The sequence below is a fragment of the Novosphingobium sp. genome (assembly GCF_036733805.1).
In the GTDB taxonomy this organism is placed as follows: Bacteria; Pseudomonadota; Alphaproteobacteria; order Sphingomonadales; family Sphingomonadaceae; genus Novosphingobium.
The window spans coordinates 1-54187 of record NZ_DAIMZT010000011.1 but is presented as its reverse complement, the minus strand read 5'-3'; the positions used below and the strand labels follow the sequence as shown (position 1 = coordinate 54187).

The window sequence follows — 54187 nt, the reverse complement described above, 5'->3', positions numbered from 1 at the left end:
CGATGCCCGCCATGATGAGCAGGCCGGCAACGAAATAGAACTCCTGCGGCCAGATCTCTATGCCGAACATATAAAAGCGGCGATGCGCGAGATCGACCAGCACCGCCTGCTTCGGCGAATAAGGCCCGCGGTCCCAGCGCAGCCATGGCGTGCCCCAATAGACTGCCAGGCACAGCGCCATGATCGCCCATTTCAGGCGGCGGAACTTGCCGTCGATACGCCGGTTGAACACCGGCTCGCGCTTTTCGTAAAACGAGAACGGTTGGTCTTCCGTCTTAATGGGCTCGGGCCTGTTCATTGCTCTCGTCCGCCTGAACACTACCGCGGCGACGGCGACGGCGCGCCGATCGGCGGCGATGCCTGAGTGAACGCCTCGCCTCCGCCCAGCGAATGCACATAAGCGGCCAGCATCTTGATCGTGACCGGATCGAGGCGGCCGCCCCAGGCCGGCATCACTCCGTGACGGGGGTTAGTGACTTGCGCGCTGACAGCTTCGCGCGTGCCCGCATAGAGCCAGATGGCATCGGACAGGTTAGGCGCGCCGAACTGGCGGCTGCCCTTGGCATCTGCCCCGTGGCAGACGGCGCAGTTGGCCTGGAACACTGCTGCGCCGCGCCCCGAGGCTGCGCTGGCCCTCTCCTTGCCGGACAGGCTGAGGACGTAGCTGGTCACATCCTGTATCTGAGCGGGGGTGAGGATGCCGTCCTTGCCGAAGGCAGGCATCTGGCTCATCCGCGTCTCGACATCGCCGGGTTGGCGGATGCCGTGAAGCAGTGTCTGCTGGATCGTGGCAAGATCGCCACCCCAGAGCCAGTCGTCATCATTGAGATTGGGAAAGCCGTTCGATCCTGCGGCCCCCGCGCCGTGGCATTGCACGCAGTTGACCTTGAAGGCTGCCGCCCCGCCGGCCACGGCCGCGTGCATCAGCTGGGGATGCTTGGGCAAGTCCTCGATCGGCATGGTCCGCAGCACCGCCACCGTCCGGGCTCGGTCGCCCGCGGCGGATTTCAACTCCTTGTCAAGCTGGCTGCGGCTTGACCAGCCGAGCAGGCCCTGGCTGCCCTGGTGAAGCCCCGGAATGGCCGGATAGGCGATCACATAACCAATCGAAAAGAGGATCGTCGCGTAGAAGGTCCAGAGCCACCAGCGCGGCATCGGAGTATCGAGTTCCTCGATCCCGTCCCATTCATGGCCAACGGTCTCGGTGTTCGTCGCCGCATCGACCCGCCTGCCGGCGCCTGCCGACGAATTGCTAGCGTTAGCCATCGTTCTCATCCTTGAAGATCATGTTGGCTGCTTCATGGTTCTTCGCTTTCGCACCCGGCCGGAATGGCCAGGCGGCAAAGCTCACAAAGATCCCCGCCATCGCCACGAGCACCCAACTGTCCGCGATCTGCCGCAGCGTTTCGTAAAGGGAGTGCCCACTCATCGCCCGTGCTCCGATGCCAATTCCTCCTGCGCCGCCGCACCGTTGACATCGACCATGGTGCCCAGGACCTGAAGGTAAGCGACAAGCGCGTCCATCTCGGTCACACGGGAGGGGTCGCCGTCGAAATCGCGAATCTGCGCCTTGGGATAGCGCTTGGCTAGATCGCCCGCGTCAGCCTCGGGATCAGCTTGCCCCTTGAGATCGGCGAGGGCCATCTTGATGTCCTGATCGGTGTAAGGCACGCCCACATCGCGCAGCGCCTTGAGATTGGCGGCAACGTCCGGCACGTCGAGGTCCCGGTCAGCCAGGAAGGCGTACTTGGGCATGACGCTTTCCGGCACCACCGACTGCGGGTTCTTCAGGTGCTGCACGTGCCAGCTGTCCGAATACCGGCCACCCACGCGGGCGAGATCGGGGCCGGTGCGCTCGGAACCCCACTGAAACGGATGATCGTACATCGATTCCGCGGCGAGGCTGTAATGCCCGTACCGCTCCGTCTCATCGCGGAAGGGGCGGATCATCTGACTGTGGCAGACATAACACCCCTCGCGCACATAGATGTCGCGGCCCGCCTGTTCGAGCGGCGTATAAGGGCGCATGCCGCGCACTTTCTCGATGGTGTTGTCGATCCAGAACAGCGGCGCGATTTCCACGATGCCGCCGATCGCGACAGTAACAAGCGCGGCGAGGCCAAGAAGCGTGACATTGCGTTCAAGCGTCTTGTGGCGTTCGACTATGGTAGTCATTATTCAGGTTCCCTGTTCGTCGCGCTCAGGCGTCAACCGTTGCAATGGCCGTTGCCGCAGCATGGACCGGCGTGGAACTCGCCATCGGCTTGTCTGCTGCAGGATCGTAAGCGGCCTGGTGCAGCGGCGCTTCGTCGCGCAGCTTGCCGAGAATGGTCGCCCAGATATTGACGGTCATAATCACCCCGCCCGAAAGGTAGAGCAGGCCACCAAAGGCGCGCAGCGCATACATCGGATGCATGGCGGCGACGGTATCGGCGAAAGAGTTCACCAGATAACCGTCCGGCCCATACTCGCGCCACATCAGGCCCTGTGTGATGCCGGCCACCCACATGCTGGCGGCGTAGAAGACGATGCCCACAGTCGCGAGCCAGAAGTGCCAATTGACCATGCGCAGCGAGTAGAGCCGTTCTCGGCCCCACAGGCGCGGCACGAGATAGTAAAGCGCGCCGAAGGTTATCATCCCGTTCCAGCCCAGCGCGCCGGAGTGGACATGGCCGATGGTCCAGTTGGTATAATGCGAGAGCGAGTTGACGCTCTTGACCGACATCATCGGGCCTTCGAAGGTGCTCATGCCGTAAAAGGCCAGCGCCATCACCATCATGCGAATGATCGGATCGGTACGAACCTTGTCCCAGGCGCCGTTCAGGGTCATCAGGCCGTTAATCATGCCGCCCCAGCTCGGCATCCACAGCATGACCGAGAAAACCATGCCCAAGGTCTGCGCCCAGTCCGGCAGGGCGGTGTAATGCAGGTGATGCGGCCCCGCCCAGATATAGAGGAAGATCAGCGCCCAGAAATGGATGATCGATAGGCGATAGCTGTAGATCGGCCGTTCCGCCTGCTTCGGCACGAAGTAATACATCATGGCCAGGAAGCCGGCGGTGAGGAAGAAACCGACCGCGTTGTGGCCGTACCACCACTGCACTAGCGCACCCTGGACGCCGCCGAACAACGGATAGCTCTTCGATCCGAAGAAGCTTACCGGCACGTCGAGGTTGTTGACCACGTGCAGCATCGCCACGGTGATGATGAAACCCAGGTAGAACCAGTTGGCGACGTAGATATGCGGTTCCGACCGCTTGACGATGGTGCCGACGAACACGGCCAGGTAAGCGAGCCAAACGATCGTCAACCACCAGTCGACGTACCATTCAGGCTCGGCGTATTCCTTGCTTTGCGTGATGCCCAGCAAATAGCCGGTTGCCGCCAGCACGATGAAGAGCTGATAGCCCCAGAACACAAAGCGGGCGAGAGCCGGGAAGGCCAGCCGGGCGCGGCAGGTGCGCTGCACCACGTAAAAGCTCGTCGCGATCAGAGCATTGCCGCCGAAGGCGAAGATCACCGCCGAAGTGTGCAGCGGACGCAGTCGCCCGAAATTCAGGTAAGGTGCGAGGTCCAGCTGCGGCCAGGTAAGTTGCAGGGCGATAAAAAGCCCTGCGGCGAACCCGGCCATGCCCCAGAACACGGTGGCGATCACGCCCCAACGGACCGGATCGTCGTCGTACCTGCCGTGGTCCGGCATCTTCAGCACGCCCCGCGCGATCGCCGAGTAATCGGCGCTGCGGATGGTGAACCAGGCCGCAAGCAGCGCGGCGAGCGCCACGATTCCCATATGAATCGCAAAACCGCCATCCGCCGCCAGGGCGATCCCGATGACGGCAAGGAATAGCACGGCAAGCCACATGCCTGCCCGCGCGAGGACCGTTACCATATGCTTCACTTTCGAGAGTGTTGCTGAACCTTCCCCGTGCCTTGGAGGCAAACGGGAGACGGCTCATTGACGGGAATCAAAATGCCGCGCAGCGCCCGATAAACCGCGAAATTTCGTGAATTTGCGCCCGATCAAATGCGCCCGCCCCGATCCGTAGGACAGATGTCCCCGCAGCCGCTCAAGAGGGGGGATCGCGCGGTGCGGTCCCGGCGGCGATGGAAGAAGATTCTATGCGCAAGACCATTATGCTCGCCGCGCTGAGCGCGGCAACGACGCTGGCCACTCCTGCTTTGGCGGGTAGCCCGGACGGCAAAGTCCAAGTCAAGGTGATGGGATCGGCCGTGCTTCCCGACGGCGGGATCGACAAGATCAAATACGTCGACCCTGCGCTCGCCGCTACTCTTGGCGGGATGGGCATCAGCAAGATCGATACCAAAGCGAACGATAATGTCGTGCCCACGCTGGCGATCGAGTATTTCCTTAGCGGCAACGTCTCCGTCGAGACGATCTGCTGCTTCACGCAGCACCACGTCAACGGCGCCGCGGACCTTGCGGGCACCAATCTCGTGAACCACGTGCTGATCCTGCCCGCCACCCTCACGGCGAAGTATCATGTGAAACTGGGCCCGATCCGGCCTTACATCGGTGCGGGCCCGGCGCTGTTCATGGTGTTCGGTGAGAAGCCCGCCGCCACCGCGCGGGCGCTCGGCGTCGATCGGGTCAAAATGTCCAACTCGGTCGGGGCCGTTCTACAAGGTGGCATCGACATCCCGTTGGGCCAAAGCGGCTATAGCATTTCACTCGACGCGAAGAAGTATTTCATGAAGCCGACGGCCAAGTTCTACGCTGCAGGCGCCAAAGTGCTAGAAACCAAGCACAATCTCGACCCCTGGGTGCTTAGCGCCGGCTTGGCCTATCGATTCTGAACGCTTATGAACGTGCCGCGACTCTCCGCTTACGCCGGCGACACGGCATTGCAGGTACAGCATTTGCACATAAGAAAAGGCGGCCGGATCGACCGCCTTTTCCCTCCTCTCCAAACCCGTGGACGTGCCCGTCTGTCGCGTGGCTGCGTCGTGGTTTGAAACTTATTCAGCCGCCGTTGGCGGCGCTGCCGGTCTGGGCAATGCCTGACTGCAGATAGGGAATGGGATTCACGGCCACGCCATCCACCCGCACTTCATAATGCAGGTGCGGGCCGGTGGAACGGCCGGTGGTGCCGACGAAGCCGATCAGATCGCCCTTGTGAACGGTCTGTCCCTCCGCCACATTAAGGCGCGAGAGGTGGCCATACCGGGTTTGCATTTCGCCGCCATGCTCGAGCGAAATGAACAAGCCGTAGCTGCTGAACCAAGAAGCGCGACTGACGACGCCGTCTGCCGGAGCATAGACCGGGGTGCCTACCGGCGCCGCCAGGTCAATGCCTTTATGCTGCCGCATCCCGCCGAGCACCGGATGTTCACGCATGCCAAAACCGCTCGTCATCACGTCCCGGTCCAACGGATTGCGGGACGGAATGGAGACTGAGGCGATGCCGACGGACATGGCCGGCTTGGCCTTCGAAACGGCGAGACCCGTCTGTTCGAAATTCTGCCAGGAGCTGAAAAGGGTGCGAAACTGCTCGTCCTCGCCACCGGTGACGGACTGATTGGCGGATTGGGCCGCACGCAGCGGAGCGGAAATGTCGGCGGCAGCGGCGCTGCTGTTAGCCATCGCAGGGTGCGCGGCGACGGTAAGGCCCGCAGCGGCAAGAATACCGGTCACTGCGCGGAACTTGACGAAAAGATTCGTTACGACCACTCGCAATACCTTATTATTCGCCGAATTCCGCCCGGATCGACGCTCGCTCCCCTATGCGCTCATAGCGCGCACGGATTTGTTAGAGATGGTCGGAACCCCCCGCCTTCTCACAAATTTGGGCTTAAACGGTCATCTCACGTTCACGCAACCCCACCATAAAAATCCCGCGACAAACCGGCTGCGAGGCGCGCTGAGTCGTTGAACGGCGGCTTCAGCACGCCGCGAAAGTGCCGGGAAACCAGGGTTTTCCACAGGTCCGCGGTAACCGCGCCGAAACGTTTGGCCACTTCGCCGAAATGATTTGCGCCAAAACGCACATGCTGGATTTCGTCGTCAAGTATGCGTTGCAGGATTCGCGCGCCGCGTTCGTCGCCTGCGGCGCGGACCCGCGCGAGCGTGGTTGGCGTGACATCGAGGCCCCGCGCCTCCAGAACCATAGGAACGACGGCGAGGCGGGCGGCGACGCTATGTCTGGTATCGTACGCTGCGTTCCATAACCCTCCATGGGCGGGGAGCGCCCCATAATGGCTGCCCAGCGCGCGCAAGTGCCGGTCTATCAGCGTGAAATGCATGGCTTCGTCCGCCGCCACCGAGAGAAAATCGTTGACGAACCCCTCGCCCATTTCACCGCCGAAGCGCCCCGCCATGTCAAGCGCGAGATCGATGGCAACGAACTCGATATGCGCCAGGGCATGCCAGAGCGCGATTCGGCCGCGCTCGGAGCCGGCCTTGCCGCGCCTCGGCATCCGGCCCGGCGGCAAGAGTTCCGGTGCATCCGGGCGGCCGGGAACATCCGGCATTTCCGCATCGAACGCGAAAGCGAGCCGCCCCAGCCGCCAATCGCGCGCGACTTTGCGCGCCGCCATAACCTTGGCCCGCGGATCGCATTCGAGCAGCGCCGCGCGGATGGCGTTTGAGACGGAACGACGGTTGAAGGGGGCCATTCAAAGCGCTCTGGCGGCCTCCAGCACCTCGGCGGCATGGCCTTTGACTTTCACCTTGTCCCACACCCTTGCGATCCGGCCGTCCGGGCCGATCAGATAAGTGGTTCGCACCATGCCCATGTAAGTGCGGCCGTAATTCTGCTTTTCCGTCCAGATGCCGAGAGCGTCGGACAAGCCATTTTCCTCGGCATCACTGGCGAGCGGCGCGGCGAGGCCATGCTTGGCGATGAAATTGAGATGTTTTTTGGGCGAATCCTTGCTCACCCCCAAAAGCGCCACGCCGGCCGCGTCAAACTCTGCCTTCAGTGTGGAAAAGTCTATGTTCTCAACGGTGCATCCCGGTGTGTTGTCCTTGGGATAGAAAAACACGACGAGTTTCCGTCCGGCGAAATCCGACGCTTTCACGCCCGCGCCATCGGGCGTTTCAAGGGCGATGTCCGGAAAGGGATCGCCAACGCCGGGTTTGTTGTTCATTATTTCATCTCCAGAGTTTCGCCGAAGGCTTCGTTCCAGGCCGTGGCCACTTGCGTACGCGCAGCGGCCAGCCCGGCCATGAGGTCTTCCCAGTCGCCATAGCCGCATGCGTGCACTAATGCCACGCAGGCCGCCGGACACGGCACTTGCGAATCCGGCGCAAGCAGACGGGCCGCCACCAGGAAACGCGTCAGCACGTCATGCGCTTCGCCAAGCGGCAGCGCCAGCACCCGGATCGCCTCTCCGATATCCGGGTTCAGCCCTTTGCCCTCGCGCAGCTGAACGAAGTGCACGATGAACTCCAGATCGACCAAACCGCCGCGCGCCAGCTTGATATCGAGCGGCCCCTTGGGCGGCTTGTGCGCCGCCATGGTGGCGCGCATGTCCAGCACATCCGCGCGCAGCTTCGCCGGATCGCGGCGAGTTCGCAGCACCTCGCCGATCACGCGAGACAGCGCCGCACGCCCTTTCGCCGAGCCGTAGAGGGGCCGCGCGCGGCAAAGCGCCATATGCTCCCAGGTCCACGCCTGTTCGCGCTGGTATCGTTGAAAACTATCGAGACTAGCGGCGGGTGGTCCCTGCTCCCCCGAAGGCCGCAGCCGCGTATCGACCTCGTAAAGCGCGCCTTCCGCGGTCGGCACGGAAAGCGCGGTGATCGTCCGCTGCGCCAGGCGGTTGTAATAATGCGTCGCCCCCAGCGGCCGCCGTCCGTTGGATTCAGAGCGGAAATCGCCATTGAACAGATAGACCAGATCAAGGTCGGAAGCATACGTCAGTACACCTCCACCCATGCGGCCCAATCCCAGCACCAGCAACTCGCTGCCGCGTATCCGGCCGTGAACCGTCTGAAATTGTTCGACGGCGGCATCGGTCAGCACCACCAGGGCAGCCTCGGCAAGGCGGGCCAGCGCCTGGCCGATCGCAATCGGATCATTCGCGCCTTCGATCAATTGCACGCCGAGCATGAAGCGCTTCTCGCCCACCTTGCGGCGCACGGCGTCAAGCTTGCGCTCATAATCATCGCCGCGTTCGAAGCGGGAAAATTCGGCCACCAGGCTGGCCGGATCGCCCGGCAGGTCGAAAGCGCTGGCGTCGATCAGCGGATCCAGCAAGTCCGCCCGGCGCGCCAGCGCATCGGCCAGCGGCGGGGCCAGGCTGAGAATGCGCGCCAGCAGGGCCAACAGGGCCGGCCGCGCTTCCAGCAGATTGAACAGGTTGATCGCGCTGGGCAGATTGCTGAGCAATTGCTCCCACCGCGCGAGCGCGCGTTCGGGCTCAGGCGCGGCGGCCAGCGCGGCGAAAAGGTCGTGCCGGATGGATGCAAAGGCGGCGCGCGCCGCTTCCGAACGCAATGCTCTGACGCCGCCGGACAGCCAGCCCTCGACCCGCGCGGCCAAGGCCGCCGCATCGGCAAAACCCAGCGTCTCCAGTTCCTCGGGCAGCGATCTCTGTTCCGGCATGGGGACGGACACGCCCGTCCCGCGTGGCGCATTGGCCATAACCAGCGCATCATAACGATCGCTGACCGCCTCGGTGATCGAGGCCAATTCCGCCAGCAGGGCTTGCCCATCCGCGAGGCCATCGAGCCGGGCGACCGCGTCGATCGCTTCACCCGTGCGCGGCAGACTATGCGTCTGTTGGTCCTGCATCATCTGCAGCCGATGCTCGATCGTGCGCAAGCGATCATAACTGTCGCCGAGCAGGCAGGCGTCGTCAGACGAAATGAGCCCCACCCAGGCCAGCGCGTCAAGCGTGGCGCGAGTGCCGCGCAGGCGCAGTGCGGGGTTGCGTCCGCCGTGAATGAGCTGGAGAGCCTGGGCGTAGAACTCGATTTCGCGAATGCCGCCGCGGCCCTTCTTCAGATCGAAGCGAGGGCCGACAACGGGTGCGCCCCGCGCATTAGCGCGAATTTGGGCGGTCAGCCGCCCGATCTCGGCAATAGCGCCGAAATCCAGGCTGCGTCGCCAAACGAACGGTCGGATGGCGGCAAGAAACGCTTCGCCCGCCGCAACGTCTCCCGCGCAGGCGCGCGCACGAATGAAGGCGGCCCGCTCCCACGCGAGCGCCGAAGATTCGTAATGCGTGAGCGCGGCATCGATCGAGATGGCGAGTGGGCTCACCTCCGAAGCAGGGCGCAGCCTTAAGTCGACGCGAAAGACGTAACCCTCGTCGGTGACCCGCGACAGCGTTTCCACCACGGCGCGGGCCACCCGCTGAGCGGCTTCCCCTGGCTCGTCACGCTCGCGCCGAGGCAGCAGTACGGGATCGAACAGCAGGATCGGATCGATATCCGAGCTGTAATTGAGCTCACCCGCACCGTGTTTGCCTAGCGCCAGAGCTAGGAAACCGGCGGGCTCGCTCTCTGGCACGCGGCGGCGAATGCCTTCGGCGATCGCCGCGTCAAGCGCGCGATCGGCAAAGGCGGAAAGTTCGCTGGTCACGCGCAGCAGCGAAAAGCCCCCCGCCAGATCTCCGATTGCAAGCGAGAGCGCGAGCGCCTGCTTCTCCCGCCTCAAGGCGGCGCCCACGTTTGGCGCCCCGATGCCTGCTGCCTTTGCCCAGACAAGCGCACCTTCACCGTCTCCCGCCGCAAGCAGCTGCGCCAGCATGGGCAAACGATCGAGCGCGCTCGCCAGATAAGGCGCATAAGCGCGAGCGCGGGCAATGGCCCCGGTCCAGTCAGCGGCGGTCATGCCGCTTCCCTGCCCTCGCTACGCGTCTAGAGCAAGACGCCTAGCCGCCTTGCATGCCCGCCAAGGCTCTGGCACCACGGCAACTCCCCAAGCCATTCGTCAGGTCCCGTCCATGCAAAAGAGCTTCTATCCGCCCGCCATGGCGGCCCTCGCAGCACTCGCGCTGAGCGCCTGCGCGTCAAATTATGCCGGGCCGAAGATGCCCAAAGGCACGGCCCTGCCCCCGCCCGAAGACACCGCAGCGGGCGAAACGGACGTGCCCGCGCCATTGGCGGCGCAGGCAACCGAGCCTCTCGCTGCGTCTTCCGGGAGCCCGGCGCCCGGCACCGCCTCAATTGGGAACTAAATTTAGTGTCAACATACGCATTGCCTCCGGAATGGCACCCGCAGGACTGGATCTGGATCGGCTTTCCGCACGATCCCGCCGAATGGCCGGGCTTCCTGGAAGCCGCGCAAGTGGAGATCGCGCGGTTTGCCAGCGCCGTTGCGGAGACTGGGCAGGAAGTGCGCCTGCTGGTGCGCGACGAGGCCAATCGTGCGCGGGCGGCAGCGCTGGTCTCGGCCAAAGTCAGGCTGGAGACGCGGCGCTATGGCGATGTCTGGCTGCGCGATACCGGACCACTGGTTGTGATGGACGAGGCCGGTCATCGCAAAGCCATGCGCTTCGGCTTCAACGGCTGGGGCGGCAAGTACCTGATGGACGGTGACCACGAGATTGGCGCCGAATTGGCCCGGGACGCGGGACTGACGGTGGAAACGGCGGACTGGATATTGGAAGGCGGCGCGCTTGACGGCGACGGAACGGGCCTGGTCGCCACAACTGAACAATGTCTGCTCAATCCCAACCGCAATCCGCACCTCACCCGCGTCGATCTGGAAATGCGGCTGCGGCGCGACCTGGGCTATGGCCGTGTGCTATGGCTGGGCGACGGCCTTATCAACGATCACACCGATGGCCATGTGGACAACCTCGCCCGTTTTGTCGCCCCCAATGTGATGGCCGTGCCGCGTGCGACGGGGGCGGATGATCCCAACGCAGCCATCTACGCCAACGCCAAAGCCCGCGCCGAAGCGGCAGGCGTCGTCGTGCGCCAAGTGCCTTCACCGGGCCGGGTGGAGACCAATGGCCGGATCGAGCCGGCAAGTTACATGAACTTCGCAGTGACGTCGCGGCTGGTGGTGGTCCCGACTTACGGCACACTTCATGACGCGGACGGTGTTGCCGCTATCGCCGAACTCTTTCCTGACCGCGAGACACTGGGCATCCGCGCCAACGCCGTGCTGGCAGGCGGCGGTTCGTTCCATTGCTCCAGCCAGCAGATGCCGGCTTGGAACTTCGCTTGAGACTGAAGGATGCAGGGCAATTAGAGCATCGTGCATTTAATTTGCGCCAGACTCCGTTCGTGTATCGACTTCGCTTGACACGAACGGACGTGATTCTGAATTTCGCGCAACGCGCTCTAAATGCGCGACGGCCTAACCTTCTACCCCCAGTTGCCAAAGGATGAAGGCGAACTCCTCCGCCGTTTCCTTCAGACTTTCGAAACGGCCAGACTTGCCGCCGTGGCCGGCGCCCATGTTGATCTTGAAGATCAGTTCGTTCTCGTCAGTCTTCAATTCGCGCAGCCTGGCCACCCATTTGGCCGGTTCCCAGTACGTCACGCGCGGATCGTTCAGCCCGGCGGTGACCATCAGCGGTGGATATGCCTGCGCCTTCACCTGATCGTACGGCGAATAGCTGCGGATCAGCTCGAATGCGGCCTTGTCCTCGATCGGGTTACCCCATTCGGGCCACTCGCCGGGGGTAAGAGGCAGACTCTCGTCCAGCATGGTGCACAGCACGTCCACGAAAGGCACGTGCGCAACCACCGCGCCCCACAGGCTGGGGTCGGAATTGATGACCGCCCCCATCAGCTCGCCGCCAGCCGATCCGCCGGCGATGGCGATGCGCCCGGCTAACGTGTAACCACGTTCGATCAGGCCCTTCGCGACATCGACGAAATCGTTGAAGGTGTTGGCCCGCCGCTCCAGCTTGCCCGCCTTGTACCACGCGCGGCCCAAGTCGTCGCCGCCGCGGATATGCGCAATGGCATAAGCGAAACCGCGATCGACCAGGCTGAGGCTCGCAGTGGAAAATCCCGGATCGATCGCGATGCCGTAAGCCCCGTAACCGTAGAGGTACAAGGGGCCTGGCCCCCTGCGGTCGCGGCGGTAAACGATGGAAACCGGAATCGCGGTGCCGTCACGCGCGCTGACCTCCAGCCGCTCAGTAGTGTAGAGGGAAGCATCATAACCGGAGGGGATCTCCTGCACCTTCAGCGTTTCGAGAGTGCGGGCGGCCACGTCATAATCCTGCACGGAGGCAGGCATGACCATCGATTCGTAGGAAAGCCGCAGCTTTTCCATATGCCACTCGGGATTATTGGAAAGGCCGGCGGAATAGCTCGCTTCCGGAAAAACGATCGGCTCGACGCGGGCGGGATCGTCGTAATAGCGCACCTCGATCCGGTCCAGGCCGCGCACCCGTCCTTCGATGACGTAGAAATCCCGGAAGAGGTCAAGGCCGGTCAGGTAGAACTCATCCGAACCTGCGATCAGCGTGGTCCATTCGCCCGGCCGGTCCAGCGGCGCGGTGGCGAGACGGAAATTCTCGTGAGTGTCGTTAGCGTGAATGTAGAGCACACCGTCGCGCTCGTCGACATCGTATTCCACGCCCTTGACGCGCGGCTTGACGAGAATCTGCGGGCCCAGCGGATCGTCGGCCCGGATCAGCCGGGCCTCGCTCGTCTCATGGTCGCTGGCGCCGATAATCAGCCACTTCTCGTTCGACGAGAGCGAGGAACCGACGCGGAAGCCGTCATCATCCTCGTGATAAAGCTCAACGTCCTTTTCCAGCGGATCGCCCAGCCAGTGCAGCCGGGCATTGTCCGTCCGCCACTGCTCGTTCGCGAGCGAATAGACGAGTCCTCTGTCCCCCGCGACCCACACCAAGCTTGAAAGCGTGCCTGGAATCTCGTCCGGCAGCAGCTCGCCGGTTTCCAGCTTCTTGATCCGGGCGGTGAAGCGCTCCGATCCATTGTCATCCACGGCGTAAGCCAGCAACTTGCCGTCATTGCTGACGGACATGGCGCCAAGGCGGAAATAGTCCTTGCCGTCCGCCAGCGACACTTCGTCGAGGATCAATTGGTCAGCGGAGCCGTCGTTCGGAGCGGCGGCCGGTCGGCGCCACCATTTCTTGTATTCTGCGCCTTCCTCGAACTCGATCCAGTAAAGCCAGTCGCCGTCCTTTTGCGGCACGGACTTGTCAGCCTCCTTGATGCGACCGCGCATTTCGGCGAACAGATCGTCGATCCGCTGCCGATGCGGCTTCATCCGCGTTTCGAACCAGCGGTTCTCCTGTTCCAGGTGAGTGAGCACCTCCTTGTCGGTAACTTCCGGATAGCCCGGATCGCGAAGCCATGCGTAATCGTCTTCCACGGTGATGCCGTGATGCGTGAAGCGATGCGGCTTCTTCGATGCTTGCGGGGGGCCAGAAAGCTCCGGCGCGACGGTCTGGGTGGAATCTGCCATGGCCTGCATCTATGTTGAGAGGATGACCCTCGCAAGCCGGATACCCTAACATGCTGATGAATACCCCCCGAGAAGCTCTGGGCGCAGAGCGCCTGGATGCCCTGCGCAAGGAATTGAAAGCGCGGGGTCTTGACGGCTTCGTGATCCCGATTTCCGACGAACATATGAGCGAGTATGTGGGCGGCTATGCCCAGCGCCTGGCCTGGCTGACCGGCTTTGGCGGATCGGCGGGCACTGCCGTGGTGCTGACTGACCCGGCGCCGCAGCCGGCGGCCGCGATCTTCGTGGACGGGCGCTATACGCTGCAGGTCCGCGACCAGGTGGACGGACGGCTCTATGCCTATGAAAGCATTCCGCAAACGAGCGTGGCCAAATGGCTGGAAGCTCATGCGCCCGATGGTGCCGTCATCGGCTATGATGCCTGGCTTCATGGCGTGAAGTGGGCCGAAACGGTCGACAGGGCTCTGGCCGGCAAGGGCGGCAAGCTGGTGGCAGTGGACAGCAATCCCGTCGACGCGGTCTGGCAGGACCGCCCCGCCCCCTCCGCCGCTCCCGCGCTGGTTCACCCCGACGAGCTGGCGGGCGAGAGCAGCGAGGCCAAGCGCGCAGCCGTTTCCGAATGGCTGGCCGGCAAGAGCCTTGATGCCGTGGTGATTACCGCGCTCGATTCAATCGCGTGGCTGCTCAATATCCGGGGTACGGACGTGGAGCGCACCCCCGTCGCGCTGTCCTATGTGATCGCGCGGGCCGACGGCACTGCGGACTTGTTCGTCGCCGAAGAGAAAGTGACGCCCCAATTGCGTCAGCACCTGGGCAATTCCGTGAATATCCAACCTCGTGACCGCTTCGTGCCGGGGCTGGAAGAGCTGGCCGGAAAACGCGTCTCAGTCGATCCCGAACGTGCGGTCGGCGCGATTTTCACCGTGCTGCGCGGCTGCGGTGCGACCGTGATCGAGGAACGCGATCCCACTGTGCTGCCCAAGGCCATCAAGAACCCGGTGGAGCAACAGGGCCACCGCGATGCGCAAAAGCGTGACGGCGGCGCTGTCTCGCGCTTCCTCCACTGGCTTTCGGTGGAGGCGCCCAAAGGCGGGGTGACTGAGCTTTCAGCCGCCGCCCAACTGGAGGCTTTCCGCAAGGCCGGCAGCGATCTGCGCGACCTTTCCTTCGATACGATCTCCGGCGCGGGGCCTAATGGGGCCGTCGTGCATTACCGTGTTGCGGAGGAGACCAACCGCACGCTCGAACCCGGCATGGTCTACCTGATCGATTCCGGCGGGCAGTACCCCAGCGGCACGACGGACATCACGCGCACCGTGTGGATCGGGCCGGGCGAGCCCGCCGCCGAGATCAGGGACCGCTTCACCCGCGTGCTGAAAGGCCATATCGCCCTTGCCATGGCCGTTTTCCCTAAAGGCACTGCCGGCAGCCAGCTTGACGTGCTGGCTCGTCAGGCGCTGTGGCAGGCCGGACTCGACTATGCTCACGGAACCGGGCACGGCGTGGGCAGTTTTCTTTCGGTCCACGAAGGCCCGCAGCGCATCGCCAAGTCGGCAGGCGCACAGGGAGGGACGGACCAGGAGCTCATGCCGGGTATGTTCCTTTCCAATGAACCAGGCTATTACAAGACCGGCGAATACGGCATCCGCATCGAAAACCTGGTGCTGGTGGAACCGCGTACCATCGAAGGGGCGGAAGGCGAGTATTACGGCTTTGAGACGTTGACGCATGTGCCGATCGAGCGAAAACTGGTCGACCGCGCCATCCTGAACGATGTGGAAATCGGTTGGTGGAACGCTTACCATGCCCACGTGCTCGACGTGATCGGCCCGCAGTTGGACGGCGGCGCCAAGGCATGGCTGAAGGCGCAGTGCGCGCCGTTGTAATTGGGAATTGTAATGTTGGATTTGTTCCCATAATGTTCTGATCTTCCACAGCGACTCGCGAGGGAGAAGCACGATGATCGGCTATGTCACGCTAGGCACTAACGACCGGGCGCGCGGTGCGAAATTTTACGACGCGATCTGCCGCGAACTTGGCGTCGACCGCATGATGGAAAATGAGAAGTTCATCGCCTGGGGGGCGCCGGGCGGGGGCGCCGGCATTGGCCTGACGCAACCTTTCGATGGCAAGCCTGCATCGGTCGGCAACGGCGTGATGGTCGCACTGGAAGCACGGGATGAAGACCAGGTGCAGCGACTTTACGAGATCGCGCTTGCCAACGGCGGCACTTGCGAAGGCACGCCAGGTCCACGGGGAGAGGGGTTCTATGCCGCTTATTTCCGCGATCCTGACGGCAACAAGCTCAACGCGTTCTGCAGGCCGGCCTGATGCCTGGCTTGGTACGTGATCTGCGGACGCATCCGATCCACCTGGGGCTGGGCGCTCGGGCCGAAGCGCAGCCCGCCTTTACGGGGGTGGAGTGGTACGCGGCTTATGCATCGCGCGCCGCGGACGACGGTCGGGAAGGCAGGTTGGTGACCCTGCATGAATTCACCGGCGACTGGGACTGCTGGGAAATGCATCCGATGGGCGATGAAGTCGTGGTGTGCCTTTCAGGCGAGATGACGCTTATTCAGGAACTGCCGGATGGCGCATTTCGGGCGGAATCGATCGGTCCGGGGCAGTATGTGATAAATCCGCCCGGCGCATGGCACACTGCGGACATTGCCGGGGCGACCACCGGCTTGTTCATTACGGCAGGGGAAGGCACGCAGACCCGGCCGCGTTGATCGCCGCTTTCGACCGGCATGACGGGCGGAACCGCGACAATTGACGACAATAAAACGGCCTTATGGCATATCTCAGCGACAAGGATGCCATAGAAGAAGCGCGGAGGGCCGCGGGGCAACGTCGCCCCTCTCTTCCCGTCCCGCGGCTCTCTTCTTTTCCGGAGCGAAACCCAAGATGAAAACGGCAATGAAAAAACTGGCGCTCGGCTTGTCAGCCGCCATGCTTTCGATGGGCAGCGCGGCCTATGCCCAGCATGAGATGTCCGACAAATCCATGATGGATCCTGATGGCGACGGCGTGCTGACTCGCGCGGAAGCGCAGAAGAAGGCGGAGGAGATGTTCGCCAGGCTTGATGTGAACAAGGACGGCAAGCTCGATCAGACTGATCGCGAAGCGCACCGTGCGGAAATGCGCAGCCACATGTTCGACAAGCTCGACACCAATCACGACGGTTCGATTTCCAAGTCCGAGTTCCTGGCTGACCGAGGGCCGGACGCGGACGCAGAGGGACCGCGCGGTCCCGGCGCGAAAGGTCACGGCATGCGCGGCATGCATGGCGGCGGCCATCGCATGGCAATGATGATGGAGAAGATGGCGGACGCCAATCATGACGGCGTCATCACCCAAGCCGAATTTACCGCGGCCGCGATGAAGCACTTCGACATGATAGACGCCAATCACGACGGTCAGGTCACCAAGGAGGAACGGCAGGCCGCGCGCCAGAAGATGATGTCGCGCTGGAAAACCGGAGAGCCTGACGGAAACTGAACGCTGCAGAACCGCCTGCCAGAAATCCACAAACCGCAGCCCGACCGGCCGGCCGGAGTGAATGAGAGGCGTGAAAGACGGACGGATGAACGAAATCGCACCCGTAAAACTGCTTCTTGTCGATGACGAACCAGCACTGCGCGAACCCCTGGGCGAATATCTTTCGCGCCAGGGGTTTGACATCGTCCAGTCGGCCAATGCCACCGAAGCGCGGGGCCGGTTGCGGGAGGACAACTTCGATCTCGTGCTGCTTGATATCATGATGCCGGGCGAGGACGGGCTTTCGCTATGCCGCCACCTCATCGAAGCGCGCGATACACCGGTGATCTTCCTGACCGCGCGCGGCGAAGCCACTGATCGCGTCGTCGGACTGGAAATCGGCGCGGACGATTACGTGGTCAAGCCATTCGATCCGCGCGAACTGGTCGCCCGCATCCGCAGCGTATTGCGCCGTGCCTCACGCAACCCTGCAGCCGCAGCCGAAAACGAAGCCTTTCTGTTCGAGGGTTGGCAACTCGATCCTCTCAAACGCCGTCTGACTGATCCGGAGGGCGCGATGGTGGCCATATCCTCGGTAGAGTTCCGCCTGCTGCTCGCCTTTCTTGAACATCCGCGTCAGGTTCTCAACCGCGACCGGTTGCTGGACATGGTGCAGGGCCGCGAAGCGCATCTGTTCGATCGCGCCGTCGATAATCAGGTCAGCCGCCTGCGCCGCAAGATCGAGGTGGACAGCCGCAACCCGCAACTGATCCAGACGGTCTGGGGCGGTGGATACATGCTGGCCGCAGACGTGAAGCGAGTGCCGCTTAGCCCGCAATGAAAATCCCGCAGCCTCGCAGTCTGATGGGCCAAATGCTGCTGGCGATGGCGGCGGCCCTGCTGCTCGTCCAGGGTCTGGGCTCGTACCTCGTTTACCGGGCTCAGCGGGAAGCGTTCGAGACCGGCATGGTCAACATCGCCGCGTTCCGCCTCATCGCCGATCCGCGCGGGCCGGGCACTTTCGCGCCGCGCCCCTTCCGGCGACCGTTCGGGGGCACGCCTCTGCGTGCCTTTCCCCTGGAATTCGGCACTCGTTCGCCCGCGTTCTCAGGCGAACCGAGGGACTCCCGCGCGGAAGTTCGCCTCAGAAATATTCTCGCCGAGCAGAATTTCCCGCAATCGGAAATCGTGATCGTCCATCGTTCGGTCGGCAGCGATCCGATCGCCCGCAAAAGTGCGGCGCAAAAAGTCGCCATGCTTCACATGAATGCCTACGAGGCCGATGATCTGATGAGCAGCCATCTGCTGGTGGTCGGGGTGCGTCCTGTGAACCAGGCGGGCTGGCTGATCGCGCGGGTGCGGTCGCCCCGGACGCTGAACATGCTGCTGCTTCCGCTGGTCCTGCAAACGCTGCTGATTTACATTGTGCTGGTGGGCGCGGTCGGACTTATCCTCCGCCGGATCACCCGTCCGCTGGCCGCTCTCACTCGCCGGCTCGAACATTTCGCCAAGACACGGGACGCCGAGGGGCAATTGGCGCCTTCCGGCCCGGACGACATGCGGCGCTTGATCGTGGCGCACAACGCCATGGAAGCGCGCATCGCTGCCATGCTTGATGAAAAGGACGTGATGCTGGGCGCTCTTGGCCACGACCTCAAGACGCCGCTGGCGGCGCTGCGCATGCGCATTGAATCAGTGCAGGACGAAACAGAGCGCGCGCGCATGGCGGGAACCATCGAGGATATCGTGCGCACGCTTGACGATATTCTCTCGCTGGCCCGCGTCGGTCGGCCCAGCGACCCGCGCGAACGCACCGAACTGTCCGCCCTCGTCGCCTCGGTGGTCGAGGAATACGAGGATATGGGCGAGCCTGTGGAGTTGGGCGACACGATGCGCATCGTGCTGGAGGCCCGGTCCACCTGGCTGCGGCGAGCGCTGCGCAATCTTATCGGCAATGCCTTGCGCTATGGGCAGAACGCCCGGGTTTCATTGATGCGCGAGGGACGGCGCGCGGTGGTGCTGATCGATGACGACGGCCCCGGCATTCCCGAGCACGCCATCGAGGATATGATGAACCCCTTCACCCGCGGCGATCCTTCGCGCAATTCGGCGACGGGCGGCGCGGGGCTGGGCCTTGCGCTGGCGCGGGCCATCGCCGATCAGCACGGCGGCGCGCTCAGGCTAACCAACCGGCTGTCCGCGACCGGCGAGGTAACGGGCCTGCGGGCCAGGCTGGAGATACCGATTTAGCGCACTTCTCGACCAATGTGGATCGCCGTGATTGCGTCAGGAAATCCACTGGGGAGGCGCCTCGTCGGGATGGTTCGAAATATCGACATATTCCCTCGCCATCTCTCCTTGCGCCGAACCAAATTGGGCTCCGTCACGGTGACCCACATCGGTCGAGAAGCGCTCTAAGGCGCCCAGGATTTGCCACGCTGCGCGCGTTGCAGAGGTGGCCAGCGGGCGATTGCGTCGCTAGAGCCTGTCCGAACGCGAATGCACCGGATGCCAGAGCCCTTCATTCTCCTTGATGATGCCCGTGCGAACGGCGCTGCCGACGCCAGGCTTTACCGCCGGCCTGCCGAGATCGTGGCGGCTTCGCGCGGCGCCGAGGTCGTGCCGGCGCTTGATCGGATCAAGGCGCTTTCGCGCGAGGGTTATCATCTTGCCGGCTATATCGCCTATGAGGCCGGGCTCGCATTGGAGCCGCGCCTGGCGCCGCTGCTGTCAAAGCGGGAGGGTGCGGCCGGGTTCCTCGTGTGGTTCGGCGCCTTTCGCGAGTGCGAGCGGATCGCCGCGTGGGAGATGCCGCAATGGCTGGCCATGCGAACCGGCGCCCTCCCTCCGGCAATCGGGCCGCTCCAACCGCAAGTCGGCATTGGCGACTATACCCGCGCTTTCACCGCCCTGCGCGCCGCGATCGAAGCGGGGGACATCTATCAGGCCAACCTGACCTTCCCTCTCGAAGGGCATTGGCGCGGCGATCCCCTGGCGCTTTACCAGGCGATCCGGCCCAGCGCGGCGGCCGGTTATGGCGGTGTGCTTCATGACGGGGCGCAATGGCATCTCAGCTTTTCTCCCGAGTTATTCTTCTCGTTGCGGGGCCGCTCGGTGCGGGCAAAGCCGATGAAGGGCACGCGCCCGCGCGGTCGCGATCCCATCGACGATGTCCGCCTGCGCGAAGACTTGCACGCCAGCGCGAAAGACCGGGCGGAAAACCTGATGATCCTGGACCTGATGCGCAATGACCTCTCGCGCATCGCCGAACCGGGGTCTGTGGAGGTCGCGGAGGCTTTCAGCATCGAAAGCTATCCCACGGTTCACCAGATGGTCTCCACGGTGCTGGCCACTCTTGCGCCCGGCAAGCATGCGGTGGACCTGCTGCGCGCGCTCTTTCCTTGCGGATCGATCACCGGCGCGCCGAAGATCCGGGCCATGGAACTGATCGCGCAGGTCGAGCCCTGGCTTCGCGGCATGTATTGCGGATCGATCGGGTATATCGAACCCTCTGGCGATGCTGCATTTAATGTGGCAATCCGCACGTTGCGCCTGTGTCCTGACCGGAACGGGGGTGGTGAAAATGCTGGCGGACGCGCCGTCCTGGGGGTGGGATCGGCAATCGTCGCGGATTCACAAGCACTTCCCGAATGGCGGGAGTGCCTGGTCAAAGGGGGTTTCGTGCGAGAGTCGCAAGTGCAAGCGCCGGGAGAGGCGATCTCGCCCGCCAGTTTCGACCTGATCGAAACCATGCGCTTCACGCCTGAAGACGGCATTGTGCTGCTGGAACTCCACCTGGAACGTATCCGGGCAAGCGCCGCCGCGCTGAGCTTCGGTTTTGACCGTCACGCCGTGCGCAACGCGATCCAGGCGCTCTGCTTCGATGCCGATAATCCCGCCCGCCTGCGTCTCGTCCTGGGGCGCAGCGGCGCTTATGCCCTCGAACTGGCCGAGATGCCGGAACGCCTGCCCGAACCGGCGATTGTCGCGGTGCTGCGCATGCCGCTCGATCCCGGCGATTGGCGGCTCGCCCACAAGACCAGCGATCGCGGTCTTTACGAGGCCGCCCTTGCCGTAGCGAAGGACGCCGGCGCACACGAGGCGCTATTCCTGCGCGATGATGGACTGGTCACGGAAGGCGCCTTCACCAATCTTTTCGTCGAGCGCGACGGCCGGTTGCTGACCCCGCCCACGCCCCTGGGCTTGCTGCCCGGCGTGCTGCGCCGCTCCCTGATCGAGCAAGGACGGGCGGTGGAAGCGGAATTGATGCTGGAAGATCTTGCCGACGGCTTCCTGATCGGCAATGCCCTTCGCGGACTCATGCCCGCGCAGTTGCTGACCTGATGCATATTTCCCCCGCCCTTGCTCGCATCGCCCCGTCGCAGACGACAGCGATGACCGATCGCGCCACTCAGCTTCGCGAGGAAGGGCGCGACGTGATCTCGCTTTCGGTGGGCGAACCCGACTTCGCGACGCCGCCTCACGTCATCGCGGCGACCAAGGCCGCGCTGGATGCCGGTCAGACGAAATACACTCCGGTCGGGGGCACGTCCCGGCTGAAGCGGGCCGCCGCACTTCACTTCGCCCGCGATCTGGGGATCGAAGCGCCCGCCTCGCAAGTCACCGTCAGCGCCGGTGGCAAGCAGGCGATCTTTCACGCCATGATGGCCACGCTCAGCCCCGGTGACGAAGTGATCGTTCCGGCTCCCTGGTGGGTAAGCTATCCAGAGATCATTCATTTCGCCGGCGGCAAGGTCGTGCCGCTGCATACGCATGCGAAAGACAATTACCGGTTCACCGCCGCCGATCTTGAGGCGCAAATCGGCCCGAACACGCTTTGGCTGATGCTGAACAGCCCGGGCAATCCCACCGGCGCCTGCTATCCGGCGGAGATGCTGCTGAGCATCGGCGAGATGCTGCGCCATCATCCGCGCGTGATGGTGCTTTCGGACGATATTTACGCGCCGATCAATTATACCGACGCGCCTCATGCCACGCTGGGTCGCCTGTGCCCCGATCTTGCCGACCGCATCCTCACCGTTTCCGGCGTGTCCAAGAGCCACGCGATGACCGGCTTCAGGATCGGCGTGGCGACCGGGCCGGAGTGGCTGATCCAGGCAATGGAGCGGTTGCAGTCGCATTCCTCGGGCAACCCCTGCTCCATCAGTCAGGCGGCCGCCGTCGCCGCCTTCGAAGGGCCGCAGGATTTCCTGGCCGATTGGTGCGAGCGCTTCCGGGCGCGCCGCGATCTCGTTGTGGCGGCAATCAACGCGATACCCGGCCTCTCGACACCCACGCCGGACGGCGCCTTCTATTGCATGGTGGACGCAGCCCCGCTGATGGAGCGCTTCGGCGATGACAGCGCGCTGGCACTGCATCTGCTGGAGCACGGTGTCGCGATCGTGCCGGCCTCCGCCTTCTGCGGCCACGACGGCTTTCGCATCAGCTTCGCGGCCGATCAGGCCACGTTAGAGGAAGCCTGCCACCGGATCGCGCGGGCCGTGGCATAACGGCCGCAGGCATAGCCCGGCTCCGGCTCGGAAATGATGAAAGTGAATGTAATGCAGTTGGAAATCCTCTTTGAGGACGCCGAGGCGCTCGTGATAGACAAGCCCGCTGGCCTCCCCCTCGATAGGCCCCGCGCAGGCGGGGCAAGCCTGGACGACTATCTCGACGATCTGAAGCTGGGCTTTCAGCGCGCCCCCGCGCCGGTCCATCGGCTGGACCGGGACACGTCCGGCTGCCTGCTCTTGGCGCGCAATCCCAAGGCGCTCAAACGCTTCGCCGCCGCTTTCGAGGAGAGGCTGGTGGAGAAGCGCTATCTGGGTATCGTCATGGGCGATCTGGCCGAGGCCGAGGGGACGATTGCGCTCTCGCTGTCGAAAGTCAGCACCGCCAAGGACGGTTGGCGCATGATCCCCGCGCGCAAGGGAAAGCCCGCGGTCACGCATTGGCGCAAGCTGGATGGCCGCAACGGCCTGACGCTGGTGGAGTTCCGGCCCGAAACCGGCCGGACGCACCAGATCCGCGTTCATGCGGCCTCCGGGCTCGGCGCGCCATTGCTGGGCGATCCGGTCTACGGCACGGGCAAGGGAGCGGCGCGCACGATGCTTCATGCCGCCGGTCTGGTCGTCCCGCGGGGAGAGAAGGCGCCGATCGCGGCGGCAAGCCCCCTCCCGGCGGACTTCGCCGCTCTTGGCTTCGCGGATGAATGACTGCGATTGAGGACATCGTCAGCCGCGCTCAGGCACTGGCGAGTGAAAGCTTCATCGCTTCGACAGGCCCCGGTGGGCAAAATGTCAACAAAGTGGCCATGCTTGTGATAGTAGCATTATTTTTATATTATTGATTTATAGTAATTTTATTCTCTCCACTTGCCACGTCCAGACTTAACATCTGAGCGACGCAGCTTTGCCTCGACCCTGCGCTTTTGCGATCCTTTGGTGGGCTTTGTGGCTTTGCGGGCACGGGGCACGAACGTCGCTTCAACGATCATCGCTATGAGCCGTTCGCGGACGTCTTGACGATTTACGAGTTGGCTACGTGAGCCCTCGCTTCGCAAAATCAGCACGCCGTCTGACGTCATTCGCGATCCAGCAATCTTGCTCAGACGCAGCTTAACAGCATCAGGCAGCGACGGCGAATTTGCCACATCGAAGCGGAGAATGACCGCACTATCCGTGGTGTTAACGTGCTGGCCGCCTGGCCCAGACGAACGCGTGGAACTCTCCTGAAGTTCGCCTTCGTCGATACTGATAGAACGGGTCACTGGAATGCGGGCCATGGCCCTAGAATACGCAGGATTGGCGTTGCTGCCAACTTTCAGCGTGAGGACCAACGTGCCGTGAACGGCGGAATAAATACGGCATGAGATTTTACGAGTTCGCCACGACCAAGCCGCGAAAACCACGCAAACCCAACAAGCCATTGACGCCTGAGCAGTCCGTGGTGGCGGCGAAAAGGCGGCAGGTCGATACCGCCAAATTAGCATTGAAGAATGTCAAGGACGCGCAGAAACGGCGCAAGGATGCCGAACGCGCTCGCCGCATTTCCTATGCGGGGACGCTTCAAAAGGGATGAAATGCGGAATGCCAGCAAGATGCGGGTAGCTGTGCGGAGGTCAGACCTCCATTATACCCACATACGCTGACAGTTCGCGATGTCGATGAATATCAGGTGCCGCGCTGGCGGGACTGACATGTCAGATGCCCATTTACTATGTAGATAATTTGTTGAATTAGCTCACTAGTAGTGAGTGATAAACGCCCCCACGGCGAACCGTGAGGACGTTTATAGGCCATCGCTGGAACGCATATGCGCCTCCATGGGCTAAATGATCTGTCACACTAACGCAGTAACAGACAGCGCATAGATTTAAGTGTCGGCAGATTCCTCCTCAGCAGCCTTAGCGGCGCCGGCACCGGCTGCCACAGTATTCTTGTTTGCCGTGGCTGCTGCCCTGATCCTGTCTTCCTCCTTTTTGATCGCACGACCCTTGGTAATGATAAACTTCTCGTAGTCAGCTTCCTCCCAAGCATCAAAGCCAACGATCATCAGTTTGCTTCCAACGACCTTGAACGTAGCAGTGCCATATTCCACACTGTCAGGCAGTTCCTCTGGCTTTGTCATATAGAACACGTCGTCGTTGTTGCGACTTTCACCCAGCTTGATGAAAAGCTCACGGTGCTTGAGCACCTGCTTGATACCCTTTCCTTTGCTCTTCGCTGGATGGGCGGCACGATCCGCCTTTTCGATCCCAAGTAGGGCCTTACCAAACACAGGGTCGCTAAAGGTTTCGATGAACATAGCGGCAGCTTGGGCGCTCACGTTGTGCTCGTATAGATAACGCATCACGTTACCGTATTTTTCCGCTGAGCGATCACGCTTGAAAACCAGAAACGTGCTGTCGCCAGCTGACTGCTCTTCCCACGACCCATAAAGCAAGCCGCAGATATAAGCCCAATTGTTCGTGCCCTTCTTCTTGATAAACCTCTCAGCTTGCGTGGTCATCTGACACTCTTCCAACAGCGCTTTGACATGGTGCCTGTTGGATCGCATGAGCAAAGTGCGCGCGATAGCGAAGGCATGGGCCAGCTCCTGATAAACTGCGCGACGGCCAAACAAGGCGTGCGTTGCTTGAGTCCTTTGGCTCATAGTCAGGACTTTTCCGCGGAAATCGAGAACGATTTTCAGCAGGTCTTCATATTGCTTGTTTGGTCCAAACTGCGAGTGCTTTTCATCAATGAGGCAGTCAATCATATACTGATTGTTGTCATATTCGATGGTAACGTTAGGATCAGTTGGCAATTCGTCACTTGAGTTGCGGCAAACGATATGTATTCTGTCATCTGCTTCGTTGATTAACGTTTCTTCACGTGATCCGGTTTGATCGGTATCATTGCTCGAAGTGGTAATTGTAGGTTTATTAATGCTCATTTGTACTGACTTTCATATAGCGGGTGAAAGAACCACTTTATGCGTTCCGCTTGCGCGCACAGGTGGTGGTTTCCAAGAGCGCGGTTTGCGCGCTTGAATTATTGGGCATCTGACAATGTCAAAGAACGAGCGCATTGCTGACTGGCAGCGCTGCGTCGCGATCCCTTGATACGCCAGGGTTGTCCTCATGCTTGATTATCTTGATTACATATTCATAATCAGGATAACCTATGGGCATGACGCAGCCATCCTCCGCAAACGAAGTCGGCCAATCAGCGCGGCGGGATGACCTTGAATGGTTCCGCCTCTGGTTCGGATTTCTCAGGATCAGCCCAAGCTATGAGCTTGCGCGACGATACAGGTCTGGCGAACTGTCACGGTCAGCGGCGTTGCCCGCCGATTTTGAAACAGCCCTGACGGTGTATGATGACCTTGGCGACGTATCGTCCATCCGCTTCGCGGAATGGTGGCGCGGCGTAGGATTTCAGCATTTCGGCTACGAGGGCCAAAAGCCTGAACTCGTTCGCTTGGGCGTTCTCAGCTACGATGATGATGACGACCAACTGATGCGGATGCGAAGCAGCGTCAGGGACTACTTGACGGAGGAATGGCTGGATCAAGGTCAGCCCACCGCGATTGTCGCCGCCATTCCCGTGGGCGTGCCCAAGGCGCAGATCATGAAGCAGATCGCGGCCATGTTGGGCGGCATCGCGCAGGAAGAGCGCGAGCATAAGCGGCAACTCGTGGGGCGGACGGCCGAATACCGGCTTGTTCAGGCAAAGCTTCATCAACGCAGCGTTGGCCAATATCTGGCTACCGTGCTGGCGAAGGCACAGTCCCCATCATCGACACTATGGCAGATCGGCGCTTTGGCAAATTTGAGCTACACCCACAGTCGATGGCTCGATCCTGCCGCCACGCCAACGGGCAAAGATCAGATCGACGCCCGCGACAGGCTCAAGATACTGACAAGCCGCGCCCTTCATCGCGGCCATATGATCGCGGAGAATGCGGCACGAGGCATATTCCCCAGCTATGCGAAATGCCTAGATGCTGTGGCGCTGGACTGGGCTGGATTGGGCAAGCGGCTGTAAGCAGACGCGGCGATTCACTAGTAGTGAGCCTGTATCTCGCTCCTGCGCGGTTCGCAGCCAAGGCGGACTAAATATCGGCAGCAATGGCTTGCCGACCCATTGCGCTCTTACGCAGGCAACGATGGGCATCGTGGTGCTGAACACGGTGCCCATCGTCATTCTTGCCCATTTCCCCAATTTCCAAGCCCGGTGGCATAAATAGAATTGCGGCAAGAGCGCACATTCAACCCTCAGCACCCCAACGCTCTGGCAAGCGGCTGAGGCCATGGCCACAGGCAGGACAGGACAATGCGACCCAGTAATCCCCCTGCCCAAGATGCGGAGTTGGACCGCGACGCTGGGTGTATACAGGTGTTACGCTATCGAGACGCGTGCGATCCGAGATACTGGGTCTAAGCCAATGCCTGCGGTTATCCACGTCTAAGCAAGTCAATCAATCTATCGAAAAGCAGCCAGCCCTGACGAAACACGGTCAACTGGCACGTCGCATCGAGCTACTGTAAAGGTTCAATGCGGCCACCGGCCGGAAAGGCGAAAGCCGAAGGGATATCAATCCAGCCCAAACTGCGTGGTAAAACGGCCCACCACGAAATCAGCGTCGGAAAACCTGACGCGCTCTTGTCCGCCCAACGCGGTTTGTTTGTCTACAGTGCGGTGACACGGAATGTCGCCAAGATTATCCCCGACAGGGAACGCTCTTTGGACACCTGCGATAAGGGTGCCTGAAGCTCACACGCGGCGCAACGGCGCAGGCGGAGGAAGGAATGGCGGCTGGGAAACCAGTCCATGCCTTTTGCGAACCTAGGGGTCGGGGAAATCGTGTGGCTCAACGGAATGCCCATCACCATCAATCCCAACCAAATCAACCGAACCAGACAAATCCAGCAAAAGACGATCATTCCGAGCCATCGCGAGGAATGATAGGCGATGCTGGTTTGTCAGATGCAGAGCGAGCTTGCCGAGCTTTGCGGCTGTTGAACAGTTCCACCAAGACGTCGGGCAATTCATTCGCGATCATGTGGCGGTCATTTCGCCGTTGTTGTAGGCTACTGTCATGAACAGCGTTCCCGGCTTCCATGACGCGCTCCTCACCGGAATTTCGCTTGCCGAAAAACGGGTTATCCTTGCGATATCCCGCGTGAATGGCGAGCTATGGCATGCCATTGTTCACGGAGTTCAGGCGCTTCAGGTCGATGAATTCCGAGAAGGCAACATTATCAGCCATTTCGAGGTTGTGGCGGGCTCTGAACCTTCGCGCGATATCCTCAAACGCCTCTTTACCCCGCCCCATCCTGCGGCGGAGCAACAGTATCATGATGCTCATGCCCAGCTACTGGATGCCAAGAGCCGCATGGTGCGGGACAGCGAGGCAGTGCTCGTGATGGTAATTCCCTCATATGGAGCCGAACTTGCCGCCTTTGGCGTATCTTTCGAGGCATTTCCTGCCCCAATCGATACCAGCACACAGGCCGTCAGCGTCGCATGATGCCGAAGCACGCCCCGATTGAAGCGTTTGGGCCAGACAAAATTTTGGTCGGCTTTTGGATGCTACTCACGGGCATACCGTGCTTCATAATGACGTATGACATCGCCAAATTCGGGCCGAGAGCTGATCTGGTAGGGGCGCTGCTGCTTGCGGCAATTGTTCCATCGGCCATCCTTGTGTTCACGATGAGGTTCCGCGCAACATTCTCGGATACCACGTTTTCATATCGCCGATGGGGACGGACCTTTGTCGTTCCGCGCGTCGATATCGACCACATTCTGGTGACGAACCGAACGGCAATCTCGAAAGAGCCAGTGGGTGCTTTCTTGGTGACACGCGATGGGCAGCGATATTCTTTCTGGCCCAAGCTGTTTCCTCGGCGAGCAATTCAAATGTTCTTGGCGCTGGGTGAGGTCAGGGATAGTTGAAATTGCCAACCTGGCTGCGGAGTGCGAACGCGGCTCACTACAAGTGAGCGCCGCATTCAGGTATGTATGCTGTGCTGATGCCGAATGCTGTTGGCGATCAAATCGGGGATGCTCGCATCATGAGCGAGGAAGAAGATAGAAGCGCGGAAGACGCATGGAGCACGGCTTGGCTTTCTGCGGTCCATGACGCGAGCAAGACCCTCAAGCGTCTCCATGAGACGAACCCGTGGCCGCACCTGCCTTTGCTGCCGCAGGCGATAAACTACCTGATGACCGAATTGTGGGATCGTGGGTTCAGTCAGACGGAAATCCGCCAAGCATTCGAAGAGGCGGTCGCAGATATGCCTCGATATGCTGCTGGGGATGAAATTCGGCCATAACGACATAGCAGTGTGTTCCGCAGGACCAAATCCCGCGACCTCGGCGGCTCACTACTAGTGAGCGCCACATTCAGGTAGTCCCTGTCGTGACAGTCGCATGCCGCGCAGTGCCTGTCACATTCAGGTCGATTTCCGCCAAAAATGACATCAGATGGTCAGGCTCCAGACCCGAAAGTGACAGGAGCAAAACATGATCGTCGGCTATGCGCGCGTCAGCACAACGGACCAATGCCTCGATGTCCAGATGGACGAACTCACGGCCCACGGCTGCGAACGCATCTTTCAGGATCAGGCCAGCGGCACCAGCAGGGCACGCGCTGGGCTGGTGGAAATGATGCAGTTTGTCCGTGACGGCGATACCATCGTGGTCAGCAGGCTCGACCGCTTCGCTCGCTCGCTGACCGACCTGTTCCAGCTACTGGACGAACTCAGCCGCAAAGGCGTGGCGTTCCAATGCGTCCACCAAAGCATCGACACGAGCAGCAGCACGGGCAAACTGACCCTCGCGATCTTGGGTGCGGTGGCGGAATTTGAGAATGACATCCGCAGGGAGCGGCAGCGCGCTGGGATCGCGAAGGCCAAGGCGAATGGCGTCTACAGGGGGCGTAGGGCTGGGATTGATGCGGAGCGGGTCCGAGAAATGGCTGCTCAGAGCATGGCAGTAAGTGCAATTGCCAGCCAGCTTGGTTGCCACAGGCAATCGGTTTATCGTCTGCTCGGTTTGTGCGGTTCCTAATCAGCCGCGACGGCTGTGTTTGGTCAAGGGCACATATAATGGTTTGGAGCTAATGGTTTGGAGCGATGATATATGAACGATGACGCCAAATTTACACGCGGGTATATCGATGGATGGCAATCATTAAAGCCAGGTTCCAATCCTCCAGGAATACCAGCGTATGCGATACCGGCGGGTATCGAGGCTTACGATTACGGGTTTGATCTCGGCAAGGAAAAAGCAGCATCTAATAATGGTAGGAAATAATAATATCTCATAATTTTGATATATTCTTACGCCAATTTGGAGGAAAAATGAAGAGAAAATACTACGATAAAAATGGTAAGATGGTAGGCTTCAGTAGAAGTGGAAAGGATGTTGAAAAAGAAGATGCGGCAACAAGCTCAATAACTCTTTATGCATTGTTTTATGCGCCAGTTATATTGGCTTCAATTATCTTGATGGCAGCATTAACGAAGTGGGGCGTGCATGGCCTTTTCTCAATAATAATTGGAGGGATGGCTGGCATACTATCGATTTTTGTGATGCAGAAATTTACGATAATAAGGCAGATATATATTATAGCAATTTCGATATTCTTCTCTGCCTTAGCATTTAAAAAAATATCATCAAGTTATGATAATATTTGGGCATCTGGCGCAGCAATATCTACACTCCTGTTTTTTATATTGTTCTTGAATTTTTGTCACTTCGGAGGGCGAATGCATTCGAATAACGCGAACGCGAGCGATTGATATCGTCGTAAAATATTTGATCTTAATTCTGATCGACAGGAAGAACGACCGTGCCATCGACTGACCTTGACCTCAACGGCCAAGGAGTAATGGAAAATGTCGATCCTCAAGACCCTCAAGCTGACCGCTGCCACCCGCAATGTGACCCTGACGCCTGAGCTGGTGCTGCGGGGCAAGCTGATCGGCTTCCTCAACGAGCAGAAGGCGCTCGCGGAAGCCGAAATCGGCGGGACGCCGTTCAGCGCGACCAAGCGCGTGAAGCGCACCAACGAAGCGGGCGAGAAGGTCCGCGTCGATGCCCCGCGTCATGTCCGCAAGGGCTGGTTCATGGATGCGGCTGGCAAAATGTTCTTCCAGATCCGCTATGGCAGCAAGCCACTGGAACTGGCCAAGGGCATGAATGCCGTGGAAGTCGAAAACCTCGCGGCATTGCCCACGGTTATCGCGTCGATCATTCAGGCCGTCCAGGCTGGTGAACTGGACGCGCAGGCCAAGGCCGCAAGCGCCGACCGCAAGGTTCAGCGCAAGGCCAAGCAGACGGGTGCGTGACGGTTTGGGGATGATGGGCGGAGTGCGCGGCTTCGCCCCTTGTCAACAAGGCCTCGGCATGTTCAGAAAGCCCCTGTCGAGCACGGGCGTGGCAACACGTTGAAAGTTCGCGCCCCTTGCGCGGTGCCGCAAAAAACCGTCAAAGTGCCTGACGCGCATAACTTGGTGGCAATTTGATGGTTCACGTTTTCTGTAATCTCGACGATGAGGAAGACGGTCTGCCGCCGATGTGCGACATGACTTTCGAGATCGTCGAAAAGCAATACGACGAGTTGTCATCAAGCTGGCGCTTGGCCTTCCGTGCTGACGCAGCGCCGTATGATCCCGTGGGTTTTGGTGCGATTGTCCCCGTCGTAGGATGGCATGAGCAGGTTGTTGGGGAAGGAGACGAGGCCTTCCACAGTTTCTGGGGAGCAGTCTCTATTCACACGAGCGGCCCTGAAAGTGACAGATTGGTGGCGCTGTTGGCTGATTATTACGGGCTGTCGGCGAACAGAATTGGGGAAGGTTCACCAGCCAGTCTAAAGTTCACAGACAATATCGAATGCCTTGCCGTTGGCATCGCATCCAATCCAGCGGCAATCGCTGATGAAGTTGTCCGAATGAAGCTATTTTTCGACGAGGGTGTCGAGAATGGTCGCTATGCTGAGGTGTTTTTCGACGTCGATCTGGCTGATGGGTTCGCCAAGTTGAACGAGAAGGACGAGGATTACCGCGCAGATTTGGTGTACTGGCTATCGCTGCCAGGAAAAGTGAATGGTAATCCATATGCCGCTTGAAAGATTTGACTTCGAAATTGCTGATCCTCGCCCAATCGCGGCTGAAGCTCCTTACACGTTTTTTCTTCCCAGCGGTGAGCAGCTGGGCGCTATAAAACAGGCCGACCTCGTTAAGCTGATGTTTGAATATTCTCATCAGACCGAAAAATGGGCGGCAGAGCGCATGTGGGTGAAGGTCAGTGAGGCCGAAGATGATCGTCTTCGTGGCATATTGGAGAATGTGCCAGATGAGCCGACTTCCCCGCTGTCGTTGGGGGACGTTATAGAATTTCGACGTCACCACGTTCTCGCTATTGAATGGGAAAATCCCGAAAAAGCGCCCCCACCAGCAGATTACCGCGAATATTGGGACAGGTGCCTCGTCGACGACTGCGTGCTCGAAGGCGGAGTGCCCGTAGAGTTCATCTATCGTGAAGATCCTGACATGACGCAGGCAGGCGACACATATCCAGACAGCGGTTGGCGCATCAGGGGCCGGCAGGGAGCATCAACCGACGCAGAGATGGAGGCGCGGAAGTTGTCCTATGTGGCGCTGGGCGCGGTCCTCAATCAGGATGACAGTTGGCTTTCGTGGATCGATGCTCCCGTTGGAACCGCGCTGATGCGGGATTTCGACACGGGGAGTTACGTAGCACAGGATTAGGCCTCATTTCGGGCCATGATGCGCGACCTACCGCCTGCTCACTATAAGTGAGGCAAGCAGATCGCCCGTGCCAACGCGATGCCCGTGAATGTTGTGGGTCGCGTTCATTACGGGATCATACCAGCCTACAGGCCAACCCGCAGCCGTGTAGCCGTTGATCCGCCGTCCAACCTGTTGACGCCACCCCAGCAGGTTGCCCGAATTGTCCCGTAGATTTTGCCGCACGGTGAATTCCTCCATCTGGTCGCGGCGTCCGACAGGAATTCCAACGCCGTGTCGATCACGGCATACGGCGGCACCACGACACTCACTACTAGTGACGATGGGGACTGCGCCGCCTATCAGAGCGTCTGAAGGGCACGGGACGCAAGCTGGGTTATGGACAGCAAGGCAAGCGGCGAACCCTTGTCTGGGCTTCGTCTGGGACGATCAAATCATCTGACCGCCTGACATATTGCCCTCCTTGTCAAAGCACCAAACTGCCAACCCGTCCACGAACGCGGCAGTTTCCCCGTCAGGGAAACACGTTATGCGGGAAAACAGGCCTTGGAATACCTGGTGGACCTTAAGCCGTGCCGCATAGCTGATTTCGGGGTCATCGCTTTCCAAGGCAGCACGGGCATTCTTGACGACCTCAGCGACCTGCTCTGGCGATGCGGCGCCTTCTTCTACCTTCAGCTTGTCGCGCAATTCGGAAAGCGCGGCATCAAGCTCTTCGACCTCTGTTTCAAGCTGCGCCGCCTTATGCGCGAGGGCTTTGGAATGCGCCTCCACCAAATTTTCGACCACCGTGTTGAGTTGCGTTTCCTTCAACGCCTTCTGCCGCTCTTGCTCGGCGATTTCCTCGCGCAGTCGGTTGATGGCGGGCTTGGCCTTGAAGAATTCGTCGTCGGCAACGGCGCTCAGGAACGTATCGAGAATTGCGTTGACCAAAACCTCATATCGGATCGCCGTCTTGTTCGAGCAATTGTGATTGCGACGGGCATTGTTACACTTGAGATAGCTTCGAGCAGTCCGATGGATATGGATCTTGCCATTCGAACGGCGCACTGTCGTACCGACCTTTTGCCCGTTCTGGTAATACATGACGCCCTGACATTCTGAGCAGCGGGCAATTCCGCTGAACAGGTTTTTCTGGGTGTGCTGGGCCTTTCCGCCCGTGCGCTGACGTTGAATGAGCAGGCCTTGGACGCGGTTGAACTGTTCAGCGGTAACAACGGCAGGGAAATAATCAGGGATCACCGTTCCCGCCAATTCGTCTTTCAGATGCGTGCGGCTATGCGCGAAGGGGCGGAACTCGCCCAAGACGGATCGATTGGTCAGGAGGCGATGGATGTATGTCGTGTTCCAGCCACTTGCCTGCGCCTTCCTGACAGCGGTCCAGTTCGCCTCTTTTCGGCTATTGAGCTTGTTGACGATGGCGGACAGGCCGTGGCCCGCGCAATACCAATCATAGATTTCCCGCAGCACGGTGACGCGCTTGTTGGCCGCTTTGATCTCTTCGTTTTCAATCGTGAGCCAAGCGGGAATGCTGGGGGTTACAATCTGCCTGTTGCCCGCAATTGCCTGATCGACTTTGTGTTTCCAGACAGCCTTGATGCGTTTGCTCTTCTTGGTGCTTTCATCCAGTGCCAGTTCGGCTTTGATGATGACCATCATGACCTTGGCCATGTCGATACGGTCGCCAGCGGGATAAATCTGATTATCCTGCGTGGTGGCGACCGTGACGCCGTTCTGGGTGAGCTGACGCAACAGGTCGAAGGCCTGTTCGTATCCCTGACGGGTCAAACGGTCGATATTCTCGACTACGAGAACGACGCCAGTCTTGAATGCTCCAGCTAAGGTTTGCTGCTCAAAATCGTAGAGCGCGGAACCGGGTTGGCGATTTTCACCTGAGAATGCCGAACGACCTTCATCCCGCAGTTCGCGGTCTTCATGATATTCCCAGCCATTGCGGCCAATATGGGCGCGACCGTCCTCCAACTGACGTTCGAGCGAATGCCCCTTCGCTTGTTCAAGGGACGAGAAGCGCGCATAGATAAAGGCAGGTAACATCGCGGAAACCGTAGCTTACATCCGTTAACGGATAATGTGTGCTACCGTCACTAACATGGCGACGGCGGTGCAGGTTCGCCTCGATGTCTACGCCCTGCGTCTCTCACCGCCGGTCTTCGCCCGGCTGAAAGTGCTTGCCGGCAGCCGCATGACCTCGCGCGGGGAACTGGTGTTGACGGCGCGCCGCTTTCGTACGCAGGAGGCCAATCGCGCCGATGCGCGCGAACGCCTGGCCGCGCTGATCGAGGATGCGCACAAACTGCCCGAACAGCGCGCCAAGAGCCGCGTCAACCGGATCGGCAAGGAACAACGCCTGAAAGGCAAGAAGCTGCGCGGCGCCGTCAAGGCCGGGCGCGGCAAAGTGAGCTACGACTGAGGCATCTTGCCGCGCCTTATTCCGCCGCCTCGCTGGGGCTTGTTCCCGTCTCTTCGGGCGAAGGCACCGGAGCCTGGGTCGGCGGGCGCCGTTGGTCAAGCATGGCGGCGGCATCGTCCAGCGCCCGTGCTTCGCCCACCGTCACGCCGCCGGGTCCGGGATCGGAATCCGATTTCCCGCAGGCTGTCAGCGCCAGCAGCGCGAAAAGCAGACAAATGCGTTTCATATGCGCCGGCTTAGGCGCAAACCGACCAGGCGTCGACTCGCGCTTGAGCGGGCGCTCGCAAACCCGTTCGAGCATGTCCGTCATCATCTGGGCAGCCACGCCAGGGGCATCAGCGGATGCCATCCCCAGGCATTGGCGGCAAACCCATTGACGCTGCCGCGCACCAGTGACCAGCGGATCGGCGTACCGAAAGGGATGAAGACGTTAGCCGCGGTCAATTCCGCCTCTGCCTCGGCCAGCAGGGCGGCGCGCTCGCCAAGCGAATCGGCCTTGTCGGCTTCGGCGACACGGGCGTCGGCATCCTGCGAGCACAAACCCCGTCCGGCGCGGCAGGACAGGCGATTAAGGAACCAGGCGGCACGCGGATAGCGGGCCACGTCGTCCACCAGCGCCAGGTCCGCCGCCTTGGCATTGCTCGCTCGGCTAAGGCTGACGCCAACCGCGCGGAAATCGCGGGCAAGGTGGTCAAACAACACTTGCGATCCTTGCCCCTCGGGAAGCCAGACCTGCAGCGCCACGCTGTCTGCGCTTTTCATACCCGTCTGCTTGGCCCCCGCTCCGGCCTTGCCACCTCCCGAGAGCCAGGCGCGCACACGGGTCGCCGAAACGCGCCGCCGGTCGTCCATGGTCTGGCCGCCCCAGCGCTCACCAATGGTGCCAAGATCGCCTTCGAGACCCCCCGTGACAATGCGAGAGCTTGGCGACCAGCCTCCCACCCCGAATGGCGCCATCAGCGCCTCGCGGTCGATCGCCATCGCCAGCGCCTCCCGATTGGCGGGATCTGCCAGAAAGCCGCGATCGTTCATCACCTGCAAGCCGAACAGACCGATCACCGGATCAAGCTTTATGGTGCCGCGCAGGATTCCGACCGATCGCGTAAGCAGGAAGTCCTGGATACGGCCGCCGAGCACCAGATCCACGGCGCCGTCATTGAAGGCGTTCACTGCCTCTGCCCCGCTTTGCGCATGCAGTTCAATCTGACGGGTGCGCTTGTCCCAGTCTTCGATCGCCGGCATGCCGAGTCGGGACGGGTCGATCGGGGTGAGGCGGGCGGCCTCGCGCACTCTTCGCAGGGCCATAGGCCCGGCGCCCCGCTTGTCGTTATAAAGGCCAAGCTCCGGTTGCGCGAGTAATTGCAGCAGGTAGGGCATCGGCCGCTTCAGACGCAGCTCGACCACCCGGCCGGCCATGACGCGAATCTCGTCGATCCCCGAAAGGTCGAGCGCCAGCGGCGTATCGTCCAGCGCATCGAGCGCGATATCCAACGCCTTCTTCGCGGATTCCGCCGTAATCGGGTCACCGTTCGCCCAGTTGCCGTCGCGCAGCCGGAAGATATAGCTCTGGCCGTCATCCGTTACGATCCAGCGATCCGCCAGCGCGGGAACGACGCGCCCTTGCTCATCGAACGCGACGAGCCCTTCGGCAGTGGCTGCGCGAACCAGCTGGCCAGCCGTCGCCAGCTTGACGCTTCCCTTGAAAAGCTCGTCCGACGCGCCGACCACCGCCACATCGAGCGTCGCGCCGCCGGACCCGCGACAGCCGGCAAGCGGGACCGCCGCGAGCACGGCGATGACCAAGACCGCCTTGCGCATGATGCGCATAGGGCGCGGCCTGAAACGCCGGAGAAGCTGCCGATTGCCCGGTCGCGAATGACGGTTTCCCGCGCTTCCGCCGCTTAGAGCCCGCAATGCCGCGTGGCGCCGGTTCTCGAAATCAGCCATTTCCGCTCCGGCCTGGGCCAAATCCCGTGGCCACCCTAGTCAATTTGCCCGGCGTCGCAAATGCGCGCCGCGAAAATTTCGCGGCGGCGAGGAGAGCGGGCAGATCAGACCTTGCGCAGCGGGCCGCCAGCCGGGTGAAGTCGATGATTGTGCAAGTGCTGGCGCGGAGCCTCTTCGCTTACACTGAGGGGGGCACGGGCCAGTTTCGGGTCGATATCCTGGCTGAAGGCGACGCCGAAACGGTTTTCCTGCACCCAGGCCACGGAACCGGCGACCCACCCGATGTTGCGGATGTTCACTTCCACGATGGAGCCGCGCGCCACGCGCACCATCCCCTCGCCCATCATTCCACCGGAGGAGAGATTGCGAACCTTGATACGGTACTGACCGTCAAGCCCCTCCAGGCGCAAGTCTGCCATGAGGAACAGGCTGTCACGCGGAACCTGACGATTTTCACCTTCGTTCATGAACTCCGTCCCGGCGTTGCCACTTGCGACCGGTGCGCCACATCCAATGAGGATGTTCGCGCCACCGATGCTTAATCGCAAGTGGCAAATAAAGGCTTAACGGCCCGGTAATCCATCGTTCGGCGTCGGCGAAGGTTCCCGCGGCAGACACCAAGCCGGCTCAATCGTCGCGCGAAACCTTTTCCCGGCGTTCGTGCGCTTCCTGCGCCTCCACCGTCATGGTGGCGATCGGACGCGCTTCCAGCCGCCCGAGGCCGATCGGCTCGCCAGTCACCTCGCAATAGCCGTATTCGCCTTCCTCGATCCGGCGCAAGGCCGCATCGATCTTGGCGATAAGTTTGCGCTGGCGATCGCGTGTGCGCAATTCGATGCCCCAGTCCGTTTCGCTGGAAGCGCGGTCATTAAGATCAGGCTCACGCAGGGGCCCGTCCTGAAGCTGCTGCAGCGTGTCGGCGGCAGCCTCGAGAATGGAGCGCTTCCAAGCCTGCAGCAGCCTTCGGAAATAATCCTGCTGAGCCTCGCTCATATAAGGCTCGTCTTCGGTGGGAACGTAAGCGCCGCCAATGGCACGCTTCGCCTTGGCGAGAACATCAATTTCGTCAGATAGGGCCGTTGCCATCCAGAGAAACTCCGCACGTGTCTTCACAGACCGCCAACGCCCTTCAGCCCCGGATTTTTTCCGGTGACCGTAAAACGGTCCATGGGTTGCGCGGCGCTATAAGTCGGCAGTTTTCCGCGCACAAGCTTATATGCTTGGCCGTCCACAAAAATCGAAAGGCTGTCCTGGCCCGGCACGCTTTACGTGGTTGCGCAAACATTCCTAGACAGCGTTAACCAAATCTTGACCGACTCTGCTCCACCGTGTCGCTATCGGAGGACCGATTATCCGGTCTGAAGACAGGGGGTAATGGAAGATGGAAACTGCCTGGATCAAAGAGTATCGCTTCACGCCCGCTACCGCCGTTGATTTCACGGCGGAGGACATGCTGGTCGCAGAATGTCTGGCCGCCGCTGCGCAGGGTGACTGCTCCGCTTATTTCGACCTTGGGGTCGCCTATTCCACGGGCAGCCACGGTGTCGGTTGCGATCTGATCGAAGCGCACAAGTGGTTCAACCTCGCGGCCGTGGCCGGCCATGAGGAAGCCGCCGCCTGCCGCTGCGAAGTAGCTGACGAGATGACCGCACGCGAGATCGCCGAAGCACAGCGCCGCGCACGCGAATGGCTGTCCGCTTCGATGCGCAAGGCCGCCTGAGCCGCGTCAATCGTCCTTACGGAAGGGCGATCGTTCATCAAGCCAGATCTGGTCCCGCGCAATGCCCGCCCGTTCCTGTTCCAGGTAATCGGCGATGGCGGCGCGCAGCCCTTCGTGAACGATGTAATGCGCCGAAACCGTGCGCACGGGCTCGTAACCGCGCGCCAGCTTGTGGCCGCCTTGCGCGCCCGCCTCCACGCGCGACAGGCCCAGCGCGATCGCCGCCTCGATGGCCTGATAATAGCACAGCTCGAAGTGCAGGAACGGCTTGTCGACCACCGCACCCCAATATCGCCCGTAAAGCGCCTCTGCACCGATGAAATTCAGCGCCCCGGCGACCGGCTCTCCGTCCAGGAAGGCCATGACCAGCAGAATGCTCTCACCCATGGTGCGGCCCAGCAGGGTGAAAGCCTCGCGGGTCAGATAAGGACGGCCCCATTTGCGCGATCCGGTGTCCTGATAGAAGGCCCAGAACGCGTCCCAATGCCGCGTGGTGATATCGTCGCCGCGCAGGGCCCGTATTTCGACCCCTTCCTGCGCCTTGGCACGCTCCTTGCGCAAATCCTTGCGCTTTCGCGAGGACAGCACGGCCAAAAAATCGTCGAAGCTCGCATAGCCGCGGTTCTCCCAGTGGAACTGGATATCCTCGCGCAGGAGCCATCCCGCCTCCTCGAACACCGGCACTTGGCCAGGCTCGATGAACGTGGCATGCGCAGAGGACAAGCCATTGTCCCGGCACAGCGCCTCAGCGGCGCTCAGCAGCGGAAGCGCCAGCTCGGATCGGCGGGTAAGCAGGCGGGGCCCCGTCGCGGGTGTGAAAGGCACTGCAATCTGCAGCTTGGGGTAATAAGAACCACCCGCGCGGTGCCAGGCATCGGCCCAGGCATGATCGAAGACATATTCGCCCTGCGAATGCTGCTTGAGGTAAGCTGGAAGCGCGGCCGCCAGTCGGCCGTCCGCCTCCTCGATAACGATCGGCGCCGGTTGCCAGCCGCTGTGGCCGCCCACACTGCCCGATTGCTCCATAGCGGACAGGAAAGCATGCGTGACGAAGGGATTCCCGCCCGGCGTCAGCGCATCCCATTCGCTGGCCGAAAGCTCGCTCACCGAGCCGTGAATCCGGGCGATGAGCGCGCCCTCGCTCACGCCGGGCCAGCCGCTCGTTTCGCCGCCGCGGCCATGCCTTCAAAAATCTCCGCGTCGGCATAACGGGCGGCGCGTTCGCGGTATTCGGGACTGCGCACCGTCCAGGTTATCACCGGCAATCCGCGACGGCGCTGAGCGGCCGCAAACCTGCCGGGCAGGTCGCGCACGTCATAAGCGAGAAAATCCGGCCGTCCATGCCAGAGCGCCCCGTGACGGCGCAACTTGCCCGGCACAGCACGATCCTCCCCCTCCGACACGACCAGCCCGCGCACCGTATGAGGAGAATGCCGACAGAACCACCGGGAGACGCGTGGATCGAAGCTCATCACCGCATGCGGTCCGGCGTAGCCCTCCAATGCCCGGCGTACAGCGAGGCATAATGAAGCGACGCGAGTGTCGCGGTCGCACTTGACCTCGATCAGCACCGGCACAAGCCCGGCGACTTGCGCCAGCACTTGCCGCAAGCCTGGGATCGTTTCGCTGGTGCCCGCCAGCGCGATTGCGCTCAACTGTGCAGCGGAGCGGCGGGCGACCGGCCCGCTTTCGGCGGTAAGGCGTTCCAGCGTATCATCATGAAAAACGACCGGCAGCCCGTCGCTGGAGCGCTGCACATCCAGTTCAATGCCATAACCTCCGGCCACGGCCGCGGCAAAAGCCGCGCGCGAGTTTTCCGGGACGCCGGAACCGTGCAGTCCGCGATGGGCATAATCGTACTCACCGATCCACCCGACCTTGCGCGGGTCGGGCGGCGGCGAGCGCCAACTATCAAGCAGGGCGAACAGCAACGACGGCGTCCACTTCGACGGCCGCGCCCAAAGGCAGGACTGGCACTCCCACCGCACTGCGCGCGTGCTTTCCAGCCTCTCCGAACACAGCGACCATCAATTCGGAGGCGCCGTTGGCAACCTTCGGTTGATCGATGAAGGCACCGGTCGAATTAACGAAGGCGCCCAGCTTGACCACGCGCTCCACCCTGTCGAGCGAGCCGAGCGCCGCCTTGAGCTGCGCCAGGATCATCACTCCGCAAGCCTGCGCCGCCTCGATACCCGCTTCCAGCGTGACGCCCTCCCCCAGCCGGCCGGTGACGAGCTTGCCCTCGACGAAAGGCAATTGCCCGGACACGTGGGCAAGGCCGCCCGCGATGACCACCGGCACATAAGCCGCGACCGGCGCGGCGGGTTGGGGCAGGGTCAGGCCCAGCGCGGCCAGGCGGTTTTCGATCTCACTCATGAGTTTGCAGGTCCTTTTCTTCGCAAGTCAGGCTTTCGAGCAACCAGGGTAGCGCGCTTTCCCAATCGTCGATGCGCGCGTGAGCGTGACCGGCCGTGTAAGCGCAGGTGATGTGCGGCGCGACTTGCGGCTCGGCGCAAAGATGCAGGCGGCGCACTTGCGGCGCAATCTCGAAAACCGAGCCATGATGCTGCGGCAAGTCGTCAATGAACATCGCCCTGCTCGGTCGGTATTCCTCCAGGATGGCTTGCAGCGCCGGTCCCTTCGGCCCTTGATTGGTGAAGACGCGCACATCGATGCCATGGTCGGCCAATTGACGGCAGCGCGCCTCCCGCCGGAAATCGAGGAGGTTGGTCAGCACCACCACGTCCGCATGTTCGCGGATCGCCGCGATCGCCTGCACAGCACCCTCCACCGGCGTCTGGCGGTGCATCTGCCCATCAAAGAACTTGTTGAGCAGCGCCCACATCTCGGCCTGTTCCAGCGGCTCGCCGGTGTCGGCGCGGCGCATCGTCTGGTAGAACTCGCCACGCGAAAGATCGCACCTCACGCCCTCATCCTCGGCAAGCCAATCGCGGAAATGCGCGATCATGTAGAGCAGCACTTCGTCGCAGTCGGTTATGAGCAACGGCCTGGTCATCCACCCAGCCTTTCTCGGGCCGCGACCAGTTCTCCCGGCTCGACCGCCAGCGCATCGGCGGCGGCCAGCAGGTCCGGCTCATGAGCGCGAAGGAAGTCGAGCACCGCGCCCAAGGTGCCCGGTTCGCTCAACGAGGCGCGCAGGTCATCGGGCGTGAGCCCGGTCAGCGCGAGGAACCGGGCGGCACGGTCACTGTCGCTCAGCACCCAGCCCAGCGCGTTCAACGCCAGCGCCTGCGGGTCCTGAGGTGGGGATGGCGGCTCTCGAAGAATTGTCAGCCTCGCTTGTGTGGAATAGAGCGGATCGTATCTAACATCGGTGTTCGGGCGTCGAATGGCAAAGCGAATCCTCGTTGTCGAGGACAACGACCTCAACCGGAAGCTCTTTTGCGACGTGCTCAGGAGCCAGGGCTACGCCGTGGAGCCGGTGGCTGACGGGCTGGACGCGCTGGAACGCGCGCGCCAATTCGTGCCCAACCTGGTCATCATGGACATCCAGCTGCCCAACGTCTCGGGCCTGGACCTGATCGAGGCGGCCAAGAAGGATCCGGTGCTGCGCTCCATCCCGATGTTGGCCGTCACGGCCTATGCCGGAAAGGGGGACGAGGAACGCATCCGCGAGGCAGGCGCGGAAGGCTATCTCGCCAAGCCGGTTTCAATCGGCCCATTCATGCAGGCGGTCAGGGCGCTGTTGTAGGGACGTGCTTGACTTTGCCCGCGCCCGCCGCTTTTGCGCCGTATTTCCCGGCCACAGAGCCGCCCGAACCTATCGGAGTTGATTAGACCATGGATCGCGAAGAGACTTCGGCCCGGATCGCCGCGCTGATCGAGCCTTTCAACAAGAAAGGCGTCGCCGTTACAGATGCGACCCGCTTCACTGACGATCTGGAGTTCGACAGCCTGACCGTGATGGACTTCGTCGCCGCGATCGAGGACGAGTTCGACATTATCATCACGATGAACCAGCAGGCCGAGATCGAAAATTACGGCCAGCTTGTCGATGCCGTGGTGAAGCTGCAGGGCTGACGCGATCCTTCGCGCCCTCTGCCACAAGAAAATTGCGCAACGCGCGCCAAGGAACGAGCACCATGACCGACATGCTCAGCGATGACGTGACTCAAGCCCATGCCGACCTGTTCAGCAAGTTCGATCCCTTGATCGAGATGCGCCGGAACCTGCTCGCTTCAGGCGTGGAGGACCCCTTCGGCCTGGTGATGGAGCGGGTGCTCTCACCCACTGTCGCGATGTGCAACGGTCGCGAGACGATCCTGCTCGGCACATACAACTACATGGGCATGACGTTCGACCCGGACGTAATCGCCGCGGGCAAGCAGGCGCTTGACGATTTTGGATCGGGCACCACCGGCAGCCGCGTCCTGAACGGCACTTACGCCGGACACAGGGCGGTGGAGCAGGCGCTTTGCGACTTTTACGCCATGGATCACGCCATGGTCTTCTCCACCGGCTATCAGGCCAACCTGGGGATCATCTCCACCATTGCCGGCAAGGGCGATTACATCGTCCTCGACATCGACAGCCACGCCTCGATCTGGGACGGGTGCAAGATGGGCGACGCCGAAGTCGTCCCGTTCAAGCACAACGACATCGAGGCGATGGAAAAGCGCTTGCGCCGCATTCCGGCCGAGGCAGGCAAGCTGGTGGTGCTGGAAGGCGTCTATTCCATGCTCGGCGATATCGCGCCCCTGAAGGAGATGATCGCCGTCGCCAAGAAATACGGCGCGATGGTGCTGGTGGACGAGGCGCACTCGATGGGCTTCATCGGCCCCAATGGGCGCGGCGTGGCTGAAGAGCAGGGCGTGCTCGATCAGGTCGATTTCGTGATCGGCACCTTCTCCAAGTCCGTGGGCACCGTCGGCGGCTTTTGCGTTTCGAACCATCCGAAGTTCGAAATCATGCGGCTGGTCTGCCGCCCCTATGTGTTCACCGCCAGCCTGCCGCCCAGCGTGGTGGCGACCGCCGCGACATCTATCCGCAAGCTGATGCATGCCGGCGAAAAGCGCGCGCACCTTTGGCAAAATTCACGGGTGCTGCACAAGGGCCTGAAGGACGCGGGCTTCCAGCTCGGCACCGAAAGCCCGCAAAGCGCGATCATCTCCGTCATCATGCCCGATCTGGAGCGGGGCGCCGCGATGTGGGAGGCGCTGCTGCACGAAGGGCTTTACGTGAACCTCGCCCGCCCGCCGGCGACGCCCGCCAACATGACCCTGCTGCGCTGCTCGCTTTGCGCCGAACATTCGGCCGAGCAGGTCCAGCAAATCATCGGCATGTTCACCCGCGCCGGCAAGGCGGTGGGCATATTGGGCTGACGGTTCGCGTCAGCCCGAGTGCGCCTCCACCAGCTTGAGGAAAGCTTCCATCCAGCCATTGAGGAACTTGGCCGAGCCTTCCACCACCGCTCCCTCCCCCGTCAGGAGACCGTCGCTCCACTGCACGAATGCCTCGGGCTGGCCCAACGTGGGCATGTCCAGATAGGCCAGCACGTTTCGCAAATGTTGCTGAGCAAGCGCAGTCGCCGCCTTGCCCTGGGATGTGCCTATCACGCCCGCTGGCTTGCCCGCCCAGCAGCTTGTGCCATAGGGCCGCGAGCCGTGATCCAGCGCGTTCTTGAGCACGCCGGGCATCGAGCGATTATATTCCGGCGTGACGAACAGCACGCCGTCCGAGCCGGAGACCAGCGTTTTGAGCGCCTTGGCGGGCTGCGGCTGATCGGCGTCGTCATCCTGATTGTAAAGCGGCAGCGCGCCGATGTCGGCAAAGGTGAAGGCGTGACCGGACGCCACCGGCAGCCGGACCAGCGCCCCGGCGAGCTGACGGTTGAACGATCCGGCGCGAAGGCTGCCGACGACGACGGCGATCTTGAGCGGCATGGGAAGCTCCTTTGGGAATGACAGAACTGGAACCCGCCGGGGCGCTTTGCGTTCCGGCTTGCGGCAAGACCTCTCTCATGCCGGAACTTCCGGCTGATGACGCTCCGCCCGGTTCTCCAGCTGATGCAATCCGTTCTGGCATCAATGGATCGAGATGATCCCGTCCACCGCGCGCCATTCCTGCGGACCGATCAGACGGTTATGCGCGATCCGCACTGAATGGAGCGGCCCTTCGATCTCGCGCCGCCAGTAATCGAGGAAATCGCGCAGCGCCGGGAAGCGCGGCGCCACGTCATACTGCTGAAAGGCGAACATCTGCAAAAGTTTGGGGTGATCGGGAAGGAAATAGTGGATCTCGATAGTCGCCAGGCCATAGCCTTCGATCTGCCTGAGAAAATCAGATGATGCGCGGAAATCCTGCGATGCTCCATCCGGTCGGCCCATAGTCCTCCTTCGGCACCGCACGCCGGGTGCGGCGCAACATCATGGAGGATGACACAACGGTAACTACAGTCAAGTGTCTGGCCACACCGGGAAAATACTCGTGCGGTGGAAATCAGCGCATCGTCAGCGCGGTGGCCGAAGCGCACTTTTCCGCCGTCTGTTTCGTGCCGCCGCCGAGCAGGGCAATCGCCAGAAATCCGGCCACCACCAGAACGACGAAGGCGGCCGTGACTTTGCCCAGGTGCTGGTCGATCACCGCCTTGATCGGCGCGCCGAACAGGCGGAACAGCACGCCGACGATCATGAAGCTGATCGAGCGTGAGACGATTGAGCCGGCGATGAAGACGAACAGGTTCATGCCGATGAACCCCGCGGTGATGGTCAGCAGCTTGAACGGAATCGGCGTCGCACCCTTCACGATCAGGATCTCCGCCCCATACTCTCGCAAATAGCACGCAGCCTTGGGAAAGCTGTCCGCCAGCCCCAGCGCGCGCAGCATGGCCTGACCGAACGCCTCGTAAGCGAAATGCCCGATCGCATAGCCCAGCAGTCCGCCCGCGACGGAGGCCAGCGTGGCCACCACGGCGAAACGCAGCGCCCGCTTCGGTTCGGCGAGGCACATCAGACCCAGCAGCGGGTGGGGCGGCACTGGAAAGAAGCTGGCCTCCATAAAGGCGAAAGCCGCCAGCCACCACGCGGCATGACGATGCGATGCCTTCTCCATGGTCCAATCGTAGAGGCGGCGCAGCATCGATTTCTCCGGCAAAGTCGCAGGTGCGGCGTGCTTACCGGCCATGCTGCGGCGCGGCAAGCAGGAAGCAATTTTAACCTATGTGGTTTTTGCTCTTGACATCGTTACGCTCTTCGGGTACATAACAGGAACATCGCAAAAGACCGAATCGAAAGCCGTTCCTCCCGGCATGCGGAGGATTTCGAACATGCAAACGGAGACTCCCATGGCCCAGAAAACCGTGGCGCCCGCCCGCGCGCCTTCTCGCAAGTGGCGCAAAGCCTTTCTTGCCGAGTTGGCCGCGACTTCGAATGTCGCCGCTTCTGCCCGCAAGGCCGAGATCAGCACCGCCCGCGCTTACGAATTGCGGCGCGCCGATCCCGGATTCTACCGCGAATGGCAGGAAGCGCTTTGCGAAGGTTACGATCATCTGGAAATGAGCCTGCTGCAACGCCTGCGCGAAGGCGAGATCAAACCCGCCAGCGGCGCCAAGCGCGGCACGCGCGTTTTTGACAACGCCACGGCCCTGCGCCTGCTGATCGTTCATCGCGAGGCCGCATCGCGCCAGCGGGCGATTCGTGAAAACCGCAATTCCGAAGCCATCCTCGACGCCATCAACGCCAAGATCGAGAAAATGCGCGAGCGCCGGCTGGCCTTGCCCGCGCCTGTGCATGGGGTCAAAGATGGCGCTGAGTAAGCACCTCGCCATTCTCGACACGCTTGATCCCGTCGAACGCCGCCAGCAACTCGGCACGCTTAATGAGCTGGAGCGTGAAGAAGTCGAAACGCACTGGAAGCTATGGGCGCGGCCCGAGCAACTGGCGCCGGAAGGCGATTGGCGCACCTGGCTGGTGATGGCCGGTCGCGGTTTCGGTAAGACCCGCGCCGGGGCCGAATGGGTCCGCGCCGTCGCCGACGCCGAGCCGGAGGCGCGCATCGCCCTGATCGGCGCGACGCTGCCCGAAGTCCGGGCGGTTATGATCGAGGGAGAGAGCGGATTGCTGTCCGTCTGCCCAGTCCGGCGCCGGCCCGTCTTCGAACCGAGCCTGCGCCGGATCGTCTGGCCCAACGGTGCGCAGGCCCTGCTCTATTCGGCGGCCGAGCCCGAAACATTGCGCGGTCCGCAGCACAGCCACGCCTGGTGCGACGAAATCGCCAAGTGGAACAATGCCTCCGAAAGGGCCACGCGCGCCTGGGACAACTTGCTCTTCGGCCTGCGCCTGGGCGAGCGCCCGCGCGTGATGGCGACCACGACCCCGCGCGCGGTGCCGCTGCTCAAACGGTTGCTGGACGATGCCGATGATGCGCTCGTGGTCACGCGCGGAGGCACGGAGGACAATCGTGACAACCTGCCCGCCCGCTTCGTGCGCGACATACGCCGCCAGTACGGCAAATCGCTGCTGGGTCGCCAGGAACTGGACGGTGAGCTGCTGGAGGACGTTGAAGGCGCGTTGTGGACCCGCGCCCTGATCGAAGCATGCCGCGAAACCGACGCGCCGGACCTTGCGCGCGTAGTGGTCGGCGTCGATCCGCCTGCTTCAAGCGGCGGCGATGCCTGCGGCATAGTGGTTGTTGGACTAGCGGGAGACGGCACCGCACATGTGCTTGCCGATGCTTCGGTGCAGCGGGCCAGCCCCGAACGCTGGGCTCAGGCGGCCGCCCGCGCGGCCGGCGTCTGGCGCGCCGATCGCGTGGTGGCCGAAGCCAACCAGGGCGGCGCGATGGTCGCCAGCGTGCTGCACGCGGCCGAGCTTTCCCTGCCGCTCAGACTGGTTCACGCCAGCCGGGGCAAGGCGGCGCGGGCCGAGCCGGTCGCCGCGCTTTACGAGGCCGGCCGCGTGCGCCACGCCGGAACATTTCCGGCGCTGGAAGACGAGATGTGCGGGCTGATCGCTGGCGGCGCCTATCAGGGCCCCGGCCGCTCCCCCGACCGCGCCGATGCACTGGTCTGGGCGCTGACCGAACTCATGCTGGGAAAGCGCGCGGAGCCACGGGTGCGAATGATCTAGACAGCTGCCCTCCTTCAGAAAATTGAATCCCGAAAGGTCTCTCCATGCCCATCCTTCAATCCCTCCTCTCCGCCTTCAAGGGCGGGAGCCCCCGCGTACCTCTGGCGCGCGGGCCGGCGTCGCCCTGGTTCTTCGCCGATACCGGAGGTGGGCGGACGCCGTTTGAGTACAACGCCGCCGTGCGCCGGGCCTATCTGGACAATCCGGTGGCGCAGCGCGCGGTGCGGCTGGTGGCCGAAGGGATCGGCGGTGCGCCGCTGAAAACCGCCGACGAAAGGCTGCTCGCGCTCGTCACCGAAACCAGCGCCGGGCAATCCCTGCTGGAAACGCTGGCCTCTCATCTGCTGCTGCACGGCAATGCTTACGTCCAAATCCTCAAGGACGCGCGCGGCCGTCCGGTCGAACTGTTCGCCCTCAGGCCCGAGCGGGTGTCAGTAGTGGCGGGCGAAGATGGTTGGCCCGCCACTTATGCTTATGACGTCGCGGGACGGCGCTTGTCGATCCCGCCGCTGGACGAAGAGGCCGCGCCTAACCTGATACACATCCGCCACTTCCATCCGGCTGACGATCACTATGGCGCCGGATGCCTGGCCGCTGCCGACCAGGCGGTTGCCACGCACAACGCCGCTTCCGAATGGAACCGCCAGCTGCTGGAGAACGCGGCGCGGCCCTCAGGCGCGCTGATCTTCGACGCGGGCGAAGGCAATGCTCTGACCACTGACCAGTTCGAACGGCTCAAAGCCGAACTCAACAGCGCTTTCGCCGGTTCGGCCAATGCCGGCCGGCCGCTGGTGCTGGACGGGGGGCTCAAATGGCAGGCCATGGCGCTGACCCCGGCGGACATGGACTTCGCCACATTGAAAGCCGCCGCCGCGCGCGACATCGCGCTAGCCTTCGGCGTGCCGCCGATGCTGCTCGGCCTGCCCGGCGATTCAACTTACGCCAATTACCGCGAGGCCAACCGCGCGCTCTGGCGCCTGACCCTGCTGCCGCTGGCCGCCAAGATCTTTGCAGCCTTGGGCGAAGGGTTGGCGCCTTGGTTTTTCGAGGCGCGGCTGGCGATCGACCTCGATCGCGTGCCCGCCCTTGCTGAGGACCGTGAGCGGCTTTGGGCGCAAGTCAGCGCCGCCGATTTTCTCGATCCTGAGGAAAAGCGCGCGCTGCTGGGCCTGCCTGCGAAGAATGAAAGGAACATATCATGAACAATGACGACATGCTGGCCGGGCTTCTGGCTCAGGCCGCGGGGGAAGGCCGCGATCTCGTTACCCTTCGCGCCATCGTGGAGGAAGCGAGCGAAACCGGCGCGAAGCGGATGCTCCAACGCATCGGCCTGGACGACGAAAGCGCTCCGCGCGACCTTTCTGAACTGCGTGAGCTGCTGCAGGCATGGCGCGATGCCAAGGCCAGCGCGCAGGCGGCGGTGATCGGCTGGATCATGCGCGGCGTGCTGGCTTTGCTGCTGCTGGGCTTAGCGGTGCGGCTGGGCGCCATGGAGCTGCTGCGATGAGCTTGCGCTTTGCCGGTTATGCGGCGCTGTTCGACAAGCGCGACGCAGGGCGCGACACGATCCGTCCCGGCGCATTCTCCCGCACCCTGGCCGAGCGGCGCGATCCGCTGCCGCTGCTATGGCAGCACCGAGCTGACTTGCGCGTCGGCTGGGTCGAAACGGCGGCGGAGGACCCGCGCGGCCTGCGTGTGGTCGTCGCGATCGATAACCCGGACGGCGCCGCCGGCCTGGCGCTGCGGCGCAGCACCGTCTCCGGCCTGTCATTCGGCTACCGCGCCCGCGAGAGTCTTCACACCAGCGAGGGCCGAGATCTCATCGACCTGGACCTGTACGAGGTCAGCCTTGTCAATCACCCGATGCAGCACGGCGCGCGCGTGCATCTCGTCGTCCCGGCGAACGCCGGTTGACCATTCTCGCCCCACGCCATTTCCCATCCTCCACAAGAAAGGTGAATGTCCATGGAATCCTCCACCGAAACTCTCGACGCATCGTTCGATCTCGTCACGCGCCAGGAAACCACTGAGCAGGCGGTCGCGGCGCTGCAAGGCGATGTCGAAGACGTGAAATCCCGCCTCGACCGCGTCAGTCGCGCCGCCGGGCGGCCCCTGATCGGCGGGGACGGCACGCTCAGCCCGGAGATCAAGGGCTTCGTCGACGGTTATCTGCGCAAGGGCCGCGAGAACGAGCTGAAGTCGATCAACGGCTTGACCTCTGCTGAAGGGGGCTACGCCGTCCCGCGCCAGATCGACGCCGCGATCGCCGCTCACCTCAAATCGATCAGCCCGATCCGCTCGATTGCGCAAGTGGTGCAGACCGGCAGCGCGGGTTACCGCAAGCTGGTGACCACCGGCAACACCGCCTCGGGCTGGGTGAGCGAAACCGCCGCCCGGCCGGAGACCGCAACCCCGAGCTTTGCCGAGATTGTCCCGCCTTCCGGCGAACTCTACGCCAATCCGGCGGCGAGCCAGGCCATGCTGGACGACGCCATGTTCGATCTGGAAGCCTGGCTGGCGGATGAGATCGCGATGGAATTTGCGCGGGCGGAAGGCGCCGCCTTCATAAACGGCAACGGCACGAACCGGCCCAAGGGCTTCCTGACCGCGAATACGAGCCTGCAGGACGACACGGCCCGCCCGTTCGGTACGCTTCAGCATTTGGTTTCAGGCGAAGCGGCCGGGCTGGGCAGCGTGATCGAGCTGGTGCTGATCGACCTTGTCCACTCGCTGAAATCTGGGCATCGACAGGGCGCAAGCTGGGTGATGAACTCCGCGACGCTGGCCGAAGTTCGCAAGCTCAAGGCGGCGGACGGCTCATTCATCTGGCAGCCCGGCCTGGTGGAAGGCCAGCCGGACCGCCTGCTCGGCTATCCGGTGGTGGAGGCAGAGGACATGCCCGATGTCGCCGCCGGCGCCTTTCCCATCGCCTTCGGCAACTTCCGCGCCGGCTACCTGATCGCGGAGCGCAGCGCGACCACGATCCTGCGCGATCCCTTTACGAACAAGCCCTTCGTTCACTTCTACGCGACTAAGCGGATCGGCGGGCAAGTGCTCGATTCCGACGCGATCAAACTGCTGAAGATCTCGGCGTAACCCGGCCTTTCAGCACTCTTCCCTCTCCCCTCCGGGGGAGAGGGCTATGCCTCACCGCATCGGAGATATTCATGAACCGGGTCACCCTTACTCCCGCCGCGCTGCCGGGCGCGGCGTTGGCCGAACTCAAGCAATGGCTCGGCATCACCACCGGGCGCGACGACGCGCCGCTGGCCGGCCTGCTCAGCGCCGCGCTGGACATCTGCGAGGGCTTCACGGGGCAGATGCCGCTCGAAGCCGAATGCGAGGAAGTGCTTCCCGCCCTCCCCGGTTGGCACGCGCTGACGACGCGCCCGGTTCAGGCAATTGCCGCGATCGAAGGCATCGGCCCTGACGGCGTCCGCTTCCCTCTCGACGCCGACAGCTACGAGATCGAGCTTGAGGCAGACGGCACCGGCCGAGTGCGGCTGCCCAGTTTTGGAGATGACGCCCGCGTCGCGGTACGCTTCACCGCAGGGATCGCGCCGGATTGGAATGCGCTCCCCCCGTCACTGCGGCACGGGCTACTCCGCCTCGCCGCGCATCAACACCGCGAGCGCGAAAACGAGGGCGCGGCGCCGCTTCCCCCCGCCGCAGTTGTGGCGCTGTGGCGGCCGTGGCGGCGAGTTCGTCTGGCGTGAGCGGCGGGTTGATCGAGGCCGAGGCAGAAGTCGACGCGCTCACCGTGCGCCTTACCCGACGTGCCCGGACGCTGGCGGCCGCTTATTTGAAATCCCGCGTCATGGCCGCACGGACGGACGGGCGCGGCTGGCGCAGCGCCAGCCTGCTGTGGCCGCTCTTTACGAAAGGATAAACGATGGAAATCGCCCTGCGCGCCGCGCTGCTTACCTGGCTCGCCGCCGATCCGGCCCTGGCCGACGAACTCAACGCGGTGGCGGAGGAAGCACCCTCCCGCGTCAGCCCGCCGTGGCTAGCAGTCGCCGCCAGCGCCAGCACGGACTGGGGCTGCAAGACCGTCGCCGGCCGCGAGGTCCGCATTGCGCTGGAGCTGCATTGCCGGGGCGACACGCCGGACGCCGCCGCCGGGCTCGCTTCCACGATTGAGGCGCGGATCGAAAGCCTGCCGCGCATCCAGCCGGACTTTCATATCGCCACTATCCAGTTCCTGCGCGCCCGCGCCGAACAACGGGGCGAAAGCCGCCGCGCGATCCTGCTCGAATATCGCTTCCGCCTGCTGGCGCAATAGTCCGTCGCACCACGTCGAACAGATCGTTCCTCATACCACCCTCACCAAGGGAGTTTCCCACATGACCGCTCAGAAAGGCAGCGCCTTCCTTCTCAAGATCTCCGATGGCGGCGCGCCCGCCGCTTACCAGACCGTCGCCGGCCTGCGGACCACCCAGATGTCAGTCACCGGCGAAACCGTGGTCATCACCAGCAAGGACAGCGGCGGCTGGCGTGAACTGCTTTCCGGCGCCGGGGTGCGCGCAGTTTCCGTCAGCGCCGCCGGAATCTTCCTGGGCAGCGTGGCCGAGGCACAAGTGCGTGCGAACGCCTTGGCCGGCACGCTCGATGACTATGAGCTGAGCTTTGAAGGCGGCGAAAAGCTGCGCGGTCGCTTTCTTGTGCAACGGCTCGATTATGCGGGCGATTTTAATGGCGAACGCAATTACACGCTTCAACTCGAAAGCTCCGGCATGGTGGTGTCGGCGTGACGGTCATGTCCAATTCACTGCGAGGTGAGGCCATACTGCCGATCGGCGGCGTCCCGCATCTGATGCGGCCCAGCTTTACCGCGCTGGTCGCGGCGGAAGAGGAGCTTGGTCCGCTTTTCGCGCTGGTCGAGCGGGCAAGCGGCGGCGTGCTTCGTCTCTCCGAGATGGCGACGCTGTTCTGGCATTGTCTGGAAAGGCGCGAGGACCTGCCGCGCGAGGCGGTGGGTGAAGCCGTCGCTGCCCTTGGTCTGGCCGCCTGCGCAGCGCCGCTGCGCACGCTGCTTTCGCAAATTCTGAAAGGCGCGGAATGATGCGAGAGCGAGGCGAGCGACCCCGGCCAGACGCACCGCGCAGACCCGAGCGCTTCGCGTCTGCAGCGCTCGCTCTCTGCTCTCTTACGGCTCGCGCTCTTGGCTGGAGACCGCAGGAGTTCTGGGCCTCCACCCCAGCCGAACTGGCGGCCGCGCTGGGTCTGCTTGCGCCGGGCGCCGACCGGCCCGGCCTGGACCGCGAGACTCTGCAACGATTGATGGAACACGATCATGGATGATGAAATCGACACTCTGCTGGTCGAGGTCCGCGCCGGCACCGAGGGCTTCACGCGAGATATCGCCCGGATGCGCGGCGCGGTTGACGGCGATCTGGTCAGCGGCTTCACCAGGGCCGGCAACGCCTTGGAAAAAGGGCTGACAGGCGCCATCCGCAGCGGCAGCCTTGGTTTTGACGATCTGAAGCGCGTGGCGCTTTCCACCCTGGACGAAATAGCGGGGCAAGCGGTGCGAACGCTGGTCGCGGGCGCCATCGGCGGCGGGGCCGGGGGCAGCGGGGGCAGCGGCATGATCGACTTCGCCGGGCTGCTCAGCGGCGCGTTGGGCCTGCCGGGCCGCGCCACCGGCGGCAATGTCTCTCCGGGGCGGGGCTATCTGGTGGGCGAACGCGGGCCGGAACTGTTCGTGCCCACTTCGGCCGGTCGCGTCGAAACCGGCGCCCAGCGGGGCGCTCGCGACGTCAGAGTGGCAATCAATGTCACCGCCCCGCGCAGCGCCGGCACGCCGCAGTCGCTTCAGCGTTCCTCACGCCAGGTGGCAAGCGCCGTGCGCCGCGCGCTGACATACGGTTGAGAAACGTCGATTCCGGCTTCGGATAGCGGCGATCCCGCTCCTTCATCCACTGGAGACCGAACATGGCATTCTGGCTTGCAAGCAAGCGTCAGGGGCAGGCCGGCGACTGGATCATGCGTTTCGATCCACGCTTCTGGACCGTCAACTTCCCGCGCCCGATGGTGGCAACCATCATTTCCACCGGTCCGGCTTCGCTACGCGTCGATGCCTCGTTTCTGCGCAAGGGCGACCTCGGCGGCCTGATATGGGCGAGCGAAGATGCCCTCGACCACCCTCTTCTGGCTTACCGGACTGACCGCGACTACGCTCACACCTCGCTGCGTTTCCGATGGCGTTCGCATGGCGTCCTGCCGCTCGATGCCGTTTATGGCCCGACGCTGACCATTGAGGGGCGCGACGCAGAGGGCGCGGCGCGCACCTGGTACGTGCGACTCTGGAATTATGCCCAAGGCACCGGTGAGGACGCCATCGTGACCTTGCGCTTCTCTGATCTGCAAGCCGGCTTTTCCCTGCCGGGTGATCCGGTCTGGCCTCGCGCCGTTGACCGCATGTTTATCTCCTTCGCGCCGCCTGGCTATGACGGAAGCGCCGATCCGCTCACCACCGAGGTCGAAGGCTGGATCGAGATGAGCGAAATCCAGACTGACGGCGCGCGGGCGATGCTGGAGATCGGCGACGTCGTGGTGCCGCCGCAAGGGCTGGCCCTGGCAACCGGGTTTGACGATCAGGGGGTGCAGACTCCAGCGCGGCTGCTGCGCAATGCTCGCCAGTTGGGCTATCGCGGATCCCTGGTGCTTTATGCCGGCATGAGCCATTATTTCCGCCTGACGGCCGCGTCCGGAGCATACCTCGCGGGCCAGATCGCCGATCCGCTCAACATGCCCGCGCGCGCCTGGCACCGCGCGTTCTTCGCCGAATGCGCCAGAGTAGGTTTCAGCCCGATAGCCTCACTCTCCTACGAGCTCCTCGACCAGCATTGCCCGCCGGAATGGAAGCAACGCGATCATCTCGGCAAC

At 62.4% G+C, this 54187-nt stretch carries 66 protein-coding genes (1 of these 66 cut by a window edge); 41 read left to right on the top strand and 25 right to left on the bottom strand.

Features of this window, described 5'->3' with window-relative positions:
- The 5 genes in view from ccoG to ccoN are tightly spaced (at most 25 nt apart) and all read right to left on the bottom strand, a layout consistent with a single transcriptional unit that may run on beyond the window.
- A protein-coding gene (ccoG, locus tag V7D69_RS04860; RefSeq protein WP_333605201.1) for a cytochrome c oxidase accessory protein CcoG crosses the window boundary here: on the bottom strand, positions 1–298 show its 5' portion. Its footprint begins 1157 nt before the window's first position; only the first 298 of its 1455 coding nucleotides appear in the window; it begins with the start codon at positions 296–298; its stop codon lies beyond the left edge, outside the window.
- A gap of 20 nt (positions 299–318) precedes the next feature.
- Positions 319–1266 (bottom strand): cytochrome-c oxidase, cbb3-type subunit III, encoded by a 948-nt coding sequence (ccoP, locus tag V7D69_RS04855; protein WP_333605200.1) that lies wholly within the window; start codon positions 1264–1266, stop codon positions 319–321.
- Positions 1259–1429 carry a cbb3-type cytochrome c oxidase subunit 3 gene (locus tag V7D69_RS04850; RefSeq protein ID WP_324064123.1) on the bottom strand — a complete coding sequence of 57 codons (171 nt, stop codon included), beginning with the start codon at positions 1427–1429 and terminating at the stop codon, positions 1259–1261. The genes ccoP and V7D69_RS04850 overlap by 8 nt, the downstream gene beginning before the upstream one ends.
- Positions 1426–2175, bottom strand: a complete 750-nt coding sequence (gene ccoO, locus V7D69_RS04845; RefSeq protein ID WP_333605199.1) for a cytochrome-c oxidase, cbb3-type subunit II — start codon at positions 2173–2175, stop codon at positions 1426–1428. Before ccoO ends, V7D69_RS04850 begins: the two co-directional genes overlap by 4 nt.
- A gap of 25 nt (positions 2176–2200) precedes the next feature.
- The gene (gene ccoN, locus V7D69_RS04840; RefSeq protein ID WP_333605198.1) at positions 2201–3889 is read right to left on the bottom strand and encodes a cytochrome-c oxidase, cbb3-type subunit I; all 1689 of its coding nucleotides are present in this window, start codon (positions 3887–3889) and stop codon (positions 2201–2203) included.
- Positions 3890–4119: 230 nt separating this feature from the next.
- On the opposite strand from ccoN, the gene V7D69_RS04835 reads away from it, so the two are divergent.
- Complete coding sequence (locus V7D69_RS04835) at positions 4120–4815, top strand: OmpW/AlkL family protein (RefSeq protein ID WP_324064120.1); 696 nt, start codon at positions 4120–4122, stop codon at positions 4813–4815.
- Positions 4816–4981: 166 nt separating this feature from the next.
- Here the strand turns inward: V7D69_RS04835 and V7D69_RS04830 are convergent, their stop codons facing one another.
- The 4 genes from V7D69_RS04830 to V7D69_RS04815 all read right to left on the bottom strand — a co-directional run bounded on the left by V7D69_RS04830 (position 4982) and on the right by V7D69_RS04815 (position 9800).
- Positions 4982–5689 (bottom strand): M23 family metallopeptidase, encoded by a 708-nt coding sequence (locus V7D69_RS04830; protein WP_324064119.1) that lies wholly within the window; start codon positions 5687–5689, stop codon positions 4982–4984.
- 140 nt (positions 5690–5829) lie between these two features.
- Positions 5830–6633, bottom strand: coding sequence for a ferritin-like domain-containing protein (locus tag V7D69_RS04825; RefSeq protein WP_324064118.1), 804 nt, complete (start codon positions 6631–6633; stop codon positions 5830–5832).
- Complete coding sequence (locus V7D69_RS04820; RefSeq protein ID WP_333605197.1) at positions 6634–7107, bottom strand: peroxiredoxin; 474 nt, start codon at positions 7105–7107, stop codon at positions 6634–6636.
- The gene (locus V7D69_RS04815; RefSeq protein ID WP_333605196.1) at positions 7107–9800 is read right to left on the bottom strand and encodes a bifunctional [glutamine synthetase] adenylyltransferase/[glutamine synthetase]-adenylyl-L-tyrosine phosphorylase; all 2694 of its coding nucleotides are present in this window, start codon (positions 9798–9800) and stop codon (positions 7107–7109) included. Before V7D69_RS04815 ends, V7D69_RS04820 begins: the two co-directional genes overlap by 1 nt.
- Before the next feature lie 351 nt (positions 9801–10151).
- Here V7D69_RS04815 and V7D69_RS04810 point away from each other — a divergent pair, with 351 nt between their 5' ends.
- Positions 10152–11144 (top strand): agmatine deiminase family protein, encoded by a 993-nt coding sequence (locus V7D69_RS04810; RefSeq protein ID WP_333605195.1) that lies wholly within the window; start codon positions 10152–10154, stop codon positions 11142–11144.
- Positions 11145–11276: 132 nt separating this feature from the next.
- Here V7D69_RS04810 and V7D69_RS04805 read toward each other — a convergent pair whose 3' ends face one another.
- Positions 11277–13379: a S9 family peptidase gene (locus V7D69_RS04805; RefSeq protein ID WP_324064114.1), complete on the bottom strand. Its 2103-nt coding sequence runs from the start codon at positions 13377–13379 to the stop codon at positions 11277–11279.
- Between the two features lie 41 nt (positions 13380–13420).
- Here V7D69_RS04805 and V7D69_RS04800 point away from each other — a divergent pair, with 41 nt between their 5' ends.
- The 9 genes from V7D69_RS04800 (at position 13421) to V7D69_RS04760 (ending at position 23065) form a co-directional block, all read left to right on the top strand.
- On the top strand, positions 13421–15256 hold the full coding sequence (locus V7D69_RS04800; protein WP_333605194.1) for an aminopeptidase P family protein: 1836 nt from the start codon (positions 13421–13423) through the stop codon (positions 15254–15256).
- Between the two features lie 73 nt (positions 15257–15329).
- Complete coding sequence (locus tag V7D69_RS04795; protein ID WP_324064112.1) at positions 15330–15701, top strand: VOC family protein; 372 nt, start codon at positions 15330–15332, stop codon at positions 15699–15701.
- Positions 15701–16102 (top strand): cupin, encoded by a 402-nt coding sequence (locus tag V7D69_RS04790; RefSeq protein WP_324064111.1) that lies wholly within the window; start codon positions 15701–15703, stop codon positions 16100–16102. The genes V7D69_RS04795 and V7D69_RS04790 overlap by 1 nt, the downstream gene beginning before the upstream one ends.
- Positions 16103–16277: 175 nt before the next feature.
- Entirely contained in the window at positions 16278–16871 is a 594-nt protein-coding gene (locus V7D69_RS04785) for an EF-hand domain-containing protein (protein WP_333605193.1), read from the top strand.
- A gap of 85 nt (positions 16872–16956) precedes the next feature.
- A complete protein-coding gene (locus V7D69_RS04780) occupies positions 16957–17691 on the top strand; it encodes a response regulator (RefSeq protein WP_333605192.1) in 735 nt (244 codons plus the stop codon).
- Positions 17692–17723: 32 nt separating this feature from the next.
- Positions 17724–19100 carry a sensor histidine kinase gene (locus tag V7D69_RS04775; RefSeq protein ID WP_333605206.1) on the top strand — a complete coding sequence of 459 codons (1377 nt, stop codon included), beginning with the start codon at positions 17724–17726 and terminating at the stop codon, positions 19098–19100.
- Between the two features lie 258 nt (positions 19101–19358).
- The gene (gene pabB, locus V7D69_RS04770; RefSeq protein WP_324060883.1) at positions 19359–21194 is read left to right on the top strand and encodes an aminodeoxychorismate synthase component I; all 1836 of its coding nucleotides are present in this window, start codon (positions 19359–19361) and stop codon (positions 21192–21194) included.
- Positions 21194–22360, top strand: a complete 1167-nt coding sequence (locus V7D69_RS04765; RefSeq protein ID WP_333605191.1) for a pyridoxal phosphate-dependent aminotransferase — start codon at positions 21194–21196, stop codon at positions 22358–22360. Before pabB ends, V7D69_RS04765 begins: the two co-directional genes overlap by 1 nt.
- 51 nt (positions 22361–22411) lie before the next feature.
- Complete coding sequence (locus tag V7D69_RS04760; RefSeq protein WP_333605190.1) at positions 22412–23065, top strand: RluA family pseudouridine synthase; 654 nt, start codon at positions 22412–22414, stop codon at positions 23063–23065.
- A gap of 146 nt (positions 23066–23211) precedes the next feature.
- Here the strand turns inward: V7D69_RS04760 and arfB are convergent, their stop codons facing one another.
- Positions 23212–23634, bottom strand: a complete 423-nt coding sequence (gene arfB, locus V7D69_RS04755) for an alternative ribosome rescue aminoacyl-tRNA hydrolase ArfB (protein WP_333605205.1) — start codon at positions 23632–23634, stop codon at positions 23212–23214.
- Positions 23635–23717: 83 nt separating this feature from the next.
- On the opposite strand from arfB, the gene V7D69_RS04750 reads away from it, so the two are divergent.
- Complete coding sequence (locus V7D69_RS04750; protein ID WP_333605189.1) at positions 23718–23930, top strand: hypothetical protein; 213 nt, start codon at positions 23718–23720, stop codon at positions 23928–23930.
- A 294-nt stretch (positions 23931–24224) separates the two neighbouring features.
- Here V7D69_RS04750 and V7D69_RS04745 read toward each other — a convergent pair whose 3' ends face one another.
- Positions 24225–25286 (bottom strand): hypothetical protein, encoded by a 1062-nt coding sequence (locus V7D69_RS04745; RefSeq protein WP_333605188.1) that lies wholly within the window; start codon positions 25284–25286, stop codon positions 24225–24227.
- 236 nt (positions 25287–25522) lie between these two features.
- Here V7D69_RS04745 and V7D69_RS04740 point away from each other — a divergent pair, with 236 nt between their 5' ends.
- The 10 genes from V7D69_RS04740 (at position 25523) to V7D69_RS04695 (ending at position 32115) form a co-directional block, all read left to right on the top strand.
- Positions 25523–26380 (top strand): hypothetical protein, encoded by an 858-nt coding sequence (locus V7D69_RS04740; protein WP_333605187.1) that lies wholly within the window; start codon positions 25523–25525, stop codon positions 26378–26380.
- 1054 nt (positions 26381–27434) lie between these two features.
- Positions 27435–27866 carry a hypothetical protein gene (locus V7D69_RS04735; RefSeq protein WP_333605186.1) on the top strand — a complete coding sequence of 144 codons (432 nt, stop codon included), beginning with the start codon at positions 27435–27437 and terminating at the stop codon, positions 27864–27866.
- A complete protein-coding gene (locus V7D69_RS04730; RefSeq protein ID WP_333605185.1) occupies positions 27863–28294 on the top strand; it encodes a hypothetical protein in 432 nt (143 codons plus the stop codon). The genes V7D69_RS04735 and V7D69_RS04730 overlap by 4 nt, the downstream gene beginning before the upstream one ends.
- 119 nt (positions 28295–28413) lie before the next feature.
- Positions 28414–28674, top strand: a complete 261-nt coding sequence (locus tag V7D69_RS04725) for a hypothetical protein (protein ID WP_333605184.1) — start codon at positions 28414–28416, stop codon at positions 28672–28674.
- 190 nt (positions 28675–28864) lie between these two features.
- Positions 28865–29410, top strand: coding sequence for a recombinase family protein (locus V7D69_RS04720; RefSeq protein WP_333605183.1), 546 nt, complete (start codon positions 28865–28867; stop codon positions 29408–29410).
- A 72-nt stretch (positions 29411–29482) separates the two neighbouring features.
- Positions 29483–29656: a hypothetical protein gene (locus V7D69_RS04715; protein ID WP_333605182.1), complete on the top strand. Its 174-nt coding sequence runs from the start codon at positions 29483–29485 to the stop codon at positions 29654–29656.
- 47 nt (positions 29657–29703) lie between these two features.
- On the top strand, positions 29704–30144 hold the full coding sequence (locus tag V7D69_RS04710) for a hypothetical protein (RefSeq protein ID WP_333605181.1): 441 nt from the start codon (positions 29704–29706) through the stop codon (positions 30142–30144).
- Between the two features lie 96 nt (positions 30145–30240).
- A complete protein-coding gene (locus tag V7D69_RS04705; RefSeq protein ID WP_333605180.1) occupies positions 30241–30693 on the top strand; it encodes a hypothetical protein in 453 nt (150 codons plus the stop codon).
- Between the two features lie 176 nt (positions 30694–30869).
- A complete protein-coding gene (locus tag V7D69_RS04700; protein WP_333605179.1) occupies positions 30870–31472 on the top strand; it encodes a hypothetical protein in 603 nt (200 codons plus the stop codon).
- The gene (locus V7D69_RS04695; RefSeq protein ID WP_333605178.1) at positions 31450–32115 is read left to right on the top strand and encodes an immunity protein Imm33 domain-containing protein; all 666 of its coding nucleotides are present in this window, start codon (positions 31450–31452) and stop codon (positions 32113–32115) included. Before V7D69_RS04700 ends, V7D69_RS04695 begins: the two co-directional genes overlap by 23 nt.
- Before the next feature lie 429 nt (positions 32116–32544).
- On the opposite strand, the gene V7D69_RS04690 is transcribed toward V7D69_RS04695, so the two are convergent.
- Positions 32545–34170 carry a recombinase family protein gene (locus V7D69_RS04690; protein ID WP_333605177.1) on the bottom strand — a complete coding sequence of 542 codons (1626 nt, stop codon included), beginning with the start codon at positions 34168–34170 and terminating at the stop codon, positions 32545–32547.
- Positions 34171–34204: 34 nt separating this feature from the next.
- Here V7D69_RS04690 and V7D69_RS04685 point away from each other — a divergent pair, with 34 nt between their 5' ends.
- Entirely contained in the window at positions 34205–34546 is a 342-nt protein-coding gene (locus V7D69_RS04685; protein ID WP_333605176.1) for an aminoacyl-tRNA hydrolase, read from the top strand.
- A 16-nt stretch (positions 34547–34562) separates the two neighbouring features.
- On the opposite strand, the gene V7D69_RS04680 is transcribed toward V7D69_RS04685, so the two are convergent.
- From V7D69_RS04680 to dksA, 4 genes are all read right to left on the bottom strand, one after another.
- The gene (locus V7D69_RS04680) at positions 34563–34772 is read right to left on the bottom strand and encodes a hypothetical protein (protein WP_333605175.1); all 210 of its coding nucleotides are present in this window, start codon (positions 34770–34772) and stop codon (positions 34563–34565) included.
- Between the two features lie 83 nt (positions 34773–34855).
- The gene (locus tag V7D69_RS04675; protein ID WP_333605174.1) at positions 34856–36373 is read right to left on the bottom strand and encodes an ABC transporter substrate-binding protein; all 1518 of its coding nucleotides are present in this window, start codon (positions 36371–36373) and stop codon (positions 34856–34858) included.
- Positions 36374–36597: 224 nt separating this feature from the next.
- On the bottom strand, positions 36598–36960 hold the full coding sequence (locus tag V7D69_RS04670; protein ID WP_324061025.1) for a PilZ domain-containing protein: 363 nt from the start codon (positions 36958–36960) through the stop codon (positions 36598–36600).
- A 160-nt stretch (positions 36961–37120) separates the two neighbouring features.
- Entirely contained in the window at positions 37121–37579 is a 459-nt protein-coding gene (gene dksA / locus V7D69_RS04665) for an RNA polymerase-binding protein DksA (protein WP_324061026.1), read from the bottom strand.
- Positions 37580–37874: 295 nt separating this feature from the next.
- Here dksA and V7D69_RS04660 point away from each other — a divergent pair, with 295 nt between their 5' ends.
- Positions 37875–38213 (top strand): hypothetical protein, encoded by a 339-nt coding sequence (locus V7D69_RS04660; RefSeq protein WP_324061027.1) that lies wholly within the window; start codon positions 37875–37877, stop codon positions 38211–38213.
- Between the two features lie 6 nt (positions 38214–38219).
- On the opposite strand, the gene V7D69_RS04655 is transcribed toward V7D69_RS04660, so the two are convergent.
- From V7D69_RS04655 to V7D69_RS04635, 5 genes are read right to left on the bottom strand one after another with little or no spacing between them, the layout of a single operon-like run.
- A complete protein-coding gene (locus tag V7D69_RS04655) occupies positions 38220–39359 on the bottom strand; it encodes a GNAT family N-acetyltransferase (protein WP_333605173.1) in 1140 nt (379 codons plus the stop codon).
- The gene (locus V7D69_RS04650) at positions 39356–40144 is read right to left on the bottom strand and encodes a glycerophosphodiester phosphodiesterase family protein (protein ID WP_333605172.1); all 789 of its coding nucleotides are present in this window, start codon (positions 40142–40144) and stop codon (positions 39356–39358) included. Before V7D69_RS04650 ends, V7D69_RS04655 begins: the two co-directional genes overlap by 4 nt.
- Positions 40125–40589 (bottom strand): RidA family protein, encoded by a 465-nt coding sequence (locus tag V7D69_RS04645; RefSeq protein ID WP_333605171.1) that lies wholly within the window; start codon positions 40587–40589, stop codon positions 40125–40127. The genes V7D69_RS04650 and V7D69_RS04645 overlap by 20 nt, the downstream gene beginning before the upstream one ends.
- Positions 40582–41229, bottom strand: coding sequence for an HAD family hydrolase (locus V7D69_RS04640; RefSeq protein ID WP_333605170.1), 648 nt, complete (start codon positions 41227–41229; stop codon positions 40582–40584). The genes V7D69_RS04645 and V7D69_RS04640 overlap by 8 nt, the downstream gene beginning before the upstream one ends.
- Complete coding sequence (locus tag V7D69_RS04635; protein ID WP_324063573.1) at positions 41226–41453, bottom strand: DUF3572 family protein; 228 nt, start codon at positions 41451–41453, stop codon at positions 41226–41228. The genes V7D69_RS04640 and V7D69_RS04635 overlap by 4 nt, the downstream gene beginning before the upstream one ends.
- Positions 41454–41562: 109 nt before the next feature.
- On the opposite strand from V7D69_RS04635, the gene V7D69_RS04630 reads away from it, so the two are divergent.
- The 3 genes from V7D69_RS04630 to spt all read left to right on the top strand — a co-directional run bounded on the left by V7D69_RS04630 (position 41563) and on the right by spt (position 43555).
- Complete coding sequence (locus tag V7D69_RS04630; RefSeq protein WP_324063576.1) at positions 41563–41925, top strand: response regulator; 363 nt, start codon at positions 41563–41565, stop codon at positions 41923–41925.
- A gap of 89 nt (positions 41926–42014) precedes the next feature.
- Positions 42015–42254 carry an acyl carrier protein gene (locus V7D69_RS04625; protein ID WP_324063578.1) on the top strand — a complete coding sequence of 80 codons (240 nt, stop codon included), beginning with the start codon at positions 42015–42017 and terminating at the stop codon, positions 42252–42254.
- Between the two features lie 62 nt (positions 42255–42316).
- Positions 42317–43555, top strand: coding sequence for a serine palmitoyltransferase (spt, locus tag V7D69_RS04620; RefSeq protein ID WP_324063580.1), 1239 nt, complete (start codon positions 42317–42319; stop codon positions 43553–43555).
- Between the two features lie 9 nt (positions 43556–43564).
- On the opposite strand, the gene V7D69_RS04615 is transcribed toward spt, so the two are convergent.
- From V7D69_RS04615 to V7D69_RS04605, 3 genes are all read right to left on the bottom strand, one after another.
- Positions 43565–44116, bottom strand: coding sequence for an NADPH-dependent FMN reductase (locus tag V7D69_RS04615; protein ID WP_324063581.1), 552 nt, complete (start codon positions 44114–44116; stop codon positions 43565–43567).
- A gap of 141 nt (positions 44117–44257) precedes the next feature.
- A complete protein-coding gene (locus V7D69_RS04610) occupies positions 44258–44560 on the bottom strand; it encodes an usg protein (protein ID WP_324063583.1) in 303 nt (100 codons plus the stop codon).
- 112 nt (positions 44561–44672) lie between these two features.
- Positions 44673–45311, bottom strand: coding sequence for a YqaA family protein (locus tag V7D69_RS04605; RefSeq protein WP_324063614.1), 639 nt, complete (start codon positions 45309–45311; stop codon positions 44673–44675).
- Positions 45312–45516: 205 nt separating this feature from the next.
- Here V7D69_RS04605 and V7D69_RS04600 point away from each other — a divergent pair, with 205 nt between their 5' ends.
- From V7D69_RS04600 to V7D69_RS04535, 14 genes are all read left to right on the top strand, one after another.
- Positions 45517–45987, top strand: a complete 471-nt coding sequence (locus V7D69_RS04600) for a hypothetical protein (protein WP_333605169.1) — start codon at positions 45517–45519, stop codon at positions 45985–45987.
- Positions 45974–47299, top strand: coding sequence for a DNA-packaging protein (locus V7D69_RS04595; protein WP_324063587.1), 1326 nt, complete (start codon positions 45974–45976; stop codon positions 47297–47299). The genes V7D69_RS04600 and V7D69_RS04595 overlap by 14 nt, the downstream gene beginning before the upstream one ends.
- 44 nt (positions 47300–47343) lie before the next feature.
- Entirely contained in the window at positions 47344–48501 is a 1158-nt protein-coding gene (locus tag V7D69_RS04590; RefSeq protein WP_333605168.1) for a phage portal protein, read from the top strand.
- Positions 48498–48806: a DUF6127 family protein gene (locus V7D69_RS04585; RefSeq protein WP_324063590.1), complete on the top strand. Its 309-nt coding sequence runs from the start codon at positions 48498–48500 to the stop codon at positions 48804–48806. The genes V7D69_RS04590 and V7D69_RS04585 overlap by 4 nt, the downstream gene beginning before the upstream one ends.
- Complete coding sequence (locus tag V7D69_RS04580) at positions 48803–49213, top strand: HK97 family phage prohead protease (protein WP_324063592.1); 411 nt, start codon at positions 48803–48805, stop codon at positions 49211–49213. Before V7D69_RS04585 ends, V7D69_RS04580 begins: the two co-directional genes overlap by 4 nt.
- Positions 49214–49258: 45 nt before the next feature.
- Positions 49259–50395, top strand: coding sequence for a phage major capsid protein (locus V7D69_RS04575; protein ID WP_442947039.1), 1137 nt, complete (start codon positions 49259–49261; stop codon positions 50393–50395).
- Positions 50396–50466: 71 nt separating this feature from the next.
- Positions 50467–51015 (top strand): head-tail connector protein, encoded by a 549-nt coding sequence (locus tag V7D69_RS04570; protein WP_324063596.1) that lies wholly within the window; start codon positions 50467–50469, stop codon positions 51013–51015.
- Positions 51012–51188, top strand: coding sequence for a hypothetical protein (locus V7D69_RS04565; RefSeq protein WP_324063598.1), 177 nt, complete (start codon positions 51012–51014; stop codon positions 51186–51188). The genes V7D69_RS04570 and V7D69_RS04565 overlap by 4 nt, the downstream gene beginning before the upstream one ends.
- A gap of 3 nt (positions 51189–51191) precedes the next feature.
- Complete coding sequence (locus V7D69_RS04560) at positions 51192–51581, top strand: DUF3168 domain-containing protein (RefSeq protein ID WP_333605167.1); 390 nt, start codon at positions 51192–51194, stop codon at positions 51579–51581.
- 61 nt (positions 51582–51642) lie between these two features.
- Positions 51643–52050 carry a phage major tail protein, TP901-1 family gene (locus V7D69_RS04555; protein WP_324063602.1) on the top strand — a complete coding sequence of 136 codons (408 nt, stop codon included), beginning with the start codon at positions 51643–51645 and terminating at the stop codon, positions 52048–52050.
- Positions 52051–52055: 5 nt separating this feature from the next.
- On the top strand, positions 52056–52361 hold the full coding sequence (locus tag V7D69_RS04550) for a GTA-gp10 family protein (RefSeq protein WP_324063604.1): 306 nt from the start codon (positions 52056–52058) through the stop codon (positions 52359–52361).
- On the top strand, positions 52358–52600 hold the full coding sequence (locus V7D69_RS04545) for a phage tail assembly chaperone (protein ID WP_324063605.1): 243 nt from the start codon (positions 52358–52360) through the stop codon (positions 52598–52600). The genes V7D69_RS04550 and V7D69_RS04545 overlap by 4 nt, the downstream gene beginning before the upstream one ends.
- Positions 52593–53171 carry a tail tape measure protein gene (locus V7D69_RS04540; RefSeq protein ID WP_324063606.1) on the top strand — a complete coding sequence of 193 codons (579 nt, stop codon included), beginning with the start codon at positions 52593–52595 and terminating at the stop codon, positions 53169–53171. Before V7D69_RS04545 ends, V7D69_RS04540 begins: the two co-directional genes overlap by 8 nt.
- Positions 53172–53233: 62 nt before the next feature.
- Positions 53234–54187 (top strand): non-contractile tail sheath protein (locus tag V7D69_RS04535; RefSeq protein ID WP_442947038.1); only part of this gene is annotated, 954 nt, incomplete at its 3' end.

Bases quoted from the DNA above. Each gene is read 5' to 3' on its own strand.
- V7D69_RS04575 (WP_442947039.1), top strand. From the start codon at position 49,259: ATGTCCATGGAATCCTCCACCGAAACTCTCGACGCATCGTTCGATCTC.
- V7D69_RS04595 (WP_324063587.1), top strand. From the start codon at position 45,974: ATGGCGCTGAGTAAGCACCTCGCCATTCTCGACACGCTTGATCCCGTC.
- dksA (WP_324061026.1), bottom strand. From the start codon at position 37,579: ATGGCAACGGCCCTATCTGACGAAATTGATGTTCTCGCCAAGGCGAAG.
- V7D69_RS04695 (WP_333605178.1), top strand. From the start codon at position 31,450: ATGGTAATCCATATGCCGCTTGAAAGATTTGACTTCGAAATTGCTGAT.
- V7D69_RS04790 (WP_324064111.1), top strand. From the start codon at position 15,701: ATGCCTGGCTTGGTACGTGATCTGCGGACGCATCCGATCCACCTGGGG.
- V7D69_RS04560 (WP_333605167.1), top strand. From the start codon at position 51,192: ATGGAAATCGCCCTGCGCGCCGCGCTGCTTACCTGGCTCGCCGCCGAT.
- V7D69_RS04610 (WP_324063583.1), bottom strand. From the start codon at position 44,560: ATGGGCCGACCGGATGGAGCATCGCAGGATTTCCGCGCATCATCTGAT.
- V7D69_RS04760 (WP_333605190.1), top strand. From the start codon at position 22,412: ATGCAGTTGGAAATCCTCTTTGAGGACGCCGAGGCGCTCGTGATAGAC.
- V7D69_RS04690 (WP_333605177.1), bottom strand. From the start codon at position 34,170: ATGTTACCTGCCTTTATCTATGCGCGCTTCTCGTCCCTTGAACAAGCG.
- V7D69_RS04775 (WP_333605206.1), top strand. From the start codon at position 17,724: ATGCTGCTGGCGATGGCGGCGGCCCTGCTGCTCGTCCAGGGTCTGGGC.
- V7D69_RS04590 (WP_333605168.1), top strand. From the start codon at position 47,344: ATGCCCATCCTTCAATCCCTCCTCTCCGCCTTCAAGGGCGGGAGCCCC.
- V7D69_RS04555 (WP_324063602.1), top strand. From the start codon at position 51,643: ATGACCGCTCAGAAAGGCAGCGCCTTCCTTCTCAAGATCTCCGATGGC.
- V7D69_RS04805 (WP_324064114.1), bottom strand. From the start codon at position 13,379: ATGCAGGCCATGGCAGATTCCACCCAGACCGTCGCGCCGGAGCTTTCT.
- V7D69_RS04730 (WP_333605185.1), top strand. From the start codon at position 27,863: ATGATGCCGAAGCACGCCCCGATTGAAGCGTTTGGGCCAGACAAAATT.
- V7D69_RS04780 (WP_333605192.1), top strand. From the start codon at position 16,957: ATGAACGAAATCGCACCCGTAAAACTGCTTCTTGTCGATGACGAACCA.
- V7D69_RS04835 (WP_324064120.1), top strand. From the start codon at position 4,120: ATGCGCAAGACCATTATGCTCGCCGCGCTGAGCGCGGCAACGACGCTG.
- V7D69_RS04550 (WP_324063604.1), top strand. From the start codon at position 52,056: ATGTCCAATTCACTGCGAGGTGAGGCCATACTGCCGATCGGCGGCGTC.
- V7D69_RS04615 (WP_324063581.1), bottom strand. From the start codon at position 44,116: ATGCCGCTCAAGATCGCCGTCGTCGTCGGCAGCCTTCGCGCCGGATCG.
- V7D69_RS04735 (WP_333605186.1), top strand. From the start codon at position 27,435: ATGAACAGCGTTCCCGGCTTCCATGACGCGCTCCTCACCGGAATTTCG.
- V7D69_RS04600 (WP_333605169.1), top strand. From the start codon at position 45,517: ATGGCCCAGAAAACCGTGGCGCCCGCCCGCGCGCCTTCTCGCAAGTGG.
- V7D69_RS04570 (WP_324063596.1), top strand. From the start codon at position 50,467: ATGAACCGGGTCACCCTTACTCCCGCCGCGCTGCCGGGCGCGGCGTTG.
- V7D69_RS04850 (WP_324064123.1), bottom strand. From the start codon at position 1,429: ATGAGTGGGCACTCCCTTTACGAAACGCTGCGGCAGATCGCGGACAGT.
- V7D69_RS04670 (WP_324061025.1), bottom strand. From the start codon at position 36,960: ATGAACGAAGGTGAAAATCGTCAGGTTCCGCGTGACAGCCTGTTCCTC.
- V7D69_RS04815 (WP_333605196.1), bottom strand. From the start codon at position 9,800: ATGACCGCCGCTGACTGGACCGGGGCCATTGCCCGCGCTCGCGCTTAT.
- V7D69_RS04640 (WP_333605170.1), bottom strand. From the start codon at position 41,229: ATGACCAGGCCGTTGCTCATAACCGACTGCGACGAAGTGCTGCTCTAC.
- V7D69_RS04715 (WP_333605182.1), top strand. From the start codon at position 29,483: ATGAACGATGACGCCAAATTTACACGCGGGTATATCGATGGATGGCAA.
- V7D69_RS04800 (WP_333605194.1), top strand. From the start codon at position 13,421: ATGCTGATGAATACCCCCCGAGAAGCTCTGGGCGCAGAGCGCCTGGAT.
- ccoO (WP_333605199.1), bottom strand. From the start codon at position 2,175: ATGACTACCATAGTCGAACGCCACAAGACGCTTGAACGCAATGTCACG.
- V7D69_RS04820 (WP_333605197.1), bottom strand. From the start codon at position 7,107: ATGAACAACAAACCCGGCGTTGGCGATCCCTTTCCGGACATCGCCCTT.
- V7D69_RS04675 (WP_333605174.1), bottom strand. From the start codon at position 36,373: ATGCGCATCATGCGCAAGGCGGTCTTGGTCATCGCCGTGCTCGCGGCG.
- V7D69_RS04660 (WP_324061027.1), top strand. From the start codon at position 37,875: ATGGAAACTGCCTGGATCAAAGAGTATCGCTTCACGCCCGCTACCGCC.
- V7D69_RS04745 (WP_333605188.1), bottom strand. From the start codon at position 25,286: ATGAGCATTAATAAACCTACAATTACCACTTCGAGCAATGATACCGAT.
- ccoN (WP_333605198.1), bottom strand. From the start codon at position 3,889: ATGGTAACGGTCCTCGCGCGGGCAGGCATGTGGCTTGCCGTGCTATTC.
- V7D69_RS04795 (WP_324064112.1), top strand. From the start codon at position 15,330: ATGATCGGCTATGTCACGCTAGGCACTAACGACCGGGCGCGCGGTGCG.
- pabB (WP_324060883.1), top strand. From the start codon at position 19,359: ATGCCAGAGCCCTTCATTCTCCTTGATGATGCCCGTGCGAACGGCGCT.
- V7D69_RS04625 (WP_324063578.1), top strand. From the start codon at position 42,015: ATGGATCGCGAAGAGACTTCGGCCCGGATCGCCGCGCTGATCGAGCCT.
- V7D69_RS04685 (WP_333605176.1), top strand. From the start codon at position 34,205: ATGTGTGCTACCGTCACTAACATGGCGACGGCGGTGCAGGTTCGCCTC.
- V7D69_RS04645 (WP_333605171.1), bottom strand. From the start codon at position 40,589: ATGAGTGAGATCGAAAACCGCCTGGCCGCGCTGGGCCTGACCCTGCCC.
- V7D69_RS04680 (WP_333605175.1), bottom strand. From the start codon at position 34,772: ATGAAACGCATTTGTCTGCTTTTCGCGCTGCTGGCGCTGACAGCCTGC.
- V7D69_RS04720 (WP_333605183.1), top strand. From the start codon at position 28,865: ATGATCGTCGGCTATGCGCGCGTCAGCACAACGGACCAATGCCTCGAT.
- V7D69_RS04540 (WP_324063606.1), top strand. From the start codon at position 52,593: ATGGATGATGAAATCGACACTCTGCTGGTCGAGGTCCGCGCCGGCACC.
- spt (WP_324063580.1), top strand. From the start codon at position 42,317: ATGACCGACATGCTCAGCGATGACGTGACTCAAGCCCATGCCGACCTG.
- V7D69_RS04605 (WP_324063614.1), bottom strand. From the start codon at position 45,311: ATGCTGCGCCGCCTCTACGATTGGACCATGGAGAAGGCATCGCATCGT.
- V7D69_RS04705 (WP_333605180.1), top strand. From the start codon at position 30,241: ATGTCGATCCTCAAGACCCTCAAGCTGACCGCTGCCACCCGCAATGTG.
- V7D69_RS04545 (WP_324063605.1), top strand. From the start codon at position 52,358: ATGATGCGAGAGCGAGGCGAGCGACCCCGGCCAGACGCACCGCGCAGA.
- V7D69_RS04825 (WP_324064118.1), bottom strand. From the start codon at position 6,633: ATGGCCCCCTTCAACCGTCGTTCCGTCTCAAACGCCATCCGCGCGGCG.
- V7D69_RS04700 (WP_333605179.1), top strand. From the start codon at position 30,870: ATGGTTCACGTTTTCTGTAATCTCGACGATGAGGAAGACGGTCTGCCG.
- V7D69_RS04580 (WP_324063592.1), top strand. From the start codon at position 48,803: ATGAGCTTGCGCTTTGCCGGTTATGCGGCGCTGTTCGACAAGCGCGAC.
- V7D69_RS04710 (WP_333605181.1), top strand. From the start codon at position 29,704: ATGAAGAGAAAATACTACGATAAAAATGGTAAGATGGTAGGCTTCAGT.
- V7D69_RS04725 (WP_333605184.1), top strand. From the start codon at position 28,414: ATGAGCGAGGAAGAAGATAGAAGCGCGGAAGACGCATGGAGCACGGCT.
- V7D69_RS04740 (WP_333605187.1), top strand. From the start codon at position 25,523: ATGACGCAGCCATCCTCCGCAAACGAAGTCGGCCAATCAGCGCGGCGG.
- V7D69_RS04785 (WP_333605193.1), top strand. From the start codon at position 16,278: ATGAAAACGGCAATGAAAAAACTGGCGCTCGGCTTGTCAGCCGCCATG.
- V7D69_RS04765 (WP_333605191.1), top strand. From the start codon at position 21,194: ATGCATATTTCCCCCGCCCTTGCTCGCATCGCCCCGTCGCAGACGACA.
- V7D69_RS04750 (WP_333605189.1), top strand. From the start codon at position 23,718: ATGAGATTTTACGAGTTCGCCACGACCAAGCCGCGAAAACCACGCAAA.
- V7D69_RS04585 (WP_324063590.1), top strand. From the start codon at position 48,498: ATGAACAATGACGACATGCTGGCCGGGCTTCTGGCTCAGGCCGCGGGG.
- V7D69_RS04630 (WP_324063576.1), top strand. From the start codon at position 41,563: ATGGCAAAGCGAATCCTCGTTGTCGAGGACAACGACCTCAACCGGAAG.
- ccoP (WP_333605200.1), bottom strand. From the start codon at position 1,266: ATGGCTAACGCTAGCAATTCGTCGGCAGGCGCCGGCAGGCGGGTCGAT.
- arfB (WP_333605205.1), bottom strand. From the start codon at position 23,634: ATGGCCCGCATTCCAGTGACCCGTTCTATCAGTATCGACGAAGGCGAA.